Genomic DNA, 51,314 nt, shown 5'->3' on the forward strand with positions numbered 1-51,314 from the left:
GCCTTCTTTGACCAACTCGGGCTGATCTCTCTCCAGCAGGAACTCAGACGTCTAAACAACGCTTCATGAACCGCCGTGTACGGAACCGTTCGCACACGGGTGTGGGAGGAGGGGGCTCCCTCCTACCCGATTGTCTCAGCCTACTGCGGCAGTCGGTCTTGCAGCAAAGTCCGCGATCAACTCGTCCACGAGCGCAGGCGTGAGCTCCTTGAAATGTGCGATCACACGGGTCGGCCCGAGTGTCTCGACGGGAACGTCGGAATAGCCGAATGGCACAGCGATCGAGGGCACCCCGGCATTTCGGGCAACGAGAATGTCGTTGGCGCTGTCGCCGATCATGACGGTGTTGCCGGCGTCGCCGCCGGCGCGCTCGATGGTTCCGAGGAGGTGCTGGGCGTCCGGTTTTCTGACCGTGAATGTATCGCCGCCGGTAATGGCGTCGAAATAGTGGGCGAGTTCAAGCTTCTCGATCAGGCTGCACGCCAGACCTTCGAGCTTGTTGGTGCAAACGGCAAGCTTGCAGCCCGCGCTCTTCAGTTGGTCCATTGCGTCGACTAGGCCCGGGTAGGGTACCGTGCGTCCAGGCATGTTGTTGGCATAGTAAGTGATGAACCGGTCGAGTAGAGCTGGGAGTTGCTCAGGCTGCAGCCCGTGCCCCCGAAGGTTGCAAGCCCGCTCGATCATGACCTTGGCACCGTGTCCGACCAGATGCGTGAGGTCGTCATAGCTGACTGGCGCCATGCCGAGCTCGGCAATCGTATGGTTTATACTTTCGACCAGATCGGAGTGAGTATCGAGCAGTGTTCCGTCGAGATCGAATACAACGAGGGCAGGGGTCAAGGATTCCGCCTTTCAGAAATGATGTTATCAGGCCGTAGGTGATGAGGACGGCAAAAGCAACGTTTCGCGGCAAAGGCGACCAGTTGCAGATGCCCACGGCTTTTCGAAAATCATTACGCTATTTTGGCTTTCGTTTGGCAAGCGAGCCGTGTAAACAGCACATCCAACGCAATAATCGGAGTCAGCGGCGCATGGATGCCCGCGAAATGAAGATCAAGGCCGCCGAGGCCGCACTCGCTCATGTCGAATACGGCATGCGACTTGGAATCGGAACCGGGAGTACTGCCGAGGAGTTCGTTCGGCTGCTTGCGGAGAAGGTTTCAACCGGTTTCAAGGTCGAAGGAGTGCCAACGTCCGAACGCACGGCAAGGCTTTGCGTCGAGCTCGGCGTGCCGCTGAAGTCACTCGATGAACTGCCGGAACTCGATCTGACGATCGATGGCGCGGACGAGGTCGATTCCGACCTGACGCTCATCAAGGGGGGCGGTGGTGCGCTACTGCGCGAGAAGATCGTTGCTGCGGCATCTCAGCGCATGATCGTCATTGCCGACGAAAGCAAACTGGTCGCGACGCTCGGCGCATTTCCACTGCCGATCGAGATAAATCCGTTCGGGTTGGTCTCCACGCGCATGGCAATCGAAAAGAAGGCCTCCAAACTGGGGTTGAGCGGCAGCCTGACGCTGCGCCAATCCGGTGGCGAAGACTTCATGACGGACGGCGGCCACTACATCATCGATGCATCTTTTGGCCGCATTCCTGATGCAGAGGCGCTTTCAAACGAGCTGAATTCAATACCCGGAGTCGTTGAACACGGGCTTTTTCTCAATATGGCGGCACTTGCGATCATTGCGGGTCCAGCAGGTGCACGCACGCTGCGGGCGAATAGGTAACAGGAGCATTGAAACTCATGATTAAATTTGCAGGTCTTGGCCGTTTTGCTGCTGCGACCGTTATTCTTTCGGGCGTCGCATTCGGCTCTGCCGCACACGCGCAGGAGGCTTCTCCGGAGCAGCTGAAGGCGGCGCGCGCTGCCATCGATGCAATCGGCGCCACCGCACAGTTCGACAACATCCTGCCGGGTCTCGCTGAGCGTCTGAAGGCCGATCTCATCCAGGATTCGCCGAACTACCAAGATGCGATCACCGCTGAGGTCGACAAGCAAGCCCTTGCCCTTGCTCCGCGTCGCGCCGACCTCGAGAAGGAAGCCGCGTTGACCTATGCCAAGGCATTCTCTGTCGAGGAACTCAACGCGATCGCCGAGTTCTACAACTCGCCGGTTGGCAAGAAGCTGCTGAAGGATGGCCCGATCGCATCGCGCGAGACGGTGAAGGCTGCCGACATCTGGGCGCAGGGAATTTCTCGCGACCTGCAGAAGCAGACGAGCACTGAGCTCAGCAAGGTCATTAAGGCGCCGCCACCGGCAGTTGATCCGGCCAACCCAGCCGCAACGACCGCGCCGAAGGCTGCGACGCCGGCGGCAAAGCCGAAGCCGTAAGCGGACGTCGATAAGAGATAGAAAAAGCCCGGCATCGTCCGGGCTTTTGTTTTTGCGACGGTCGATACTATATCACCTTCACCTCACAGCCGATTCCAGCCGGAGTTTTTCATGACATCCTACGATTACGATCTCTTTGTCATTGGCGGGGGCTCAGGCGGCGTGCGAAGCGCCCGCGTTGCAGCCTCGCTTGGTAAGAAGGTCGCGATTGCAGAGGAGTACCGCTACGGCGGAACATGCGTGATCCGTGGCTGCGTGCCCAAGAAGCTTTTCGTGTACGCGGCTCAGTTCCACGAGCACTTCGAGGATGCCGCCGGTTTCGGCTGGACAGTCGGCGAGAGTTCGTTCGATTGGAAGAAGCTGATTGCCGCCAAGGACAACGAGATCGCGCGCCTGGAAGGGCTCTACAAGAAGGGGCTTGCGGGCGCCAACGCCGAGATCCTGGAAACGCGCGCCGAGCTGGTCGATGCCCACACGGTTCGACTGATCAACACCGGCAAGACGGTGACCGCCAAGACGATCGTGATCGCGACCGGTGGGCGGCCGAACCCGCATGCGGCCTTGCCGGGGAATGACCTCTGCATTTCGTCGAACGAGGCCTTCGATCTGGAAGAACTGCCGAAGTCGATCGTGATCGCCGGTGGCGGTTACATCGCGGTGGAATTTGCCAATATCTTCCACGGCCTCGGCGTCGAGACGACGCTAATCTACCGTGGCGCCGAGATCCTGTCGCGCTTCGATCAGGACCTTCGCCAGGGGCTGCACGAGGCGATGGCCGCCAAGGGCATTCGCATTCTCTGCCACGACACGCTGCAGAAGGTTTCGAAAGAGAACGGCCGTCTTTCGGTCGGGACGCTGAAGAACGGCACGCTGGCGGCCGATGTCGTCATGCTGGCGCTTGGACGCATCCCCAATACGGAAGGCCTTGGCCTGGAAGCCGCCGGCGTGAAGACCGACGAGCGTGGAGCGGTGGTCGTCGACGAGTATTCGCGCACCAGCGTCCCGAATATCTATGCGCTCGGCGATGTCACCGACAGGGTACAGTTGACGCCGGTGGCGATCCACGAGGCGATGTGCTTCATCGAGACCGAGTACAAGGATAACCCGACCAAGCCGGATCACGACACGATCGCAACGGCGGTATTCTCGCAGCCGGAGATCGGCACCGTCGGGCTGACCGAGGAAGAGGCGAGCAAGCGCTACAAGGAGCTCGAGGTCTATCGCGCCCAGTTTCGGCCGTTGAAGGCAACGCTGTCGGGGCGGGGCGAGAAGATGATCATGAAGCTGATTGTCGACGCTTCCAGTCGCAAGGTCGTCGGTGCGCACATCCTCGGCCACGATGCCGGAGAAATGGCTCAGATCCTCGGCATCACTTTGAAGGCCGGCTGCACCAAGGACGATTTCGACCGGACCATGGCGGTGCATCCGACGGCAGCCGAAGAACTCGTCACAATGTATGCGCCGAACTATCGCATTCGGGACGGCGTTCGCGTTTAACGCCGATCAGCTGGTGATGCGGGGCATGCGGATGACCTTCAGGAACAGTGCCTGCATGGCGTCCGTGATCCCCTGTGTAGGCGTGACTTCGAAATAGAGACCGGGCGAAGCGCAGCTCTGCATCTTCGTGGGGATTTCGCTCTGGAAAGGCTTGATCCAGGTGTTGTACCAGCTGTTCTTCGGCAGCGGCAGGTAGGTCGTGTAGAGTACTGCGATCTTGACGCCCCGATCTTTCAGCGGCTTGCAGAAGGAAATGTCGATTGGCTCCTGGCAACGCTCGCCGGTCTTCGGTTTCGTGCAGTTCGACTTCTTGCTGTCACCGACGCCGTCGGACACGAAGAACAGAATCTTCTGCGGCTGGGCCTCGGTGCTGCCATCTCCCGGTGTTGAAATGATCTTGTTCATCTGTGTCAGTGAGTTGTCGAAGCTCGTCTGCTGATCGTTGTTGTAGCCCTGTCTCGGAATCGACATCAGAGTGACAGCGTTCGTGTATGTCGCGACCTTGTCGAGGTCCGTAATCGGCGCTGAAATTGTGGTCAGGTTCGCGTCTTCCGCCTTCTTGCCGAACGTGTAGACACCCATTCTGAACTGGTTGTCGGACTGGCGTTCGTTTTTTGCCGTTTCGGTCAGTTTTTGCGTAGCTTGGCGAACCACGTCGACGCGTAAGGTGACGCCATTGTTGCGGGCGATATTGTAATAGCTGTTCTTGTCCTCGACACCAGCTTCCGACACGATGTGGCAGGCAAAGGCACAGGTATCCGGAGTCTTCTGTTCCATGATAGCGACATCGGCCGGTGTCGCGCCGACGCCCATCGACGGCGTGTTGTCGAGCAGGATATAGAAATCCATGAAGGAGGCCGTCTGAAACATGGCAGTGGCGGTGCCAGATATTTCTACACTTTTCCGGCCAAAGATCTGCATGAACGACGTCGGGACTTGTGCGGTGAAGGTCACAGAGGAGTTGAGCTTGTTGGACGCGCGGCTCACCTGAACGTCAACGGCTACATCGCTTGCCGTCAGCTCACCCTGCATCTGCGCGACGAAAATGTTTCGCGCATCGTCTTTTCCGACCGAGATCGGGCCATCGCTTGTCATCTTCATTGCGGCGGTGGTTGCGGCCGACTTTGCCGCGATTGCGCCGACGGCTGCGGCGTCGGCGGCCGCGTAGAGCTGCGTGCGCAAGCTCAGCGCGTGGGCGAAGTCTACGGCCACGCCCGCCGAGCCGATGAGCGGCACCATCAAAATAGCCGTCAATAGACCGAAATTGCCGGAACGGTCAGTGCAGAAACGATACAAGCTGCGCACGAAATCAATCCCACGGTTCCACCATGCCATCGGTGCTCAAGCGGGAGTCATCATGACGCGCCATTAGAATTGAGGGTGTTTCTAAGGTATAAGCCTAAATTAGATACAAACTGTCTTGGTTTCTCGACCGTTAAATTGCGCGCCTATTGTTTGAAAACGCGCCGCGGAATTCCTTTATATCGCCTGTTGTTGGTCGATTGAATCAGTAACGCCAAAGAGCGGAACGCCGCTATGCAAGATGGCGCTAAAGGTTTATAAGCCGCGCAACATTTTTAGGACGGAACATCCGGACGGACCGGATGCGGAAACAGGTGAGTGAGATGGCACAGAATTGGACTCCGAGCAGTTGGCGGCAAAAACCGATCCAGCAGGTTCCGGACTATCCGGACCAGACGGCGTTGGCAGCAACGGAAGCCCAGCTCGCATCCTATCCCCCGCTCGTCTTTGCAGGTGAAGCGCGCCGGTTGAAGAAGCATCTCGCCAACGTTGCTGAAGGCAACGGTTTCCTCTTGCAAGGCGGGGACTGTGCCGAGAGTTTCGCCGAGCATGGTGCAGACAATATCCGCGACTTCTTCCGTGCCTTCCTGCAGATGGCCGTCGTGCTGACGTTCGGTGCGCAACTGCCGGTCGTCAAGGTTGGCCGCATCGCCGGCCAGTTTGCCAAGCCGCGCTCTTCCGGCATTGAGACGCAGGACGGCGTATCGCTGCCGAGCTACCGCGGCGACATCATCAACGGCATCGAGTTCACTGAGGAAGCACGCATCCCGAACCCGGAGCGTCAGGCCATGGCATATCGCCAGTCGGCTGCCACGCTGAACCTGCTGCGCGCCTTCGCGATGGGTGGCTATGCCAACCTGGAGAATGTGCATCAGTGGATGCTTGGCTTCGTCAAGGATAGCCCACAGGGCGAGCGCTACCGCAAGCTTGCCGGTCGCATCAGCGAAACGATGGACTTCATGAAGGCCATCGGCATCACCTCGGAAAACAATCCGAGTCTGCGCGAGACGGATTTCTTCACCAGCCACGAAGCGCTGCTGCTTGGCTACGAGGAAGCATTGACCCGCGTCGACTCTACATCCGGCGACTGGTACGCGACGTCAGGCCACATGATCTGGATCGGCGACCGTACGCGTCAGGCCGACCACGCGCATGTCGAATACTGCCGCGGCATCAAAAACCCGATCGGCCTCAAGTGCGGTCCGTCGCTGCAGGCCGACGATCTGTTGAACCTGATCGACATCCTCAATCCGCAAAATGAAGCGGGCCGGTTGACGCTGATTTGCCGCTTCGGCCACGATAAGGTTGCCGAGCATCTACCGCGTCTTATCCGCGCAGTCGAGCGGGAAGGTCGCAAGGTCGTGTGGTCCTGCGATCCGATGCACGGCAATACGATCACGTTGAACAACTACAAGACCCGCCCGTTCGAGAGGATCCTGTCGGAAGTCGAGAGCTTCTTCCAGATTCATCGCGCCGAGGGCTCGCATCCGGGCGGTATCCACATCGAGATGACCGGCAAGGATGTGACCGAATGCACAGGCGGCGCCCGCGCGGTGACGGCTGAAGATCTGCACGATCGCTACCACACGCATTGCGACCCGCGTCTCAATGCCGATCAGGCGCTGGAGCTTGCCTTCCTGCTGGCCGAGCGCATGAAGGGTGGCCGCGACGAAAAGCGGATGGCCGTCAACGGCTAATAAAACAAGATGGACAAAAAAAGCCCGGTTGATGCCGTCCGGCTGATGCCGGGCTTTTTTATTGGGCAAGGACGGATTGTTGGCAGCAGGCGTCAGGTGGCACGCACGTCGGCCTCGCCGATCTTGATGCCGAGCGTCTCCGCTGCCATCTGGCATGGGCAGCTATGCGACGATTGGTGGTGTGTGCTAGCGGATTTGGCCGGCCGCCCAGTGGATGGCGCTGTCCAATTCGGCGAATTTCGCGGACTGCCAGTAGAAATAGTCTTCGATGAATATGCGCGAGAGCCACAATGCGCCGCGGTTGCGGGGACTTTCCCAGCCAAGCAGGTTATCGGTTTCGGCTTTCTTGAACATCCGCTTCAGATTGGTGAGGGAGATGCCGAATTCATTGGCGATTTCGCTGATGCTCACGCCTTTGAGCAGAATGCGGTCGTGTTCCCGCGCGTCGTTGGGGAGGCGACTGATTAGATCGTGCAGCACGAGGCCGCCGACATCGGACCAGAGAAAGTGGCCGATACTGCTCCGTGGCTCCTTCCAGATCGGTTCCTGGATGAGAGCACGCGCAGCACGCGGCTGCGCGAGATGAAAGAGCCGGGGGCTGTCTGCAGTCAGCTTTGCACGATTGCCGCCATCGAGTTGATCGAGGCAGGCCATATGCCCCTGGAACCAGGACGCCATGGCCTCCTCGCTGAGTTCGGTCGTTTCGAGGCGACGGAGGCGCCGATCGGGCGTTTCATCAGGAGCATCCCGTAGAAATTTGTAGGCGATGAGTTCGGCAAGAAACGAGGCCGCGGTATTTTTGCTGGCGAGGTCAAACTCCTTGGCGACCTGCATCATGCGACCGGCCGTGAGCCCTGAAACGGGATTGCCTCGATCGCGTCCGGTATGCATGGCGAACAGCGTTTGTGTCAGCAGCCACTTTTGATGCGAAGCGGCGAGGCGGGCAAGACGAGGAGCGCGCTTGTAAATGCCGATAAGATGGAGCGCTATCTGGCGTTCGATCGACAGAAACAGGGGGTGATCAAGAATTTCCTCGCGTGTATGCGGTCGGCCAGTGAGCATCGTCTCGTACGGTCGGTCGGATTGGTTCCAATTGCTCCTCTTACATTTGTGACGGTGTTTCAATGCGAGACTTGGTTAGCGGATCGTTAATCGGTCGGTATAGTTAAATTCAAGCGATCCCCGATCGTTCCATCAACTGGGCAGGCGCTGATTCAGTCGCTCGATGTCTTCGCGCAGTGCTGCAATTTCGGTGAGCACACGCATATCTATCTTCTGATGTAGAGAAAGAACTTCCAGTTCAGCTTTGAGATTGACTTCGTAGTCTTTCGCCGCCTCGAAGCGATCGCGCTCTGCTTGCCGGTTCTGCGACATCATGATGATGGGAGCCTGGATTGCGGCAAGCATCGAGAGCACGAGATTGAGGAAGATAAAGGGATAGGGATCGAAGGCGCGTGTGAGTAGTACGACCGTATTTACGACGCACCAGAAGACCAGGAACAAGAAGAAGGCGACAATGAACGACCATGAGCCGCCGACGCGGGCAATCGAATCCGCAAGGCGCTGTCCGGTGGATGATTCCGCCTGCAAGGCCGCATTGATGTCGGTCGAGATTATCTTACGCTCATGGGCTTTTGCGAGAACGCGCTTCTCGATCTCACCGAGTTCGTCAACAGGTTTGTCGAAGTGATGGTGGATGAAGTCCGATAGATTATGCATGGCTAACTCCGAATGCTAGATCGCTCGGGCGCCAGTATTCCGTAATGTTTTCAAATTGCAATGCGGGCTTGTGCCGCTCTCTTACGTGCCTTGCGCATACAGCCGGGCATGCTGTGGGAAGAAGCGGCCGAGCGTCTGAGCCTTGCCAAACATGATGTCGTGCTGGAGATATCGATAGTCCCGTACGAGAGGATCGAGGTTCTTCGGCTTCAGGACCCAATCGGGCGACGGCGTGTTGTCACGCGCAATCAGTTGGTAACGATCGATGACACTGTACTTCTTCCGCACGCGGCCGAGAAAGCCGGTGTAGTAGGGATGCTCGAAGCCTGCGAACTTCAAGAGATGGTAGGGCAGCAGCGATGGGCTGATCGTGCCGACGTCCTTCTTGCTGCCTTTCTTGTTGGACCAGATGACGAGCGGCGTCTCGTGTTCCTGCTTCATGACGCTGACCGATGCCTTACGCGTGGCAACCTGGTCCGGCATGTAGCCGGTCGCCATATAGACGTTGCCGAGCGGCGGAAGGTGATCGCCCCAGAGGACGATGATCGTCTCGCGATCGCGCTTCTCGGCCCAATTCATCAGCATCTTGAGGCTGTCGTCGGCTTCCTTGATCCCCTGCGTGTAGGTGGCCAGCGTGGCCCGGTCCGCATCGTTCAGGTTGCCCTTGATGTCGACGGTGTTGTGTACGTAACGGTTCGGCTCGTAGGGACCATGTCCCTGCAGGGTGACACCAAAGAAGAAGAACGGACGATCAATACCGTCGGCCTCGCGCATGATCTCCTTCATAAGGGACTCGTCCGAAGCGAAGATGCCCCTCTTTTCCATCGGAGGCATGGTTTCTTCAGAGCGGAACTGCTCGAAACCGAAGTCCTTGTAGACTTCGTTGCGGTTCCAGAACCAGCCGCTGAATGGATGAAGTGAGCGGGCGGCATAGCCTTCGCCGCGGAAGAACGTGGCGAGCGAGGGAACATCGCGACGGATGTATTGCTGATAGGGGATGCTGCCATATGGGAGGAAGGCATTGGAAAAGCCTGTCAACGCCTCGAATTCGACGTTGGCGGTCATGCCGCCGAACTCCGGTGAGAATACATGGCCAGACTGCTCGGCGCGAATAGTCGGCATGGGATCGGGCGACAGGCTCAGCGTCTTCAGTCGGGTCGGATCCCAGAACGATTCACTCATCAGCATGATCACGTCGGGCTTTTCTCGTGGGCCGCTGAGATAGCCGTAGTTGCGGCCGGGGATAGCATCAAGCGCCTGCGTACCGAAGCCGGCCGGTGCTGCAACGTCGGCCATCGGAATATTGAAGATGAAGGCGAGGATGAAGCCGTTGCTCCGGTAGTTTTCCTTCTGGTCCCACATCATCGGGACCACCTGAAGGCGGTCACGGATGAAGGAATACTGTGAATAGTCCATCAATGACCCGAAAGTCGCGATAACGGGCAGGCCGACGCACAGGTGGCGGAGGCGAGAGGTCCTTGAGAGTTTCGGGAAGTTGCGCCAGGCGAAGCGCCAGAGGATGACAATCGCGCCAGCGGAAAGGGCAATGCCGACAACCATCGCAACGGCAGTCCAGGGGCGGTCGCGCACCATGACAGGAAGCAGTTCCATGATCTGGCGCCCGAAAAGAACGTCGGATGGATAAAGGGGGTCCGTGAGGTAATGCTGCTTCTGGTTGGAGACAATGGCGGGAACGAAGACCAGCGGGAGAACGATCAATGCCGAAATGAATTGTCTTCCCAAGGCGGCATCGAGCGACAGCATCAGGACAGTCAACATTACAACGGTCGTCATTCCGGGACGCGCCGGCGATATCAGGAATTCGCGCACGTCGGCCAGCCCATCGCGGGCAATTATCTCGACGGCGGCCGTAGCAAAGAGAGCAAGCAGGGCGCAAAGAGCGACGCCGAGCGCTGTGCGTATAGCAGGCGACCGGACGCTTCCTCCGAAATCGGTGGAAAGCGACGCAAAGCGCGCTGCCACTGCAGACCTCATTACCAACGCGATCAACCGGAAAACTCCAACGTCATAAAAGCTTCACCGAACTGTCACATCCTCGTCATGAACGCTAGATGAACCGTTAGGTTTCCCGCATTTGTGATTAGTGGATAAGGCGCCGGTCGCCCAAGAGACACGTCCTGTGGTGCAAGCTGGCCTGGTGCATTTGCTTGTGCTGAGTGGCGGGCCGTCGTAGGTCTGACGGAGTCGATGTCAGGAGGATTCAGATTGCGCAGTTCCGTCGAGATCTACAACATCAGGACAGGCGAGGCGCGCGTCGTCTGGCAAACCACGCAACTCGTGGAGGCGCCGAACTTTTCACCCGACGGTAGCTATCTTCTGCTGAACGGTGACGGTCTTCTGTACCGTCTGGCGCTTGACGGTTCGGGCAAGGTCGAAAAGGTCGATACCGGCTTTGCCACGGCCTGTAACAATGATCATGGCATTTCGCCTGATGGCCGTCAGATCGTCATTTCCGATAAGACTGAGTTCGGTAAGTCGACGATTTATGTGCTACCCGCCGAAGGCGGCACGCCGCGTCTGGTGACGCAAAATCAGCCGTCCTACTGGCATGGCTGGTCGCCCGACGGGAAACAACTGGCCTATTGCGGCATCCGCAACGACGTATTCGATATCTACACGATCTCCGTGGACGGCGGCGAAGAAAAGCGGTTGACGCACGGCGAGGGGCGCAATGACGGGCCGGATTATTCAGCCGACGGCCAGTGGATCTACTTCAATTCCAGCCGCACCGGCCTCATGCAGATCTGGCGCATTCACCCGGATGGGACCGGCCTCGAGCAGATCACCAGCGACAATTGTGGGAATTGGTTTGCTCATCCGTCGCCAAACAACGATAAGGTCCTGATCCTTTCCTACGATCCCGACGTCTTCGACCACCCGCGCGATCTCAATGTACGGCTGCGGCTGATGGACATGGATGGGGGCAAGCTGACAACACTCTTCGATCTCTTCGGCGGGCAGGGAACGATCAACGTGCCGAACTGGTCGCCGTCGGGCGATGAGTTCGCCTATGTGCGTTACTACCCAGTCTCTGTGTGAGGGATTGCATCGCGTGATTTTTGCCGGCATAGACCCTTCCGTCGGGTGCCCGTCTTAGGCGGGAGAATCGGGAATTCGGTGTGAGACCGAAACGTGCCCAACGCTGTAAGGCTGACGACTGCCGCAACACGCCACTGGTCCAGTACCGGGAAGGCGCGGCAGTCGGATGACGCCAAGTCAGAAGACCGGCCCGACATCATAGACTGACCCGCGTGGACGGCGGGCGGTTGTGTTGTTGGGGATTGACGATGCGACCAGACCATTCAGGCTCCCTGTCGGGAGCTGCAGCCTTTTCGACCGAGGACCGCGACGCCGTCTACAGGGCGATTTCGACGCGCCGTGACGTGCGTTCGGAGTTTCGCCCGGATCCCATACCCGACGACGTCGTCAGCAGGCTTTTGACGGCTGCGCACCACGCCCCGTCTGTTGGATTCATGCAGCCCTGGAACTTCGTCCTGGTGCGCGATCAGCAGATGAAGGAGGCTGTTTGGCAGGCGTTCGATCGCGCTAATCGCGAGGCCGGCGAGATGTTTCAGGGGGAGCGACAGCAGCTCTACCGGTCGCTGAAGCTGGAGGGCATCCGAGCCGCACCGCTCAGCATTTGCGTCACCTGTGATCCCGATCGCTGCGGTGATGTCGTTCTCGGACGGACCCACAACCGGCGAATGGACTCCTACTCCACAGTCTGCGCCGTGCAGAATTTGTGGCTGGCAGCGCGTGCCGAAGGCGTCGGGGTCGGCTGGGTGAGCATCTTTCACGAGTCCGATATCAAGGGGATTCTCGGCGTTCCGGAGCGGGTGGAGATCGTTGCCTGGCTGTGCCTAGGTTACGTCGATCAGCTCTATGACCAACCGGAACTGGCGGTCAAAGGATGGCGCCAGCGCCTGCCGCTGGAGGAGCTTGTGTTTATGGATCGTTGGGGCAAGTCTGCAGACTAGGCAGCGACTATTGCTGCGGCTGGGGACCTGGCTTTGCCGGGTTCTTGAGGTCGATCGTGCCTTGGTCGCCCGCCAGGAACTGCGGACCGATCTGACGGACCTTGTTTGCCGGGTCGTAAGGCCTGTCCGGCACCTGTGGCAGCGGAACCGCGGGTGCTGCGGTCGGGCTCTTGGTCTCGGGCTTCTTGGTTTCGATCGTGGTGATCGACCCCTGCGGCGGTTCGCTGATCGTTTGGCTTTTTCGCATCCGCTCGTAGTAGGCGTTTAGATCGCAGCTGCAGGACGATCTTTCGCCGGGCTTGCGGTTCTTGTAGGCGAAGGCATTCGGCATGGCGCTGTAGGGCGCGCCTGTCGCCGCGGAGATCATCTGCGATGTCTCCGTGCTGGAGACGTCATGATAGAAGAGCTCGGTGTCGATGCCGGGACACATCTTCGAGCAGGTGTCGGCATCGCGGGCAAAGTCCTGGGATGTTGCGTTCGAGCTCAACGGAAAAAAGCCGCCGTCACAGCTTCGCACGCAGACGGTGTTCAGATGAGAGAGCGGCGACATGCCCGGGAGACCATAGCGGCGCCGGCTGGGATCACGACCCAACGGAATGAACGTGTCGCTTCGCAGCGCCTGATCTTCGATACTCGGTGGCTGCGCATACCCTTCGGCGCTGTCGGCGGGCCATTGTTCCTCGTTGCAGCCATTGTCATCGAGTGCGGCAAGAAGTTCGTTCCTCGTGCGGACATCCTCGCTCTGACCGCGCAGTTCGTCGCGACGCTGCTGGAGATAGCGGATATTGTCGACCATCTTGGATTCTGCGCGCTCGAGTTCCCCGCAGTATCCGTCATCGTCGCCGATCACCACCATGCTGCCGCTCGTGCAGCCGCTCTGGCGCAGATCGCTGCGGACCTTGCGAAGCTCAAGGTTCTGCTCTGCGATAGCGCTGGCGTACTTGCGCACCTCGGACGTGCTGCCGATGATCTGCGGCAGGTCGGCAAGGCGGGCGCGCAGATCGCCACAGATTGCCGGCATCTGGGCGTAGCTCGGGCCGGTCAAAGTAAATGCGGCTATGAGTGACAGAATCCAGCGGTTCAAGGCATCGTCCCATCGATGAGCAAATAGCAGGGTCGTCTGGCGCGGCTTTTTCGCCGCGCCTTCATTGCTAGCTCGTTTGTCTTAACGAGCTGCGGTCAGAATCCTACCGCATTTTCTCGATCTGCGGCAAATCACGCCGGTTGTGAAGCCTCCACGACGGCGAGGGCGGCCATGTTGACTACGCCGCGGGAAGTGACGGACGGCGCCAGGATGTGCGCGGGCAGCGCTGCACCAAGCAAGATCGGCCCGACGTGCAACCCGTCGATCATCGACTTTACGACGCCGAGCGTGATGTTGGCTGCATCGAGGTTCGGGAAAACCAGCAGGTTTGCTTCGTCGTGCAGGGTCGTGTCGGGCATGACGCGCTTGCGCAGGGCGTCGGAGATCGCGCTTTCGCCGTGCATTTCGCCGTCGACTTCGAGATCCGGCGCCGCCTCACGCACGAGCTTGAGAGCGGCACGCATCTTCGTCGCGCTCTCGGACTCACGCGAACCGAAATTCGAATGGGATACGAGGGCAGCTCGCGGCGTGATGCCGAAGCGCTTGATTTCCTCGGCGGCAAGAACCGCGGACTCCGCAATCTCCTCCGCAGTCGGATTAAAGGTGACGTAGGTGTCGGTGAAGAAGGCGGCACCGCGCTGCGAGATCAGCAGGCTGAGCGCCGAGAAGTCGCACACGTCGTGTCGCTTGCCGATGATCTGGCGAACGTCGCGCAGATGTTTCTCGTAGCGGCCCTCCAGCCCACAGATGAGCGCATCTGCCTCACCCCGCTTCAGGGCCAGGGCGCCGATGACAGTCGTGTTGGTACGAACGATGGTACGGGCTGCCTCCGGAATGACGCCGCGACGTCCAACGAGCGAGAAGTAGAGATCGACATATTCGCGGAAGCGTGGATCGTCTTCCGGGTTGATGACATCGAAATCGGCCAGTGGACGAATGCGTAGGCCGTAGCGCTTTAGGCGAGTCTCGATGACTTGCGGGCGACCGATCAGGATCGGTTTGGCAATTCCTTCTTCCAGCAGGACCTGTGCGGCGCGCAACACCCGCTCGTCCTCGCCTTCGGAGAAGATCACGCGCTTGCGCTCGGCATTCTTCGCCGCGGCAAAGATCGGCTTCATGATGAAACCGGAGCGGAAGACGAAACGGTTGAGCTGGTCGAGGTAGGCGTCGAAGTCGCTGATCGGGCGCAGGGCGACACCGCTCTCGGCGGCTGCCTTCGCGACGGCCGGGGCGATGCGCAGGATCAGGCGCGGGTCGAAAGGCGAGGGAATCAGGTAGTTCGGGCCGAAGACCGGCGTTTCACCCGAGTAGGCGCGTGCGGCGACGTCGGAAGGTTCCTCGCGCGCAAGTGCTGCGATGGCGCGCACGGCCGCCATTTTCATTTCTTCGTTGATCGTCACTGCGCCGCAATCGAGCGCGCCGCGGAAAATATAGGGGAAGCAGAGAACGTTGTTCACCTGGTTCGGGAAGTCGGAACGGCCGGTGCAGATCATGGCATCGGGGCGCGCGGCGCGAGCGAGATCGGGCATGATCTCGGGCGTCGGGTTGGCGAGCGCCATGATCAGCGGGTTTTCGGCCATCTGCGCCAGCAGTTCCGACTTCAGCACGCCGGCGGCGGAAAGTCCAAGGAAGACGTCGGCACCGCCGATGTTTTCGGCGAGTGTGCGTGTGTCGCTCTTCTGCGTGTAGACGCTCTTCCATTCGTCCATCAATTCGGTGCGGCCTTCGTAGACGAGGCCCTCGATGTCATGGACCCAGATGTTTTCCCGCTTGGCGCCGAGCGTGACGAGGAGATTGAGGCAGGCAAGGGCGGCAGCACCGGCACCCGAGGCGACGATCTTGACCTCGTCGATCTTCTTGTTCGCCAGTTCCAGACCATTGAGGATGGCGGCGGCAACGATGATGGCGGTGCCATGCTGGTCATCGTGGAAGACCGGGATCTTCATGGTTTCGCGCAGCTGACGCTCGATCTCGAAACATTCCGGTGCCTTGATGTCCTCGAGATTGATGCCGCCGAAGGTCGGCTCGAGCGAGGCGACGGTCGACACCATCTGCTCGACGCTCGATGCATCGACCTCGATGTCGAAGACGTCGATGTTGGCGAACTTCTTGAAGAGGACGGCCTTGCCCTCCATGACCGGCTTCGATGCCAACGGGCCGATATTGCCGAGGCCGAGAACGGCCGTACCGTTGGAAATGACCGCTACGAGATTTGCGCGAGACGTATAGTCGGCGGCCGTCTCGGGATTGTCGCGGATCGCCAGGCAGGGCGCTGCAACGCCCGGAGAATAGGCGAGTGCCAGGTCGCGCTGGTTGCCGAGCGGCTTGATCGCCTGGATTTCGAGCTTGCCCGGACGCGGATAGCGATGGAAGTAGAGCGCCTGCTCGTCGAGACTTCCACCTGCCAGATTTTTTTCCGTCTTGGACTTTTCCTGATGATCCATCATCGCCTCCGGGCTGCCGCATGCTGTCTTTGAACTGCCTTCAATACATCAAACGGGGTGGCGGAACAGTCGGAATTTCCGTTCGAAATGCGAAAACAGCGCAAATCTGCCGCGGCCGCGGCGAGGCTCGATGGAAACCGGGAAAATCAGCCGTAGCGCCGGCATGTCATCTTCCTGAAACACGACTCTGGTTTTGGAAGGGCAGGTGAACAATGGGACATGAGCAGGATGCTTGTGAGGGACAATATGGATACGCGGCACTTCCGTACGCTTTTCATTTCCGATGTGCATCTCGGCTCCAAGGCCGCGAAGGTGGACTTCCTGCTGGATTTTCTCAAGCATCACGAGGCGGATACCATCTTTCTTGTCGGCGATATCGTCGACGGCTGGCGGTTGAAGCGTAGCTGGTACTGGCCGCAGGATTGCAACGATGTGGTCCAGAAGCTACTGCGCAAGGCGCGCAAGGGCACGCGGGTCATCTATATCCCGGGCAATCACGACGAATTCCTTCGCGACTTTCCGGGCACCCATTTCGGCGGCATCGAGGTTGCTGAGCGGATGATGCATGAGGCGGCCGACGGCAAGAAATACCTCGTGTTGCATGGCGACGAGTTCGACGTCGTCGTGCGCAACGCGCGCCTGCTCGCTTATCTCGGCGACTGGGCCTACGACATGGCGATCATGATCAATGTCGGCCTGGCAGCCATCCGCCGCCGGATGGGCATGCCCTATTGGTCGTTTTCCGCATGGGCCAAGCTGCAGGTCAAACACGCAGTCAACTTCATCGGCGAGTTCCAGCGGGTCGTCGCCGAAGAAGCTCGCAAGCACGGTGCCGACGGCGTGATCTGTGGCCATATCCACCACGCGGTGATGGAGGACATGGACGGCATCCGTTACATTAATACCGGCGACTGGGTCGAAAGCTGCACGGCGATTGCCGAGCATCAGGACGGCACGTTTGAATTGATCGAGTGGCGTGCAACGAGCGGCATGCAGCCGATCCCGATGGCGATCGGCCATCACGAAAAGGAAGTCGCGCAGCAGGCCGCCTGAACGCGGCCTTTCGATCCCCAATTCCATGCATCAATTTAGCCCGTTGTGTCTTTGCGACAGGCCTATTTATTTTCTAAAACGTTTCAGATGGGCAATTTCTTGCCATAGTCGCCCTTAGGTTGACGTGATAGGCAACGTTCAGTTTCCTGCAGGTCACCCCATGATTCCCGCTCAAAATCCTCCAGCAAGTGAGGGGGCGCCACCGCGCTTCCGGCTTCTCAGTGCTTTGTCCTACTGTGCGCCTTTGCTCGTCAATGGCGTGGCCTTGCCGTTCTTCCCGATGTGGCTTGCGCTGCACGCGTTCAACGACCATGAGATCGGCGTCATCCTAGCCGTGCCGATGGTCGTGCGTGTCCTCGTCGCTCCGATCGTCGCGATGTATGCCGACCGGATGAATGAGCGGGCGGATGTGCTGTTGTTTTCAGGTTGCCTATCGCTGCTGACGGCGATCGCGCTCTACTGGACGAACACATTCTGGCCGGTGCTGATCGTCTATACGATCCAGGGAGCGACCTTTGCCTGCTACGTCCCGGTCGTCGAATCGATCGTGATTTCGGGCGTCCGGCGCTGGGGTCTGGATTATGGCTCGATGAGGGTCTGGGGCTCGATCGCGTTTATCGTTTCCACCCTGATCGGCGGGGAGCTGATCGGCTATTGGGGTGGCGAGATGGTGCTCCCTGTGATGACGTTCGGCTTCGTCATGACCGTGGTGATGGCGATCTATTGCCCGCGGATAGGCCCGACGCGCCGGCGTGGCACACCCGTCGATATCTCGGCTGCGACAGGAAGTTCGCTGCGACAGCCGCATTTGCTGGCCTTGTTGATCGGCGTCGCGATCCAGCAGTCGAGCCACGCGGTCCTGCAGGCCTTCGCGTCGCTCTACTGGCGCGATCTCGGCTTCTCCGGGACACAGATCGCGGTCCTGTGGAGCGCCGGCGTCGCTGCGGAGGTGACCGTGTTCTTTCTGTCCCGGCGGCTCAGCCGCCGATTCAGCGCCTGGACGCTCATTCGATTTGGGGCGGCGGTCAGCGTCTGTCGCTGGATCCTGTTTCCGATGCATTGGGGATTTTGGGGTTTCTTTCTGCTCCAGTGCATGCATTCCTGCACCTATGCGTTCGTGCACACGGGCGTCCAACGGCGGATCGTGGCCTCCGTGCAAGAGACCCAGGAGTCGTCGGCGCAGGGCGCCTATTTCTTCTACAACGGCATGTTCATGGGGCTGATGACGATTGCTTCCGGCTACGTCTACGCCTTGCTTGGGCTCGCAAGCTATTATGTGATGGCGCTGGTGGCGCTGACCGGGCTAGGCCTTGTCATCGTCGCCTACTATCTTCAGCCCCAAAGCGCGGCATCCGGCGGCCAGACAAGAGAGGCGGCGTAGCGCAGACCGGGTTCACGGTCGCGCGCAAGCAGCAGCGGTCCGTCGAGATCGACGAAATCGACGCCCTGCGCCAGCAGTACAGCCGGCGCCATCGCCAGCGATGTGCCGACCATGCAGCCGACCATGATTTCGAAATCAAGGCGCTGCGCCTCTTTCTTCATTGCCAACGCCTCGGTGAGTCCGCCTGTCTTGTCGAGCTTGATGTTGATCGCGTCATAGCGATCGCGAAGGCTTGCGAGGTCGCCTGTGTGGTGGACACTTTCGTCGGCGCAAACGAGCAGCGGGCGGCGGATTTCGGCGAGGAGCTCATCCTTGCCAGCCGGCAACGGCTGTTCGACGAGGGCGATGCCAGCTTCGGCTGCGACGCGCAGATGATGCTCCAGCGTGTCTTCCGGCCAGCCCTCGTTGGCATCGAGGATGATGGCCACATCGGGTGCGGCAAGACGAACGGCGCGGATACGACTCTCATCGTCGCCGGTGCCCACCTTGACCTTCAGCAAGGCGCGATCGGCGTTTGCACGCGCCTGGTCGGCCATGACATCGGGTTCGCCGAGCGATATCGTGAAGGCTGTCGTCAACGGCTGTGGCGCTGCGAGACGCAGTTCAGCGATGACCGAGTTGCCGGAGCGCTTGGCTTCCAGATCCCAAAGGGCGCAATCGACTGCGTTGCGTGCGGCTCCCGGGGGCATTGCGCGCTGCAGTTCCGGGCGAGTCAAGCCACCTTCGATTAGTGGCCTTACAGCTTCGATCTGAGCGGCGACACTTTCCAGCGTCTCTCCATAGCGGCGATAGGGAACGCACTCGCCCCGACCGACCGCGCCGCCGTCGCGTATGGTGCAGAGGATCACCTCCGCCGATGTCTTGGCGCCGCGCGAGATCGTAAATGTGCCTGATATGGGAAAGGATTCCGTCTGAATTTCAAGTGACCGTGGCATATTTGCAATCCTGCGCGCATGGAAATTTGGTGTGGCTTGGGTATATTGATCCGAAGCGGCGAACCGTTAGTTCGCGAGTCGGCAATGTCGCCGTAAGCCTTGAAAGACACAAGCGTTTTGAAGTCGGAAACCCGTAGCGCTGCCTCTCTGCATGTGGACGATCACGCCCATGGTTCGGGCCAGCACGTTCAGCTCGAGGGAAATTGGCGAAGCGCTAATCTGCACCTCGTTCTGCGCGACTTCGAGAAGCTCACTGCCGGTCGAAGAGGCGAGGTGACCCTCGACCTGTCAGGCGTGACGGATATCGACACGGCAGGTGTCTGGTTGCTCTGCCGCCTGAAGAAGCAGGTAGAGGGTGCCGGCGGCACCGTGCACTTCGAAGGCAGCAACGCGCATATCGACGAAATGATTGCCGAGTTTTCCGAGGAGCCCCCGGAGGCGGAGCAGGAACCTCAGCAAAAGGCAAGCTGGCAGGAAAAGATCTTCGCCCCGATCGGCAAGATCACCTTCGATATCTGGAACAATCTCGCCGCCGCCATGTATATCCTAGGGTCCGCTGTGCGCGGCGCGCAGATGAAATTCGGGCGCGGCAGCGGCGTCTCGCCGGCGTCGATCGTCAACCAGATCGACCATATGGGCGTACGCGCGGTACCGATCATATTGCTGATGTCGTTCCTGATCGGCGCGATCATTGCGCAACAGGGCGCCTTTCAGCTCCGCTATTTCGGCGCCGAAGTCTTCGTCGTCGACCTCGTCGGCATCCTGCAGCTTCGCGAAATCGGCGTGCTTCTGACGGCAATTATGATCGCCGGCCGGTCCGGCAGCGCCATCACCGCCGAGATCGGCTCGATGAAGATGCGCGAGGAGGTCGATGCGCTAAAGGTGATGGGGCTCAATCCTGTTGGGGTGCTCATCTTCCCGCGCCTGGTTGCCCTGACCGTCGCATTGCCGCTGCTGACCGTGCTTGCGAACTTTGCTTCGCTCGCCGGCGCAGCCGTGGTCGCTTGGGCCTACTCCGGCATCACCTTCGCGAATTTCATCGCACGCCTGCATGAAGCGATCACGCTATCGACGGTCTTGTCCGGGATGATCAAGGCGCCATTCATGGCGCTGGTTATTGGTATCGTTGCGGCGGTTGAAGGCTTAAAGGTAGGCGGCAGTGCTGAGTCGCTTGGCCAGCACGTGACCGCGTCGGTGGTGAAGGCGATTTTCGTCGTTATCCTCATGGACGGGCTTTTTGCCATGTTCTATGCGGCCATCAATTTCTAAGGATCGTACGTGGACGGACAGCAGACAGAGACCAGAAACGATCAAGGACGGGATGTCGTGCTGTCTGCGCGCGGCGTGACCGTAGGTTTCGGCTCGAAGGTCGTTCTCGATAATCTGAACCTCGATATCTATCGCGGCGAAATCCTCGGTTTTGTCGGCGCGTCGGGAACCGGCAAGTCGGTCCTGATGCGGACAGTGCTTCGGTTGCTGCCGCGCCGCTCGGGTAACATCAAGATCCTCGGTCAGGACTTCGATGAACTGGACGAGCCGCAGCGCAATGCGCTCGACATGCGGCTCGGTGTGCTCTTCCAGCAAGGCGCGCTATTCTCCTCGCTCACCGTGAAGGAGAATATCCAGGTGCCGATGCGTGAGTATCTGGACCTGCCCCAATCACTGATGGACGAACTGGCTCAACTCAAGATCCGGCTGGTCGGGCTCGCGGCGGATGCCGCCGACAAATACCCGTCGGAGCTTTCGGGCGGCATGATCAAGCGCGCGGCGCTGGCGCGCGCCCTGGCGCTCGACCCGGAACTGGTGTTCCTCGACGAGCCGACCTCGGGCCTCGATCCGATCGGGGCAGCGGAGTTCGATGAGCTCATCGCGAGGCTTAGGGACACGCTCGGTCTGACCGTCTACATGGTTACCCACGACCTCGACAGCCTCTTCTCCGTCTGCGACCGCATTGCCGTGCTTGGCAAGAAGCGGGTATTGGTCGAGGGAACGATCGACGACATGCTGACCTTCGATGATCCGTGGGTTCAGGCTTATTTCAAGGGCAAGCGGGCGCGTTCGATCGTGCCCCAGAACGGCCATGCCGGCGACGACAGCCTGGCGCAAGATAGCCGCGGGAAGTGAGCGGATACGATGGAAACAAAAGCGAACTACACGATTGTCGGCTTTTTCACGGTGCTCGTTATCGCGGCAGCGTTCGGCTTCGTCTACTGGATGGCCGAATATGGGCGTGGCGGGCCCATGGCTGAGCTGATCGTCCGCATTCCGGGCTCCGCGAACGGCTTGAGCGTCGGCTCGCCTGTGCGGTTTAACGGTATTCAGGTGGGTTCGGTCAAATCGCTGTCGATTGATGCTGACGATCCGAGCTTCTCGCTGGCGTTCACGGAGGTGCGGGTCGATGCACCGATCTATCCGTCGACGAAAGCGATCCTTGAAATCCAGGGCTTGACGGGTGCGGCCTATATCGAACTGTCGGGCGGCAAGATCGGCGAAAAGAATATTCTTCAGCAGTCGCTCGACACCGGCAAGCGAGCGGTGATCGTCGCGGATCAATCGAGTGTCACGAACCTTCTGGCGACGGCGGACAAGATTCTCGACCGCGCCAACGATGCCATCGGGCAGGTTCAGGGGTTTGTGAAGGACGCGCGTGGGCCGCTGACGAAGACATTGCAGAACGCCGAGACGTTCTCCGACGCGTTAGCAAAGAACTCCGGCAACATTGATTCATTCCTACAAAGTGTCGGGCAACTGTCCGATACGGTTCGCAAGGTCTCGGGTCGTGTCGACTCGACGCTGGAGGCGGTCGAAGCCCTCGTGAAGGCCGTCGATGCGAAGAAGATCGATACCATTCTCAGCAATGCCGAGAAGGTCAGCCGCGACGTCGCCGATGCGTCGGGCGACTTCAAGGGGGCGATCCAGAGGTTCGAGGAAACAGCGACGACCTACAATGACCTCGGCAAGAAGGCGCAGGCGACGCTCGATCGGGTGGACACACTGGTAGCACAAATCGACCCGGCGAAGGTCAAGGGATCCGTCGACGACATCTCGCAGGCGACGAAAGATGCACGCGCTGCCGTCGCATCGATCAAGGATGTCGCGAACACCGTTTCGGCTCGGCAAAAGGACATTGATCAGACGATCCAGGACGTTTCGCAGATGGCGAACAAGCTGAACTCGGCGTCCACCCGCGTCGACGGTATTCTGATCAAGCTGGATGCACTGCTCGGGACAGATAATACGCAGTCGCTTTTTGCGCAGGCGCGTGACACGCTTACCTCGTTCAAGAAGGTTGCCGACAACCTCAACTCGCGGATTGGCCCGATTGCCGACAATCTGCAGAAATTTTCCAGCGGTGGGCTGCGCGACATGCAGTCGCTCATCAACGACACGCGCTCCACCGTGCAGAACCTTAGTAATGCGATCAGCGATTTCGACCGCAATCCGCAGCGGCTGATCTTCGGCGGGGATACTGTAAAGCAATATGACGGCCGGACGCGGCGTTAACAGGGATATTAGGGGAGCGCATATGGCCGTATCGGATGTGTTGCAGCGCCGTTCGTGGATATCGATAGCCGCGATCGCGTTGCCGCTATTGGCAGGCCTTGCGGGCTGCGGGACGGCTGCGAAGAACGACACTTACGATCTCTCAGCGTCGGCGACCGGCAGTGGACCGGCGGCAAAGGGCCGGCAGATCCTGGTGCAGCAACCGACCGCGCTGAAGGCGATCGACAGCGAGCAGATTGTCATTCGGGTGGCTCCGTCGCAAATACAGTACCTTTCTAAGGCGCAATGGGGCGACAAGCTGCCGCGCATGGTTCAGGCGAAGCTGGTCGAGGCCTATGAGAACTCCGGCAAGCTCGGCGGCGTCGGCGTCCCCGGCCAGGGGCTTGCGATCGATTATCAGCTCGTGACAGATATCCGCTCCTTCGAGATCGACACGACCGGCGGCAGCCGCGCGGTGGTGGAGATTTCAGCCAAGATCCTGAACGACCGCAACGGTTCTGTGAGAGCTCAGAAGGTGTTCAGACAAGAGGTGTCTGCCGGTGGATCGAACGATGGTCTTGTGAAGGGCCTCGATCGCGCGTTCGCAGGCGTATCGGCTGAGATCGTCAACTGGACGCTGCAGTCGATCTGATTGTCCATGTCGGGGTTGGCGTGGCGCTTCAATGGGATGCCACCACCATAAACAATGCCCTGAAACGAAAATGGCCGCCTTTTGGCGGCCATCAGACCGCTGACAAACCCGTCGATTTTTCGGCGGGTTTTGTTTTTCGGATAGGATTTTTCTGGCTGCAGGATTTCTGGCGGAGGAAAGTCGGGTCGTTCCGGCTTACGCGGTGGCCGGTTTTGGCGCTTTTGTCAGGGCCATTGCGATCTTCTTGATGTTTTGGGCGGCCGCGGCCAACAGGCACTGGCATGCGACGCGGGTGAGACTTCGGAAGCGGGCATAGCGGTGGCCATGAAGCTGCTTGGCATCGGCAAACGAGCGTTCGACCGTCTCCTTGCGACGCTTATAGATGGCCTTGCCCCAAGACGTCCGGCGGTGGGCGTCGGTGCGCTCGCGGGCGTCTTGCCAGACATGGCGAGTGATGGTGCGTGTCGCCGTGGCGTTATTGGTGCAGGAGGCCAGCAACGGACAATCGCCGCAGATGGCAGGATTCGAACGATAGTGCCGATAGCCGTTGCGGTCGGTGGTGGCATAGGTCAGCAGTTGGCCTTCGGGGCAGCGATAGCCGTCTGTCTCGGGCTCATAGTCGAACTTCGACTTGCGCATCATGCCGGGCTTGGGCGGGGTCGGATTGCGGTAGCCGGTGACGCCGAGGATGGTGCGGTCCTCGAGACCCTTGGCGATGCCGGATGTGGCATAGCCGGCATCCAGCCCGACAGCACCGACCCTCGAAGCCGAAGCGCTGACGCTGGCGGTCCAGCCGGTCGAGATAGACGATACTGTCATGCACATTGGCGGGCGTGACATGGGTATCGGTGATGATCGCAAGCTTGCCATCCACCGTGCGGTGATCGAGGTAGAAGAAGCCCTTCGGCTTGCCGTCGCGCACCATGTAGCCGCTATCGGGATCGGTGCGCGACACCTTGGTTTCCTTCACCTGCGGCTCGCGCTGCTTGTCCTTCAAGGGCTTCTGGCCGTGCAGTGCTCGCTCCGCCTCGATCGCCCGGTCGAGGTCGGCCCAGTAATCGGAGCGCGACTTTTCGATCATCGCAAGATCATATTTGCCCTTGTTGGCATTCGCCTTCAGATGCGTTGAATCCGTGTAAAGCACCGTGCCATCCACCAAGCCATGACGGATCGCCTGCTCAACGATATGATCAAAGATGTCCTGGGCGACCGAGGTGTCGTTGAAGCGCCGGCGGCGGTTCTGCGACAGCGTCGAGGCGTCAAACACACCATCCGTCAGCTTCATCTGCAGAAACCAGCGATAGGCGACGTTGACCTCGATCTCGCGCACCAGCTGACGCTCCGAGCGGATGCCGAACAGGTAGCCAATGAACAAAGCCTTGAACATCAAGGTCGGATCGAGCGGCGGCCGGCCGTTGTCGGCGCAATAAAGCCCGGCAACGCGGTCATGGATGAAGGAAAAGTCGATCACCGCATCGATCTTGCGAAGCAGATGATCCTTCGGCACCAGGCTGTCGAGCGTCACCATCTCAAGAGCCGTCTGGGTGGGGGCAGGTTTCTTCAACATGTCCCACAGAATCATAAAACCCCCAGCTACGCCAGGGGTTTGTCAGCAGTCTGAGGCCGCCTTTTGGCGGCCATTTCTTTTTTGCCTAGGCGTCTTAGCTCAATCGTCCCGCGGCATGAGCAAGCATCGTGTAGACCTTGCCCGTGTCGGAGGTCAGATAGGACTGCGTGATCGTCTTGTCGCGGTCGCCGCGAGAGACATCGGCAAGCAGCTTTTCGAAATCGGCGATGTAGCGATCGACAGCGGTGCGGAACTCCGGCTCGCGATCGTACTTGCGCTTGATCTCGTCGAAGGTCTGCTGGCCCTTGAGCGTGTAGAGGCGGCGCGTAAATACGTCCCGCTCGCCGCGCTGATAGCGACGCCACAGGTCGACCGACGCATCGTGATCGATCGCGCGAGCGATATCCACCGAAAGCGAGTTTAAGGACTCGACTACATGGCGCGGGTTGCGGCTATCGGCGGTGCGGGCCGGTGCTGCCGCGGCAGCCTCAGCGCGGGGTGCCGGTTGCCGGGCCGGAGCTTCTTCGGCAGCCTCTTCGCGCGATGCGCCGCGCAGGAGGTCGCTGATCCAGCCGCCGGTTGCCGGCGAGGCTGGAGCCGGGGCCGCAACGGGCGCCCGCTGCTGCGGCGTCGCGGCCGCGGGTGTCGGAGGCGTTAGCGAGCCGCGCAGGCCGAAGTTTTCGATCGGCGTGGGCGTTACGGCCGGTGCCGAGGCGGGTGCTGCCGGAGGGGTGGGCTGGGGTACCTGCTGGGTAGTGGCCGGCTGGGCCGGACGTGGCGCGGGTTGAGGCTGAGGAATGGCCCGCGGCGCAGGCTCGGAGATTTCGAGCTGCTGTGTCGAACGGCCAACGATGTGCGAGATATCCTGCAGGGCCTTGATCTGCTCGGCGACGGCGCGACGCATGGCAGCGGCGCTCTCCTTGGCTTCCTCGGGAAGGTCGAATGCACCGCGCTTCAGCTCGCTGCGGGTCATATCGAGTTCCTTGCGGATGTCGCCGGCCGAGCGGCGGATCTCCTCGGTCGCACCGGAGAAGCGCGATACCGCCTCCTCGACTGCCTCGCGAAGCGACTCGCGCATGGTCTGGGCGGCGCCGTCGGATGCGCGACCTGCCTCGCCCAGCATACGCTCCACGTCCGACAGAGACGCTGTCAGGCCACCGCGCAAGCGGTTGGAGAGCTCGCCGGATCGACGCTCCGCATTGCCGAATGCACCGTCGATTGTCGCGTTGGCCTCTTCTCCGGCCTTGACGAGCGCGGCGCGCATGGTCGCGGCCGCTTCCTCTGCACGCTTTTCGGTTTCGGAAAGAACCCGGCCGATGTCGGAGAACGAGGACTGCACGCTTTCGCGCAGCGTACCGCTGACCTGGTTGGAGCGCTGCTCGGCGCGGTCGAAGGCGGATTCGACCATGCCTCCCAGCGAACGCATGGTCTTTTCAATCTCCTCCGAGCGCTGGACGAGGCCAACGGAAAGGTTCTGCAGTGCGGTTTCGCGATCCTCAAGCGTCGAGACAAGGTTCGATTGAGCCGCTGCGAGCAGACCGGATGCCTGGCTGAGCACCTTTGAATGCTCGTCGAACCGCCCGATGATGCCGCCGACCTGGGCGAGCGTCTGGCCGGAAATATCGGACAGGCGATCGACCTTGCCTTCGAGCAGGCGGGTCGAGGCGGAAACCATTTCGGCGGCCTTGGATGCGGACTCGGTGAAGCGCGACGTCGTATCGCCGAGGCGACCATCGACCGCCGCCAGATCTTCGGCCGCACGGCTCATCATCTGGCCCATAGCGGAGCTGTTGTCCGACAGGCGTTCGATCAGCTTGTTGACGTTGGCAAGCAGGCTGTTCTCCATCGCGTCGACGGCCGACGATGCGCTCTCTGTGCGTGCGGCGATCGCGCTGATCAGAGCCTCGTTCTCACTGCGCAGGCGTTCGGTGCTACGCTCGGTCGCCGCCGTGATGCGCGCGGCGGCGTCCTTGCCAGCCTCGGCATAACGGTCGATCAGCGGCCGTGCCGTTTCGTCGAGAATGCGCGACAGCTCTGTCGAGCGGCCGGCAAGCATCGAATTGAGTTCGCGGGTCCGGTCGTCGAGCGTCGTGCGGATTGCACTGCCGCGCGCTTCGAGCGCTTTTTCGACATCGGTCAGCGTCGAGTCGATTTCGCGTGTGCGGTCCTCGATGCTTGAACGGATGGCATTGCCGCGAGCTTCCAGAGCACGTTCGACCTCTGCCATGGTCGAGGTGATTTCCTGGCTTGCATCGGAAATCGTCGTGCGGATGCCTGCGCCATGACTTTCGAAGGTCGCCTGGGCGTCGCCGAGGGCGCGGGAAATGGCGCCAACCTGACCGCTGACCAGGGTTTCCGCCTCCGCGACCTTGTTGATAATTGCGTTGCCTGCCTCCGAGAAGGTTTGAGCGACGGCCGCTGCCTGGCCGGCGAGGCGGTTCTGTGCCTCGGAAACGCGACCGACGATCTGTTCGGACCGCTCTTCGATTGCACGGCTGAACTCGTTGCTCTTGGCCTCAAGGCCTTCGGCAAACTGCTGTCCGGTACGCCCGAGGTTTTCGGCGGCGCGGGTCGCTTCGTCGTCCATGCCCTGCGTTGTCTCGGCGACGGCGCTGCGCAGCGAAGCGGCGAGGCCGGCAGCCTTGCCTTCAATCGTGCGATTGACGGCATCGAGACCAACGGTCAGAGCGCGGTCCATCGTCGACAGGCGCTCCTCGATGCGGGCGCTGCCACGCTCCATTGCCTCGCCGATACTCGCTGTGCGGGTGTCAATGCCCGAAGTCAGATTGGCCGTGCGGCCATCGATCGTCTCCGCAAACTTTGCGGCGCTGTCGTCGAGCGCTGCCGCGATGCGGCCCGTAGCCTCTTCGCCGAGCGTCCCAAGGCGCGAAATACCGTCGGACAAAGTGTTGGAGAGGCGGCCGCCAGCGGCGTCGACCTGCTCGGCTACGCCGCCGACGCCGTCACGAATGCGGTTTTCGAGGGCGGCAAGGCCGGCCTCGACACGCGACCCGGTTTCCGCAAAGCGACCGGTCATGCCTTCGATTGACTGGTCGAGCTGTGAGGAGAAGGTTTCTGCCGAGCGTGAGATCTCGCCTGCAGCCTCCTTGAAGCGGCCGGCAATATGGCCGGTGCTGTCACGTAGGCGGTCTTCGAGAGCGCGGCCGCTGTTGTCGATCGTCTGGCGAAGCGAGACCTCGTGGTCTTCCAGCGACATTTCCAACATGCCGACGCTGGTGGCGATCGACGCTCCGATTGTTGTCGCCTGGTCGGAAAGCGTGTCACTGATACGGGCGTGAGCGTCGCTGAGCGCGAGATTGATCGCCTGTTCGCGATCGGTCAGCGTCGAACGGATGCGTTCGTGAGCCGCGTCCAGACCACTTTCGATGCGTGTGGCCGCATTGCCGGTCAGCGCTTCGAAGCGATCGTGTGCCGCGGCAAGGCCGCCTTCGATGCGGGATGCTGCATCGCCGTGCAATGTCTCCAGTCGCTGATGCGCGTTGCTCAGGTTGGATTCGATGCGGGCAGCGGCGTTGCCGGTCAGCTGCTCGATGCGGTCTCCACCGCTCGAGAGCGTGCCAGCAAGCGTCGATGCGTGGTCACTCAGCGAACGCTCGAGGCGTTCCTGGCTCTCTGTGTAGGCGCTGCGAATTGCGTCCGACTTGTCGACGAGGGCCCCGGCAACGCGCGATTCGGCTCCGGCCACCGTGTCGAGCAACGCGTTGGTGCGCGCTTCCAGCGCGTCGTCAAAGCGGCTCTGGCTTTCGCTGAAGGAGATAGCAAGCGCCATCGCCTTCTCGTCGAGAGTGTCCGAAAGACGGTCCTGAACCGTGGCAATCGAATTCGCGATGGTATCGACGCGGCGGGCAAGCGCATCTTCGATGCGGCTATGGCCTTCGTTCAGGGATACGGCGAGCGCCATGACGCGGTCGTCGAGCGCCTCGGTGATCCGGTCATGTCCGCCGGCAAGCGAGTTGCTGATCGTTTCTGCGTGGTGGCCGAGCGTGTCTTCGAGACGGGCCTGGCTGTCGTTGAGGGAAATGGCAAGTGCCATGGCCCGATCGTCGAGAGCCTCTGTCAGCTTCTCGTGGCCGCCGGCGATCTGGTTCGCGATCGTCTCGGCATGATGGCCAAGGGTATCGGCAAGCCGCGTTTGGCCTTCATTGAGCGAAATGGCGAGCGCTACCGTCTTGTCGTCAAGCACTTCGCTGAGCTTTTCGTGGCTGCCGGCGAGCTGGTTTGCGACTGCGTCGACATGAAGGCCAAGGGTATCGGCAAGGCGGATCTGCCCCTCATTGAGGGAAATGGCGAGTGCCATTGCCTTGTCATCAAGAGTGTCGGCAAGCTTCTCGTGGCCGCTGGCGATCGAGGCGGCAATCGCTTCGGCACGCTTGGCAATCGTATCCTCGAAGCGGTTCTGGCTCTCATCGAGCGAAATGGCCAGCGTCATCGCCTTGTCGTCGAGCGTGTCGGCAAGCCGCTCATGGCTGCCGGAGACGGCGCTGATGATTGCTTCCGAGCGGCTTGCAAGCGTGCTCTCGAAACGGTCCTGGTTGTCGGCGAGGGCAGCAGTCAGCGCACCGCCGCGATCGGCCATCACGCCGTCGATCCGCTCATGCGCGGAGTCGAGCGCCTGCGTGATGTCGGCTGCTCGCCTGGAGATCATCGTATTCAGTTCGTCGGCACGGCCAAAGGCCGAGGTGATCTGCTCGGTTCCCGCGGAGACCGCAGAGCTTAGATCGGAGGTCGTAGACAGCAACGTGTCGCGGAACTCCGTCGCGCGCGCGGCGAGATTGTTGTGGAGTTCCGACGTGCCCGAGGCGAGCGCCAGCGAGATCTCGGAAGTGGCATGGCTGAGCGCCGACGTCATACCCGTCGTTTGCGTATGGATGGCCTCGGTGACTTCGGAAACCTTGCCCGCCAGCGAGCTTTCCATAACTTCCTGGCTGGTGGCGAGGGCGGTGGCCAGTGCGAAGGACTGGTCGGTGAGCGACGCGCCAAGGCGCTCGATGCTCGAACTCAGGATGCCGTTCAGCGAGTCTGAACCGCCCGTCATCGTGTCGTTGATACGGTTGAGGCTCTCCATGAGCTTGGTGTCGAGCGAGCCGGCGCGCTTGTCGAAGGCATTGGCGAATTCCGCGACGCGCTCATCGAACGAGGTCGAGAGCTGCGCGACGGTTGCCTGCAGCCTCTCGTCAAAAAAGCCGGAGCGCAGATCGAGGTCCATGATGGTGTCGTCGACGCTCGACTGCAGGCTCTGGCGGAAGCTAGAGCCCTTCTCGTCGAGCGCGCTGTTGAGCTTGGAGAGAACGTCGTCCAGCGTGGTACTGATCGTGCGTTCGCCGCCGGTCAGGCTCTCGTTGATCTCGCGGGTGCGGGCGATCAGGATCTCGTTCAGCTGGCGGGCGCGGTCGTTCAGCGCGGCGTTGAGCTTCTCGGCGTTGCTGTCCATCGTCGACGCACGCGTCTCGAACTGCCGAAGGATCTGATCTCCGTGTTCGCTGAGGCTCGACGTGAGTGAATCCAGCCGCGTATCGAATTCGTTGGTGAGCGCGAATCCTGAGGACGTCAGCGTTTGCAGCAGCGAATCCGTCTTTGCAGCAAGAAGCGTGCTGAGCGACTGGATCGCCGACTCCGACTTTTCGGTGATGGTGGCCGCGCGCGTGTCGATCATCGAGGCGAAAGCTTCGCCCGAGGTTGCCAGGCGTACAGCGATTTCTTCCGTCGCTAGCGACAAGTCTTCCTTGAGCTGGTCGTGCACGCCGGCGATCGACGTGCGGATACGCTCGGCGTGATTGACGATCGCTTCTCGCTCCGAGCCAAGCTCGTGCACGAGGCCGCGCACGCGCAATTCATTGTCTGCGTAGCTGCGCTCGAGCGCGTTGACCTCGGAGTGGACCAGGGTCTCAAGCTCCGAAGCGCGCGCGATCGTACGCTCGATGCCTTCGTTCATCGCAGAGACTTCGCGGCGAACGGCCTGGCCGACGGTCATGATGCGTTCGGAAGCGACAGTCTCCGGTTCAGAGAGGCGAAGTGCCACCTCGGCCATGGAGCGTGCTGCGTTGCGCATGTCCTGGGCACGGGCCATCATGACGGCGAAGGCATAAAACAGCAGCACCGGCACGATGATGCCGATGAAGCCGGCGATGACGCCCGGAAGCGCCAGAAGATCGGCCAGGGAGCGGATCTGCCAGATCTGGGGCGAATAGAGCAGGGCCATCAGGCCAAGCCCTGCGACGATCCAGAGAAGCGACACGATGGTTGCGTTGCGGATAGCTGATCGGCTGGATCCGTTCTCCAACGACTTCAGCAGCGAAGCTGGAGATATGCGGTTGGCGTCATTGGCGGCGAAGGACGGCGCACGGGACGGCTGCTCGGGCTGGCGAGGCGTGTTGGCAGGGCGCGCGCGCTTGGTTTCCTTGGAGGTTTGTTCACTGCGGGCACTTGGTGTTTCGGACAATTTGGCCTCCGGGGCGTCGGTCTTGCCGTTGCGAGACAGCGTATCGTCTTCTCCGAAGTCGATCTGGAGCGCTTCGTCCAATGCCTTGAACGCCTTGTCCTCGATCGACTCGTTGTACTTGTTGTTCGCCATTTACGTTACGCCTCGTTACATCCCAGCCGGTTCAACAACGCATCCGGGCTTCCCGCCGAGCCCGAACAAAACCTTAGCCTCTGAGCTCGCCCGCCCACATTGCCGAGGACGGATAAGCATATCATTTCAGAGTGGATAGCTGCTTTTTCATACAGACGGTATCAAAACATTACCATTATCCACTTGACGAGCAAAGGCAGGTGCCACAGAGCTCGCCCAGTAGTATCGTAGTGACACATCCGGGACTGCTAGACAATTAACGCAACCGGTCAAATCCCCTAGCATTAAGGGCTTGTTAACATCATTTAATAAATGTGTGGCTTTAAAAACCAAAGAGTTAGGGGTGTTTAACAGACGTTAACCATAACCCGAGAAATCCGCCCTGAATGTGCCGGAATTTAACGCGATGCCCACCCGGCGCCCGCACGATCATAGAACGGCGGGATAGATGACGGGAGAATTGGCACATGGCAGCAGTCAGTATTGCGTTTGCGGCACCCGACAATTGCAAGGGTCCACGCCCTTCGCAGGAGCGTCCGGTAGATCTGGTGCATCTGGCAAACCAGACAATGGGCGACAAGAGCCTGGAAATAGAAGTTCTGCAGATGTTTGCACGGCAGGCACGAGCTTGCCTGCAGGAGATATCATCCGGTAACGCGAAAATCGTTGAGGCCGCAGCGCACCGCCTTAAGGGTGCCGCCGGCGCCGTGGGCGCGTTCCGCGTTCATGCAGCTGCGGAGGCGCTCGAGGGCAATTGCGGCGATGCGGCCACGATGGCGGCGGTCGGTATCGCGGTGATCGAAGCCGAGAACTTCATCCTCAAGCTTTGCCGCTGAGCCGTAGGGTCAGATACGAGACCCGCTGATCCATTTCGGGGCAGCGGGTCTTTTTGTGACTGTCGGCATGGCGCATTTTGACAAGCGCGTTGCTTCCCAATCTGGAATGAAAGGTATCGGGCGGTCGATGTTGACTGCCTCGACGATTTGTTGGAAGAAAAATCCAGACCCTCCCATTGACGACTACCGGAAATCATTATGCCCAAACTGACCATTGTCGCCTTCGACGGCACGCGCTTCGATCTTGATGTCGATCAGGGATCGACCGTTATGGAAAATGCCGTGCGCAATTCGGTGCCGGGCATCGAGGCCGAATGCGGCGGCGCCTGTGCCTGCGCGACCTGTCATGTCTACGTCGACGACGAGTGGACGGATCGCGTCGGTCCGCCTGAGGCCATGGAAGAAGATATGCTCGATTTCGCGTTTGACGTGCGTCCGACGTCGCGGCTCTCCTGTCAGATCAGAATGAAGGCAGCCCTGGATGGGCTCATCGTCCACGTGCCCGAGCGGCAGGCCTGATCCACTGCACTTCCCAAAAAAAGCCTCGCTGGCCGTTAGACGAGCGAGGCGAGGTAGGCGCATTACCTACGGACGAGGGAGGATCATCCGCGGCTTCGCAACGCGCCAGGAGAACCCAGGAGCGAAAGTTCGGGCTTACGGACCTGAACTTTCGAATGTTTGAATATTACCGCGTTGTAGTTGATTTAGCTAGACCGAGAAATAACCACTAAAACACTGGGGCGACTGCAGTTTCACACAAGTTTTGTTACGCGGATAAACTTCTGTGATCGTTTTTGACCTAAGAATCAGCTATCTTACGCCGCCGGATTTCTTTAGCCGGTGGTCGAGCAACCTCATCATGCGATTCTGGAAATTGGCGGCTTCGACTCGGTCGAATCGGGCCTGCAGCCGATCGTGTTCCTCGATGCCACGCGTCGATACCTCGGTAACGAGCTCCTGCATGCGTTCGCAATTGGGTTGTGGAGGCAGGGCGAGAATCTGCTTTTCCATGACGCGCGCCTGGTTTCGCGCGATCTCGGCATGGCGTTCTTCGTGGCGCTTGATGTCGCTCGAGAGTGCATCCCAGATCATCGAGAGCTGTTTGCTAGCACCTTTACGGTTGGTCCAGCGCGGCAGGATGATCTGCGTATGGACCGTCACCTTGGCATTGCCAACCTTGCACTTGCCCCCTGCCTGGACATAGGTGGCATCGCCGCCGAAGCGGATTTTGGTCGCGCCGGGATGGCGGGCCGACGACCCGCTAGCCGTCGGTCCATTGGAGCTCAGCTGTTGATCCAGCTGATCTGCGGTTTTGCCCCCGATCGCGAAGTAGGAGTAGCTCTTGGTCGCGATGACGGCGGCAGAGGCCGGCGCGCACACCAAGACGGTCATGGAAAAGCCGAGCAGGAGGGGCATATAACGCGGTACGGAAAGCATTCTACAGATACTCAGGTTGAAGTTTGCCGGAGCTTGGGGCATAGGCACCGCTAGCGCAATATCGTTGACGCTTTTTCAATCGATAGGATGAATGCCATTGGCACAGCTTCGGAGCAGTTTCTGGCGCGTCGGGCATGGTCGTGAGATCGAGCTGGGCGCACGTTCCGTGATCATGGCAATCGTCAACGTGACGCCGGACTCCTTCTCGGACGGCGGGCGATACGAGACGGTTGATGCCGCCGTTGCGCATGCGCTCCAGGCCGCTGAGGAGGGAGCCGAGATTATCGATATCGGCGGCGAATCGACACGTCCCGGCGCCGATGTCGTCACTCCCCTGGAAGAGCAGGCACGGGTGTTGCCGGTGATCGAGGCGCTGCGCGGCAAGACAGATGCATTGATCTCGATCGACACCTATCGGGCCGAGACGGCCCGGCTTGCTGTCAGCGCGGGAGCGCATGTTATAAACGACGTGTTCGGGCTGCAGAAGGAACCGGAGATCGGAAAGATCGCTGCCGATACCGGTGCAGGCCTGTGCCTGATGCACACCGGTCGAGAAAGGGAGAAGCTTCCCGATGTGATCGCCGACCAGTTTCTCTTCCTTGAGCGCTCGCTCGAAATCGCAGCGGCCGCAGGTGTTGCGAAGGATCGCATCGTGTTGGATCCGGGCTTCGGCTTTGCGAAGGATACTGACGAGAACATCGAGCTGATGGCGCGTTTCGGCGAACTTCACCGCCTTGGACTACCGCTGCTTGCCGGGACATCACGCAAGCGTTTTGTCGGCGCCATCACGGGCAGAGAGGCCGCCGATCGGGACGGGGGAACGGCAGCGACGACCGTGCTGCTGCGTCTCTCCGGAGCGGTCATTTTTCGTGTACACGATGTCGCAATCAACAGGGACGCTCTGGCCATCGCTGATGCTATGCTCGCGGCGCGCTATAGCTTGGAGCAAGGACACTCGGCATGAGCACCACTTACACAATCACGCTTCAGAACTGCGCCTTCTTTGCCCGCCACGGCGTTCATGACGAAGAGGAGTTCCTCGGCCAGCGTTTCTTTGTGGATGCCGAACTCGACGTCGTCGCCGGCGATGCCCTGGAAAGCGATTCCATCAATGACACGGTCAACTACGGCATTGCCTTCACCGTGATCGAGGAGATCGTCACGGGCAAGCGTCGCTACCTGATCGAGGCGCTTGCACTTGATATCGCAAAAGGACTTTGTTCGAAGTTTCCGCAGATCAAGCGTGCAAAAATCACGGTCCGCAAGCCGAACGCGCCGGTGCCGGGCGTTCTGGATTTCGTCCAGGTGAGCGTCGAACACTTTGCCTGAGTCCCTTTTCAAGACCGCAACGCTTGGCCTTGGCGGCAATCTCGGCGAGCCTGTCCATGCCATGGCCGTCGCACTGAGAGCGCTTGACCAGCGATCCGATTGCCGGGTGGTAGCCGTGTCGCGGCTCTACCGTACGCCGCCTTGGGGCAAGACCGATCAGTCCTATTTTTTCAACGCTTGCGCCGCCGTCGAGACGACGCTTGGCCCGGAGGCGCTTCTCGATGTCTGTCTGGACATCGAACGGGGGATGAAACGAGAGCGCATCGAGCGGTGGGGGCCGCGCACGCTGGACATCGATATTCTGACCTATGCCGACGCGGTGCAGTCCGCGCCGCGGCTGGAACTTCCTCACCCGCGGATGACGGATCGCGGTTTCGTGCTGATGCCGCTGGCCGACTTCGCGCCGGATCTGCTGGTCGAGGGCGCAACCATTCGCGACTGGCTTGCCAAGGCTGATGTACAGGGGATCGACCTGGCCGAGGCAAGCACTGACTGGTGGCGTACGGCTTAAAAAAGCAAAAGCGGCGGGAAATCCGCCGCTTGCGGAAATCAGTATTGAGAACTATTCGACAGAGCCGACGGTGATTTCGTCGACTTGGCGCGCGAGCGTCAGGCCAATAACAGGGATCATCTGGCTTTCGACCTTGACCGAAACGGTAACGTTCATGGTCTTGTCGTCTCGTACACGAGCGATCATGGCGCCGTTCAGCTTGGAGCGATTGAGCCCGACGACCACGGTATCCTGCGTCACGGCACCCGATACGACGTCGAGTCCCTTACCATCGGCGCCATCAAGGAACTTGCCCTTGTAGGAGTTGCCCGACTGGGTGATGAGGGCGGTCATCGGCTGCTTGAAGACGCCGACCCTGCAGCTTCCGTCGAGCTTGATGCCCGCACCGCCCGCGCTCACCGGTTCGCCTACGAGATTGCAGGTGAATTTCGTGCCTTTATACTTGCCAGCAACGATCTCGCCGGGGCCTCGCCAGGTGCCGGCGACAGACTCGAAGAAGGCTTTGTCACGTGTTGCCGCTGTTGCGGACGGAGCCATGTCAGCAACCGGTGACAGCGCCACCGCAGCGAGCCCGAAAAGAAGAAGAAACTTGCGCGAATACATGGATTTTCCCTAGCGACACCATCGCTTAACTGCTGCTAAGTTTTGCCGAATAATGGTTAATGGTTGGTTTCCTCCTAGCCAAAAAGCGCTGAATGGCAGGGTGTTTCTCAGTTGGCGGTGGGCGAGACCGGCGCGCTAGCGCGTTGAATTCATGGGAAGTATTTCCACATGTCGGTTGGCGCATCGTAAGCGCGACAAAACTGTCAATTCTCAGGAATTCCTATCACGCGATGTCATGGACGGCGCAAGATCCCCAATGAAGTCGCCGATTCCCGGACGTTTGAGGGCATGGAAGGAAAGGGGGCGGCAGAGATCCATGGCAGCGATTCCTATGCGGGCGGTCATCAGGCCGTTGATGACGCCTTCGCCGAGGCGCGCCGACAGCTTCGACGCCAGTCCATGGCCAAGCACTTGCTGCACGAGGCTATCGCCAACCGCGATCGAGCCGGTCACGGCAAGATGCGCCAGAACGTCTCGCATGAGCCTGACCATGCCGAGCGTACCCGGCCGACCGCCGTAGAGTTCCGCCATCGCGCGAACGAGTCGGGCAGCTTCATAAAGTACGTAGAGCAGGTCGACGATGGCGCGCGGACTGACAGCGGTGACGATGGATACCCGTTTCGATGCATTGACGATAAGGGCCCGCGCCTGCCGATCGAGCGGTGCCAGAAGCTCCCGTTCCGCGAGCGCGATGAGATGCGGCGCGTCGACGATATCGCCCTCTGTCGCTTTCAGCGTGGCGCGGCCCTTGGCCGTCTCGGGCTTGCCGGAGAGCAGGGTTTCCAGCCGCTTGACCAGCGCGCGCGCCTTCGCCGGCTTAGTCTCCACCATGGCGGCCTCGGCTTCCGTCTTAATCGCCTGCACGGCAGTCAGGCGCATTATCCCGGCTGTCTCACGGATAACGATGGCGATCACCGCCAGAATGCCGATTGCGAGGGCTGCAAGGGCGGCATAGCCCAGCCAATCCGCGCGGCCGAAGAGATTGCGGATAAGGCTGTCGGTCCAAAGGCCGAAGGCAAGCGAAAAGAGAACGCCGAACGCGGCTGCCGCGATTTTCGCAAACGAGGTGCCGCGCTTGCGCGGGACCGCGACCGGAATTGGAGGGACATCCTTGTCGGGATTGAGGAAAGGATCGTCCTCGTCAGCGGTCAACACGATATCGTCCGTGAAGCTACCCGGTCTTCGTTGGCCACGGTTGGTTTCGGTCGTCGGCCGCGCCAGTGCGTCCTCCTCATAGGAAAAGGCGGCCGGCGCGCGGTGTACTGGATGTTCGGATGGTGGCTTGATCATGCGAGGCGATCTCCGAACAGAAACTGCATGGCACGGTCGAGGCGAATATGCGGGACCGAAAGCTTGATGCCGCCGCCTGTCTCTTCAAGATGTGGCGGGCGAAAGCGTACGACACTGACATCGGGCAGGGCGAGGTTACGGTCTCCGGATTCTATGCGCTCGAACAGGCTCTCCGGATCTTCCGGCAGGTCGCCGGGAAATATCGCCGTCTTCTTGAGGCCGTCAAAGCATTCTCCGCCGATGGCCTCACCCTTCATCGGTATACCGACAATAACCGGGAGCTCATGGCCGTCGTGTTTCACGGTCGCTTCGCGCGTGGCGCGGACCGAGGCAAGTGCCATGACGTCAATGCCTGCGCCTGCCATACCAATGCGATGCACGGCACGATCGACCAGGCGGCGGGTAAGTGCGTCGAGCCGGTCATGGCTTTCATGGTGCAGGTGGTCGGCCTTCGTTGCGGCGACGAGTACGCGATCGATACGGCGGCCAAGCAATGACGACAGCCAGGAATTCGTGCCCGGACGAAAGCACGCCAAAACGTCCGTCAGGGCTCGCTCGAGGTCCTGTACTGCCTCTGGGCCACGGTTGATGGCCTGCAGCGCATCGACGAGCACAATCTGTCGGTCGAGGCGGGCGAAATGCTCGCGAAAGAAAGGCTTCACCACGACCGATTTATAGGCCTCGTAGCGCCGCTCCATCATCGCCCAAAGCGATCCTTTTTGCGGTTTGGCCTCCGGCGGAGGCGTGAGCGGCGCAAAGGTAAGGGCGGGCGAGCCATCAAGATCGCCGGGCAGCAGAAAGCGGCCAGGCGGAAGTGTGGAGAGCGAGCGTTCGTCGGCTTTGCAGGCCTTGAGGTAATCGGCAAAAGAAGTCGCGAGGTCGCGGGCGCGCATTTCGTCTGCCGGAGCGTTAACGTCCGTGGCGTGGGTGAGGGCTAGCCAATTGCGCGAGAGTTCTGCACGAATGCCCGTCCCCGCCAAGGCGATCGTCTCCTCGCAGAACGTGCGGTAGTTCTTTCCGAGCAAAGGCAGGTCAAGCAGCCATTCGCCGGGATAATCGACGATATCGATCGACAGCCGACCCGGCGAGAAGAGACGGTTCCAGCCGCTGGCACTTTGATATTCGAGCGTGATGCGCAGTTCGGATATCGCCCGGGTTGAATCGGGCCATACCCGATCCTTCACGAGAGAGCCGATATGATCTTCGTATTGGAAGCGCGGCACGGCATCATCCGGTTGCGGCTCAAGCCGCACCGCCGAGACACGACCGGACTGCACAGGCTCGAAGAGCGGCAAGCGGCCGCCGTGCAGAAGATTGTGGACCAGAGAGGAAATGAAGACGGTCTTGCCGGAACGCGAGAGGCCGGTGACGCCAAGGCGCACGGTGGGATTGATAAGGCCCGATGCCCGGTCAGCAAGATTGTCCAGGGCAATGCGTGCGTCGTCGGAAAAAGAGGTCAGGCTGGGTGGCAAGGCGGAATTCCGGTTCTAATCGTGACAAGCCATATAGGAACGGCAAGCCGACGCGAAAAGACGTTCCGCGAAAAGACCTTAGTCGATCACCAAATCAACGAGGCGCCAGCCTGCCAACCTGCCGTCATAGTCCAAAACCGCAAGACCGGCTGTCGGAAAGCCGGTCGGCAGTGCCTGACAAAGCGCCTCGTGGCCGATCAGCGCTTCCAGCGTTTGCTCCATGGTCGGGTTGTGGCCGACGAGCATCACCGAGCCGACCGCTTCTTGCGCATCGATGATCTCGAGATAGATGTCCGGTGAGGCATTATAGAGTTCGTCGACGAATCGGAGGTCGAGCGTCGAGCCCATCGCCCGGTGCACTGCATCGGCCGTGTCCCGGCAACGCACCGCTGTCGAACTCAGAAGCAGATCCGGCCTATAACCCTTGTCGGCCGCCTTGTCGGAGACGATCTCGGCGTCCGCATAGCCTTTCTCGCTCAGCGGGCGGTCGAAATCACGTTGTCCGGGCGCGGCCCAGGCAGCTTCGGCGTGTCGCAGCAGATAAATCCGGGAAGGCAGAGGTGTGATTGCGGCCATAGAAAACCCATGTCGAAGGGACTTTTTCAGTAGCGGGTGAGCGGCCCGCGCGTCAACCGTGGCGGCAGGTGTTGCCGCCAAATCCGAGGTAGGAAAGTGCGCGGTTACCAGGAGGGGAATATGCGCCCGGCGGAATAATGGTGAGAAAATAGTCTGTTAGCTAAAAAATATGACAGATTTAAAAAACTGTTTACCTAGCGTATTTGGCTTGAATCATCGGTAGTGCTCGCGATATACACCCGCCAGATGAGATGTTCTTCAGGAGAATCGCGTTGAGTGAGAAGATCGATCTTAGCAACTATGTACCCTCGGAAGAGGAAGAGTTCATGAACGGCAATCAGCGGGCTTACTTTAGAGCCAAGCTGGTCGCCTGGAAGAATGATATTCTCAGAGAGGCGCGCGAAACCCTCGACCACCTGGCGGAGGAAAGCGCAAACCATCCGGATCTTGCCGACAGGGCATCGTCCGAAACCGACCGGGCTATCGAACTGCGTGCCCGCGACCGCCAAAGAAAGCTGATTTCCAAGATCGACGCAGCACTGCAACGTATCGAAGACGGCACCTACGGCTATTGCGAGGAGACCGGCGAGCCAATCGGCCTCAAGCGGCTTGATGCTCGACCGATCGCAACGCTCTCGATCGAGGCCCAAGAACGGCACGAGCGCCGAGAAAAGGTCTACCGGGACGAATGAGTCCCGACATGCTGACAACGAAAAGGGCACCGTGGAAGCCGCGGTGCCCTTTTGCTTTGTTCAGTCGGTCCACTATTTATCGCGATTAACACTCATCTCCCCGAAGATGCGCGCGACCTCGTTTTGAAGGGCGGCGTCGGCGCCGGTAAGCGGCGCCATCTCAGGGTCCCGGCGCGGCAGGTTCCCGGGCGGCGGAGCGGGTCTTGCAGCAGGCGCCTGTGGCGCCGGCACGATGCGCTCGGCGGCAAGTGTACTCGTCATTTCTTCCTCGAGAATGCGCTGGAAGTCGCTCGGCTGCGCAGCAGGCGTCAGCGTGCCAACTTCGACGAATGCCGACGAGGGTTGTACGGGCGCGGGCGTGCTCCGGACGGAGGGCGGGGTGGCCTGCGGTTCGATGCGCTGTTGCGGCAACACGCGCTGGCGGGCGGAATCGAGGATATCTGCGGCAACCGAGGCCTCGATCGGCGCACGCGTCTGACGCGGTTCCGGTCGGGGCTCGAAGGACGGCGCCGGGCGCGGCGCACGTTCACGTTCGGCGATAACAGGCGGAGTCGAGGGCGGCGTGGCGACAATAGCCGGCTCGGGGCGGGCTTCGATCGGCGCGCGTTCGGGCACGTAGGGTTCGACCGGCGTGTGGATGTGGGCCGGCGGCGCGTGCTGGGGTTCAGCCGGTGCGATGCGAACAGGCGCTGGCGCTTCGGGCGTCGCTTCGAGCTGCGGCGGTATCACGGGGACAGGAACTGGAGCCGGAGCCGAAGCTGATTGATCCGCCGTCTCAGGCGATACAAGCTTGTCGACAGGTTCGCCAATCCGGCTCTCGATGACGATATCGGTCGGTCCGCCGATCATGATAAGGTGTTCGACGTCGTCTCTGCGAACGAGGACGAGGCGTCTGCGTGCATCGACAGCGGCCGCATCAAGAACCTGCAGCCGCGGCTGGCGATTGCGGCCGCCGCGCACAAAGGGCGAAGGCGCGCGGCTGCGCATGATCCAGAGCACGACAATCAGCAGCAATAGAGCTATGCCGACGCCACCGGCGGCAAGAAGGAAGCGGCTCCCATAGGCTCCCATGAGATCATCGAACATCTTGGCTTACTCCCTTCGCGGTTTTGAACCACATGGCGACTTTACCACTTCGTAGACAAGTCCCGATGGCCTTGTCCAGTCATGCCAACCCGAAGTGGAATTCGAACATGCTTTCTTAACAACGCATTTTAATGGCGAAATTGGCGCTCTTCGTTGTGAATTCAATCAGTCTTCACAGAGACCGGTGTTTTTGCAGAGACTGCAAATTGGTAAGAAGGAAAAGGCGCCTGATTCCTGCTTTGTCTCCCTGTTGCGAGTGAAGCCCGGCAGGCCATGCGAGGGAATAGATGACGAGACCGCGTCAGGCCGACGATTACAGCGAACCGCTCTTGGACCGCGGGGGCCGCACAGGCACGGCTTTGCGGATCATTCTGCTTGCGCTTGTGCTGATCGGCGCAGCCGCTGCGTTCGTTGTTTTCAAAAGTTCCCTCGACAACGAAATGGTGCTCGGCGTTCTCGGCGTGCTTGCCATGGTCGGGATCTTCTTCCTCGTGTCCTCGGTGATCGGTTTTATCGAAGTCATGCCGCAGCGGCAGTCCGACAGCCTGGCGCGCGCATTCTTGAACAGCCACCCCGACGGGTCGCTCATCACTGATGAGAAGGGTCGCATCGTTTATGCGAATGCGGCCTACGGCGAACTGACCAGTGCCCGCAAGTCGACTGAGGTTCAGACACTTGAAGCGCTCCTGTCGCGTCATCGAGAGTCGAACGAGGCGCTCTATCGTCTCTCCAACGGCCTGCGTGAGGGTCGGGAGGGCAGCGAGGAATTCCGCCTGTTGCGATCGCTTGGCCCCTCGACGAACGGCGCCGGGGCGCATTGGTATCGCCTGAAAGCGCGGGCTCTCCACAGCGAGGAGATTGGACGCAAGCCGCTCCACATCTGGCAGATCAGCGACATCACCTCGGAGCGCGATGATCAGGAGCGGTTCTTCAAGGAATTGCAGAATGCGATCGACTATCTCGACCACGCGCCGGCCGGGTTCTTTTCCGCCGGGCGCAAAGGTGAGATTTTCTATCTCAACGCAACGCTGGCGGAATGGCTCGGCATCGATCTCACCAAATTCGTCCCCGGTTCGGTAACGATCGGCGACTTCGTTGCGGGTGAGGGACTTGCGCTCATACAATCAGTGCAGGCCGATCCAGGCCTAAAGAAGACCGTGACACTGGATCTCGACCTGAAGAAGATGAACGGTCAGAGCCTGCCGGCACAGATCGTCCACAGCGTGACGTCGATGCGCGATGGCGCGCCCGGAGAAAGCCGGTCGATCGTGCTTACGCGTCAGAAGAGCGGCGAGAGCGATCAATCCGCCTCGGCGGCCGCGATGCGGTTCACCCGTTTCTTCAACAACACGCCGATGGCGATCGCCTCGGTGGACGGCGAAGGCCGCATCCTGCGGACGAATGCACCGTTCCTGAAGCTGTTTTCCGGGATGGTTTCCCGTGATGACGTAGAGAACGGCGCTTTGCTCGAAGTCATTGTTCAGGACAGCGACAAGTCGAAGCTGCAGCAGGCGCTTGTGGCGGCAAAGGACCGGCAGGGCGACATCCCTCCGATCGACTCTCGCACGCCAACGGACGAAGCCCGCCATTTCCGCTTCTACGTCAATGCGGTGATCGACCAGAGCGACGAGGCACCGGAAGAGGCTGCGATCGTCTATGCCGTGGAGGTGACGGAGCAGAAGGCGCTCGAAGCGCAGATGGCACAGACTCAGAAAATGAACGCGGTTGGCACGCTGGCCGGCGGCATTGCGCACGACTTCAACAACGTTCTGACGGCCATTCTGCTCTCTTCCGATCATCTGCTGCTGCAGGCGAGACCCGCCGACCCTGGCTTTGCAGACCTGATGGAAATCAAGCGCAATGCCAATCGTGCCGCAGTGCTCGTTCGGCAACTGCTGGCGTTCTCGCGCAAGCAGACGATGCGGCCGACGGTGCTTAATCTGACCGATGTGGTGGGCGACCTCAGGATGCTGGTCGACCGGCTGCTATCCGGTACGAATGTGAAGCTTGACGTCGAGTATGGCCGCGATCTCTGGCCTGTTAAGACTGACCTGTCGCAGTTCGAGCAGGTGCTCATCAACCTCTGCGTCAACGCGCGCGATGCCATGCCGCAGGGCGGCAAGCTGACGCTTCGCACGAAGAACGTGACGGCGGAAGAGATCGCAGCATTCAATTACTCCTATATGCCGCACGAGGACATGGTCCTCATCGAGGTCTCGGACAACGGGACCGGCATTGCGCCTGAGATCATGGACAAGATCTTCGAGCCCTTCTTCACGACGAAGGAGGTCGGCAAGGGAACGGGTCTTGGTCTCGCGATGGTTTACGGCATCGTCAAGCAGTCGGGTGGCTATATTCAGCCGGAGTCGGAAGTCGGCAAAGGTACGACTTTCCGCGTCTTCCTGCCGCGCCACATTGTCGAGCCAGCCGTTGCGGCGGAAGGTGATGCCGTCACGCCTGCGATCGGCGCGCCCGGCGAACAGGCACCGGCACCGGCGCAGCAAGCCGAGGATCTGACCGGATCTGCCGTCATTTTGCTGGTCGAGGATGAGGAAGCAGTGCGTCGCGGCGGCAAGCGCATGCTCGAGACCCGCGGCTACACGGTTTACGAGGCCGGATCTGGCGTCGAGGCGCTCGATATCATGGACGAGCTCGAAGGCAAGGTCGACATCGTCGTCTCGGATGTGGTGATGCCGGAGATGGATGGTCCATCGCTGCTGCGCGAACTGCGCAAGAATTATCCTGACCTGAAGTTCATCTTCGTTTCGGGCTATGCCGAGGATGCATTCGCACGCAACCTGCCGCCGGATTCCAAGTTCGGCTTCCTGCCGAAGCCGTTCTCCCTGAAGCAGCTTGCCGTCGTCGTGAAGGAGACGCTCGACAGCTAGTCGGTACCTAGAGTTTTAGCCTTTTTTGAACCCATCCTCAGCGATCGTTTGTTATGAAATCGCAACCTGGAGGAGAAAATGCGCTGGAAGCTCTTTGCCATCCTGGTGGCCGTGTCGTATGTCTGGGCGATCCTGACAGGCTTTAATGGTGTGCCGCGATCGCAATTCAGGATGGTCGGCGATGCATGCATCGGTCTTTTCGCCACAATAGGCGTTCTGCTTTACGCTTTTGAACGCAGTTGCTCAGCGAGCAATTTTGGTCGTGATTTTCACGATTGTACTTGGTTTGGATTTGCTTGTGGCTGGCAGTTTTCCTTGTCCGCTTCGCAATCTTTTACGGCGCGAATACCGACTTGCTGTCCGCGAAAAAATGGTTGTTCTATTGTTCGGTTATTCGGCGCTTTTGTGGAGCTTCGATTCGACTCCTTTCAGTGGCTGGCTCTTGCCCGTCATGCGAAGGGCGAAATGCTCAAATGACGATTGCGGAGTCGGCCGTTAGGGAGGCGCTGGAACGCCCCCTCAAACGATCATCCCGCCAGCGCGACGGCAATTTCTGCCGCCAATCTCGCATTATTTTCGACCAAGGCAATATTGGTCTTCAGGCTCTGGCCGTCGGTCAGGTCAAAGATCGTGCTGAGCAGGTAAGGGGTCACTTCCTTGCCGCTGATCTCGTCGCGCTCGGCGCTGTCGAGGGCGCGCTCGATGTAGATTTCCATTTCCTCCCGCGGGATCTCGTCTGCCTCCGGCACAGGGTTCGCGATCAGCATGCCGCCATCGATGCCGAGCTGCTCGCGCACCGTCTGGAAGTTGGCGATTGCGGCTGGGCTGTTGAGCGTCAGCGGACTGCGCAATCCCGACGCCCGCGACCAGAAGGCGGGGAATTCCTCGCTCTCGTAGGTCACAACGGGCACGCCCGCGGTTTCCAGCACCTCCAGAGTCTTCGGAATATCCAGGATTGCCTTGGCGCCGGCGCAAACGACGATGACACCGGTGCGGCTGAGTTCCTCGAGGTCAGCGGAGATATCGAAGCTTTCTTCGGCGCCTCGGTGGACTCCGCCGATGCCACCGGTGGCGAAGACCTTGATGCCGGCACGCTCGGCGGCGATCATCGTAGCTGCCACGGTCGTCGCACCATGACGACGCTCGGCGACCGCGAAGGCGAGATCGGCGCGCGAGACCTTCAGAACATCCTTGGCCTGCGCCAGCTGCTCCAGTTGCTCGGCTTCGAGGCCGATATGCAGCGTCCCGTGAATGACCGCGATCGTTGCCGGGACCGCGCCCTGCTCACGAATGATCGCCTCGACGCTGCGGGCCATCTCGATGTTGCCGGGGTAGGGCATGCCATGCGTGATGATGGTCGATTCGAGCGCCACAATCGGCGCGCCGCGCTGCTTGGCGCTTGCGACTTCCTTGGAATAGGCGATCGGCAGGAGGGGGGAGATCGGTTTCGTCATTGTCTCTTCCATTTCGTCGGTATTGCCTTCAATGCAAAATTCTCGCCGGCGGAACAAGGGAAAGTGTCTTCCTCACCAAATCCGGGGAGAGGTTTTCATTGACGGCGTGCGGGGACTGTACCGTAAGAGCTGCGGCAGCGGCGCCTTCCCGCACCGCATCGGCCAGGGGAATTCCGCGCATAAGCCCGGAAATAACGCCGGCCGCGAGCGAGTCGCCGGCGCCCGTGACATCTGCGACGCCTTCGAGGTTTACCGGCTGCAGGGCAACGACGCGGTGATCAGCAAAGGCAATCAGCTCGCGTTGGCCGCGCGTGACGACGCCGCCACGCAAGCCGATGTCACCCAGCAGCGACGGCCAATGCGACGGGTCATTGGGCCGTTCGCCAGTCAATGCGGTGGCTTCAGCCTCATTGAGGAAAAGATAGTCTATCCCATCGATGCACGGTTTCAGCTTGATCGCCTTGGCCGGCGAGATTGCGATCGCGCCCACCGGCTTGCCGAGAGCCTTAGCGCGCTCGACGATCGATGCCATCGTCTCCGCCGGCAGGTTGGCGTCAAAGAGGATGAAATCGGTCGCGGCAAAGGCATCGCGGACGGCACGGATCGAGAGCCGGCGCGGCATGAACATGCGGTAGAGATCCATGTCGGCAAGCGCAATCACCAGGTTTCCATCGTTCTCGATGATTGCGGTGTAACTGGGCGTCTTCCGATCCAGGAAAACGAAGGGGCGGTCATGAACGCCTGCGAAATCGGCCGCCTCGCTGACCGCCTCGCCGATCGGATCGCCGCCACGGGGCGAAATCATCGTCACGTCGAAGCCCAACCGGGCCAGGTTGCGCGCTGCATTGAAGCCACCGCCGCCTGGCTCCTCGAACCATGACCCCGGATTGCTGGCACCGGCCACCGTGTCGCCGGAAATGCGTCCGCGCCTGTCGATATGGGCTCCGCCGAGGACAAGAATCTTCTGCTTCATTTCATCGCCCTGCATCCGCCAAAAGACACGAATCGTCCCGCCGTCGCTAGCAGGTTGGCGGCGACTGCCCTATCTTTAAGCCGTTGCTTTCCATCACTAAAACAAATGTAGAACACGGGCTATTTTACCTTTTTCTTTCAACTGTTTGAACGGCGCTTGCGCAATGAGAACAAATGCGGTACAAAATCGACATCGGCGGCGACATTGCTTGAGCGGCTTCAATAACCTAAAGGTGGATCGAATGTCACAGAATACATTGCGGCTTGTAGAGGACAAATCGGTGGACAAAAGCAAGGCACTTGAAGCGGCACTCTCACAGATCGAGCGGTCGTTCGGCAAGGGCTCAATCATGAAGCTCGGCTCGAACGAGAATGTCGTCGAGATCGAAACGGTTTCGACAGGTTCTCTCGGGTTGGATATCGCGCTCGGCATCGGCGGCCTTCCCAAGGGCCGCATCATCGAGATTTACGGACCGGAAAGCTCGGGCAAGACGACGCTCGCGCTGCAGACCATTGCGGAATCGCAGAAGAAGGGCGGCATCTGCGCCTTCGTGGACGCAGAACATGCGCTCGATCCGGTCTATGCCCGCAAACTTGGCGTCGATCTGCAGAATCTCCTGATCTCGCAGCCGGATACAGGCGAGCAGGCGCTTGAGATCACCGACACGCTGGTGCGTTCCGGCGCTGTTGACGTTCTCGTCGTCGACTCCGTTGCAGCGCTGACGCCGCGTGCGGAAATCGAGGGCGAGATGGGGGACAACCTGCCGGGTCTCCAGGCGCGACTGATGAGTCAGGCGCTGCGCAAGCTGACGGCTTCGATCTCGAAGTCGAATACCATGGTGATCTTCATCAACCAAATCCGCATGAAGATCGGCGTCATGTTCGGGTCGCCGGAAACGACGACCGGCGGTAACGCGCTGAAGTTCTATGCCTCCGTTCGCCTCGATATTCGCCGCATCGGCGCGGTGAAGGAGCGCGAAGAGATCATCGGCAACCAGACGCGCGTCAAGGTCGTCAAGAACAAGATGGCGCCTCCCTTCAAGCAGGTCGAATTCGATATCATGTATGGCGAAGGCGTTTCCAAGACTGGCGAACTGGTCGACCTCGGCGTCAAAGCCGGTATCGTCGAGAAGTCGGGCGCCTGGTTCTCCTACAACAGTCAGCGCCTCGGCCAGGGCCGTGAGAACGCGAAGCTTTTCCTGCGGGACAATCCGGATCTCCTACGCGAGATCGAGACGGCACTTCGTCAGAATGCCGGTCTGATTGCGGACCGCTTCCTGCAGAATGGCGGCCCTGATGCGAACGACGGAGACGAGGCCGCAGACGGCTAATCGTCTGAAGGTTTCAAACAGTTCAAGACCGGCCGCATTCCTTGATCAGAATGTGGCCGGTTTTGTTTGTCTGCTGGACAGTGGTTAAGGCGAGCGATAAAAGCCACTGGATTTAAGTTTTGACCTGCCTTCCGGCAGCATTGAAGGGCATAGCATGAGCGGTGTGAATGATATCCGGTCGACCTTCCTCGACTACTTCAAGAAGAACGGCCACGAAATCGTTCCGTCGAGCCCGTTGGTGCCACGCAACGATCCGACACTGATGTTCACCAATGCCGGCATGGTGCAGTTCAAGAACGTTTTCACCGGCCTTGAGCAGCGGCCGTACAAGACGGCCTCGACCGCCCAGAAGTGCGTCCGTGCCGGTGGCAAGCATAACGACCTTGATAATGTCGGCTATACCGCGCGCCATCACACCTTCTTCGAGATGCTCGGTAACTTCTCCTTTGGAGACTACTTCAAGGAGCGGGCGATCGAGCTCGCCTGGAACCTGATCACCAAGGAATTTGCTATCGACGCCAAGCGGTTGTTGGTCACAGTCTACCATACGGACGACGAGGCCTTTAACCTTTGGAAGAAGATTGCAGGGCTGTCGGACGAAAAGATCATCCGCATCCCGACCAGCGACAATTTCTGGGCGATGGGCGATACCGGCCCGTGCGGCCCATGCTCGGAAATCTTCTATGACCACGGCGATCATATATGGGGCGGACCTCCCGGCTCGCCTGAGGAAGACGGCGACCGCTTCATCGAGATCTGGAATCTCGTCTTCATGCAGTACGAGCAGGTCACGAAGGAAGAGCGCATCGACCTTCCGCGGCCGTCGATCGACACGGGCATGGGTCTGGAGCGCGTCGCTGCCGTCCTGCAGGGCAAGCATGACAACTACGACATCGACCTGTTCCGCGCGCTGATCGAGGCTTCGGAAGAAGTGACAGGCGTAAAGGCAGAGGGCGAGCGTCGTGCAAGCCACCGCGTCATTGCCGACCACCTGCGTTCGTCGGCCTTCCTGATTGCCGATGGCGTGTTGCCCTCGAACGAAGGCCGCGGCTATGTGCTTCGCCGCATCATGCGCCGCGCGATGCGGCATGCCGAGCTGCTCGGTGCCAAGGAGCCGCTGATCTGGAAGCTGCTGCCGACGCTAGTCCAGGAAATGGGGCGAGCATATCCGGAACTGGTCCGCGCGGAATCGCTGATCTCCGAGACACTGAAGCTTGAGGAAACCCGTTTCCGCAAGACGCTAGAGCGTGGCCTTTCGCTGCTCTCCGACGCGACTACGACCCTCGGCAAGGGCGATATGCTCGACGGCGAGACGGCCTTCAAGCTCTATGATACCTACGGCTTCCCGCTCGACCTGACGCAGGATGCGCTTCGGGCCCGCGAAATCGGCGTCGACATATCAGGCTTCACCGACGCGATGGAGCGTCAGAAAGCCGAAGCGCGTTCGCATTGGGCCGGCTCCGGCGACAAGGCCACAGAGACGATCTGGTTCGAACTCAAAGAAAAGCACGGCGCGTCGGAATTCCTTGGCTACGACACCGAGACCGCAGAAGGTGTCGTTCAGGCCATCGTGAAGGACGGTGCTTCGGTCGCTTCTGCGTCCGCTGGCGATAAGGTTCAAATTGTCGTCAACCAGACGCCGTTCTACGGCGAGTCCGGCGGCCAGATGGGTGACACGGGCGTGATTACTTCCGATACGGCCAAGATCGAGATCACGGACACCCAGAAGAAGGGCGAGGGCCTGTTCGTCCATATCGGCACCGTTGTCGAGGGCACGGTGAGGGCGAGCGAGCCGGTTGCGTTGACGGTCGACCATGCGCGTCGCTCGCGCCTGCGGGCAAACCACTCGGCCACGCACCTTCTGCACGAGGCGCTGCGCGAAGTGTTGGGCACGCATGTCGCACAGAAGGGCTCGCTGGTCGCGCCCGAGCGTCTGCGCTTTGACGTTTCGCATCCGAAGCCGATGACGGCTGACGAATTGAAGGTCGTCGAGGACATGGCAAATGAGATCGTGTTGCAGAATTCGTCGGTCACGACCCGCCTGATGAGCGTCGACGACGCGATTGCCGAAGGCGCCATGGCATTGTTCGGCGAGAAGTACGGCGACGAAGTGCGCGTCGTCGCCATGGGCCAGGGCGTGCGTGGCGCCAAGGCGGGCAAGCCCTATTCGATCGAGCTTTGCGGCGGCACGCACGTCGGCGCGACCGGTCAAATCGGTCTGATCCGCGTTTTGGGCGAAAGCGCGGTTGGCGCCGGCGTGCGCCGTATCGAGGCGGTCACCGGCGAGTCCGCGCGCGAATACCTGGCGGAACAGGACGAGCGCGTCAAGTCGCTCGCGACGTCGCTCAAGGTGCAGCCGGCCGATGTTCTTGCTCGCGTCGAGGCGCTCATGGATGAACGCCGCAAGCTCGAGCGCGAATTGGCCGACGCCAAGCGCAAGCTTGCAATGGGCGGCGGACAGGGCGGTCCTGCCGATGCGGTCCGTGATGTCGCTGGTGTGAAGTTCCTCGGCAAGGCGATCTCGGGCGTCGATCCCAAGGATCTCAAGGGGCTTGCCGACGATGGCAAGGCGAGCCTCGGTTCCGGCGTCGTCGCACTGATCGGCGTGGGCGAGGACGGCAAAGCGAGCGCAGTCGTTGCGGTGACCCCGGACTTGACGGACCGGTTCAGTGCCGTCGATCTCGTTCGCGTCGCGTCGGCTGCTCTTGGCGGCAAGGGCGGCGGCGGTCGTCCCGATATGGCCCAGGCGGGCGGGCCAGATGGGGCAAAGGCCGACGAGGCGATCGAGGCTGTGGCGGTCGCGCTGGCAAGCTGAGCGAACTAGAGTTCGCACGAAACTCTTTGGAAGGCGGGGCTGGTCCCCGCCTTTTCGTTGTGCGCCCAGCATGAGCGCATTCTTGTGGGTGGAAGTCCCACCGTAAGCTGGTCATGGCGAGCGAAGAGAAGCGCAACTGCGGAAGGGCGACCGAACGTGGAGAGGAAGCGTGGATCGCAACTGCGGGCCGATGAACAAGAACCGGATATGAGGCGATGCCGACCAGGGCGAGCGGGCAACATACCGCGAAGCTCTTGTGACCAAGGGTCGGTGGCGTAAATCC

The 51,314-nt window shown here is 60.4% G+C and carries 40 protein-coding genes and 1 riboswitch; of the genes, 22 read left to right on the forward strand and 18 right to left on the reverse strand.

The genetic code is table 11. The features are described from left to right. Positions 1-135: 135 nt before the first annotated feature. Complete coding sequence (locus tag FHT71_RS28625) at positions 136-840, reverse strand: HAD family hydrolase (RefSeq protein WP_183722987.1); 705 nt, start codon at positions 838-840, stop codon at positions 136-138. Between the two features lie 191 nt (positions 841-1,031). Here FHT71_RS28625 and rpiA point away from each other — a divergent pair, with 191 nt between their 5' ends. From rpiA to gor, 3 genes are all read left to right on the forward strand, one after another. Continuing rightward, the gene (rpiA, locus tag FHT71_RS28630; protein WP_007792884.1) at positions 1,032-1,730 is read left to right on the forward strand and encodes a ribose-5-phosphate isomerase RpiA; all 699 of its coding nucleotides are present in this window, start codon (positions 1,032-1,034) and stop codon (positions 1,728-1,730) included. A gap of 17 nt (positions 1,731-1,747) precedes the next feature. After that, positions 1,748-2,335, forward strand: coding sequence for a DUF2059 domain-containing protein (locus FHT71_RS28635; RefSeq protein ID WP_007792886.1), 588 nt, complete (start codon positions 1,748-1,750; stop codon positions 2,333-2,335). A 111-nt stretch (positions 2,336-2,446) separates the two neighbouring features. Next, a complete protein-coding gene (gene gor / locus FHT71_RS28640; protein WP_183722989.1) occupies positions 2,447-3,832 on the forward strand; it encodes a glutathione-disulfide reductase in 1,386 nt (461 codons plus the stop codon). Positions 3,833-3,838: 6 nt separating this feature from the next. Here gor and FHT71_RS28645 read toward each other — a convergent pair whose 3' ends face one another. Then, a complete protein-coding gene (locus tag FHT71_RS28645) occupies positions 3,839-5,167 on the reverse strand; it encodes a pilus assembly protein TadG-related protein (protein WP_132594995.1) in 1,329 nt (442 codons plus the stop codon). Between the two features lie 290 nt (positions 5,168-5,457). Here FHT71_RS28645 and FHT71_RS28650 point away from each other — a divergent pair, with 290 nt between their 5' ends. Beyond that, positions 5,458-6,831: a 3-deoxy-7-phosphoheptulonate synthase class II gene (locus FHT71_RS28650; RefSeq protein WP_037082744.1), complete on the forward strand. Its 1,374-nt coding sequence runs from the start codon at positions 5,458-5,460 to the stop codon at positions 6,829-6,831. Positions 6,832-7,017: 186 nt separating this feature from the next. Here the strand turns inward: FHT71_RS28650 and FHT71_RS28655 are convergent, their stop codons facing one another. The 3 genes from FHT71_RS28655 to FHT71_RS28665 all read right to left on the reverse strand — a co-directional run bounded on the left by FHT71_RS28655 (position 7,018) and on the right by FHT71_RS28665 (position 10,560). Beyond that, positions 7,018-7,893: a hypothetical protein gene (locus FHT71_RS28655; RefSeq protein ID WP_183722991.1), complete on the reverse strand. Its 876-nt coding sequence runs from the start codon at positions 7,891-7,893 to the stop codon at positions 7,018-7,020. 132 nt (positions 7,894-8,025) lie between these two features. Beyond that, positions 8,026-8,550, reverse strand: a complete 525-nt coding sequence (locus tag FHT71_RS28660) for a DUF1003 domain-containing protein (protein WP_007792901.1) — start codon at positions 8,548-8,550, stop codon at positions 8,026-8,028. Positions 8,551-8,631: 81 nt separating this feature from the next. Beyond that, complete coding sequence (locus FHT71_RS28665; RefSeq protein ID WP_183722993.1) at positions 8,632-10,560, reverse strand: LTA synthase family protein; 1,929 nt, start codon at positions 10,558-10,560, stop codon at positions 8,632-8,634. Between the two features lie 216 nt (positions 10,561-10,776). Between FHT71_RS28665 and FHT71_RS28670 the strand changes: the two genes are divergently transcribed. Then, the gene (locus FHT71_RS28670; protein ID WP_183722995.1) at positions 10,777-11,610 is read left to right on the forward strand and encodes a PD40 domain-containing protein; all 834 of its coding nucleotides are present in this window, start codon (positions 10,777-10,779) and stop codon (positions 11,608-11,610) included. 26 nt (positions 11,611-11,636) lie between these two features. Next, positions 11,637-11,819: riboswitch (cobalamin riboswitch) on the forward strand. A 39-nt stretch (positions 11,820-11,858) separates the two neighbouring features. Beyond that, complete coding sequence (gene bluB, locus FHT71_RS28675) at positions 11,859-12,548, forward strand: 5,6-dimethylbenzimidazole synthase (RefSeq protein WP_132594987.1); 690 nt, start codon at positions 11,859-11,861, stop codon at positions 12,546-12,548. 7 nt (positions 12,549-12,555) lie between these two features. Here bluB and FHT71_RS28680 read toward each other — a convergent pair whose 3' ends face one another. Both FHT71_RS28680 and FHT71_RS28685 read right to left on the reverse strand, forming a co-directional pair. Then, complete coding sequence (locus FHT71_RS28680) at positions 12,556-13,632, reverse strand: DUF2865 domain-containing protein (protein WP_132594986.1); 1,077 nt, start codon at positions 13,630-13,632, stop codon at positions 12,556-12,558. Positions 13,633-13,763: 131 nt separating this feature from the next. Continuing rightward, the gene (locus FHT71_RS28685; protein ID WP_183722997.1) at positions 13,764-16,076 is read right to left on the reverse strand and encodes an NADP-dependent malic enzyme; all 2,313 of its coding nucleotides are present in this window, start codon (positions 16,074-16,076) and stop codon (positions 13,764-13,766) included. A gap of 246 nt (positions 16,077-16,322) precedes the next feature. On the opposite strand from FHT71_RS28685, the gene FHT71_RS28690 reads away from it, so the two are divergent. After that, positions 16,323-17,129, forward strand: coding sequence for a UDP-2,3-diacylglucosamine diphosphatase (locus tag FHT71_RS28690; RefSeq protein ID WP_037082749.1), 807 nt, complete (start codon positions 16,323-16,325; stop codon positions 17,127-17,129). A gap of 160 nt (positions 17,130-17,289) precedes the next feature. Next, positions 17,290-18,510, forward strand: a complete 1,221-nt coding sequence (locus FHT71_RS28695) for an MFS transporter (RefSeq protein ID WP_007792919.1) — start codon at positions 17,290-17,292, stop codon at positions 18,508-18,510. Here the strand turns inward: FHT71_RS28695 and dgcA are convergent. Continuing rightward, positions 18,462-19,445 (reverse strand): N-acetyl-D-Glu racemase DgcA, encoded by a 984-nt coding sequence (gene dgcA, locus FHT71_RS28700; RefSeq protein WP_132594982.1) that lies wholly within the window; start codon positions 19,443-19,445, stop codon positions 18,462-18,464. The genes FHT71_RS28695 and dgcA overlap by 49 nt on opposite strands. A 99-nt stretch (positions 19,446-19,544) precedes the next feature. Here dgcA and FHT71_RS28705 point away from each other — a divergent pair, with 99 nt between their 5' ends. The 4 genes from FHT71_RS28705 to FHT71_RS28720 are packed head-to-tail and all read left to right on the forward strand — an operon-like array spanning position 19,545 to position 23,580. After that, on the forward strand, positions 19,545-20,714 hold the full coding sequence (locus FHT71_RS28705) for an MlaE family lipid ABC transporter permease subunit (RefSeq protein ID WP_183722999.1): 1,170 nt from the start codon (positions 19,545-19,547) through the stop codon (positions 20,712-20,714). A gap of 9 nt (positions 20,715-20,723) precedes the next feature. Continuing rightward, positions 20,724-21,569: an ABC transporter ATP-binding protein gene (locus FHT71_RS28710; protein ID WP_007792927.1), complete on the forward strand. Its 846-nt coding sequence runs from the start codon at positions 20,724-20,726 to the stop codon at positions 21,567-21,569. 9 nt (positions 21,570-21,578) lie between these two features. Continuing rightward, positions 21,579-22,949 (forward strand): MlaD family protein, encoded by a 1,371-nt coding sequence (locus tag FHT71_RS28715; protein ID WP_132594976.1) that lies wholly within the window; start codon positions 21,579-21,581, stop codon positions 22,947-22,949. Positions 22,950-22,971: 22 nt separating this feature from the next. Next, positions 22,972-23,580: an ABC-type transport auxiliary lipoprotein family protein gene (locus FHT71_RS28720; RefSeq protein WP_132594974.1), complete on the forward strand. Its 609-nt coding sequence runs from the start codon at positions 22,972-22,974 to the stop codon at positions 23,578-23,580. Between the two features lie 195 nt (positions 23,581-23,775). On the opposite strand, the gene FHT71_RS28725 is transcribed toward FHT71_RS28720, so the two are convergent. Both FHT71_RS28725 and FHT71_RS28730 read right to left on the reverse strand, forming a co-directional pair. Next, positions 23,776-25,147 (reverse strand): IS1182 family transposase gene (locus tag FHT71_RS28725; RefSeq protein WP_183723001.1). Its coding sequence is split into 2 segments (ribosomal slippage): positions 23,776-24,339 and positions 24,341-25,147, totalling 1,371 coding nucleotides; the frame shifts between segments, so codons are not numbered across the junction. 94 nt (positions 25,148-25,241) lie between these two features. Next, a complete protein-coding gene (locus FHT71_RS28730; RefSeq protein ID WP_183723003.1) occupies positions 25,242-31,739 on the reverse strand; it encodes a hypothetical protein in 6,498 nt (2,165 codons plus the stop codon). 467 nt (positions 31,740-32,206) lie between these two features. Between FHT71_RS28730 and FHT71_RS28735 the strand changes: the two genes are divergently transcribed. Together FHT71_RS28735 and FHT71_RS28740 are read left to right on the forward strand one after the other, a co-directional pair. After that, positions 32,207-32,575, forward strand: coding sequence for an Hpt domain-containing protein (locus FHT71_RS28735; RefSeq protein WP_007792209.1), 369 nt, complete (start codon positions 32,207-32,209; stop codon positions 32,573-32,575). A gap of 198 nt (positions 32,576-32,773) precedes the next feature. After that, entirely contained in the window at positions 32,774-33,094 is a 321-nt protein-coding gene (locus FHT71_RS28740) for a 2Fe-2S iron-sulfur cluster-binding protein (protein ID WP_132593172.1), read from the forward strand. A gap of 291 nt (positions 33,095-33,385) precedes the next feature. Here the strand turns inward: FHT71_RS28740 and FHT71_RS28745 are convergent, their stop codons facing one another. Next, positions 33,386-34,012 carry a DUF922 domain-containing protein gene (locus FHT71_RS28745; protein WP_007792217.1) on the reverse strand — a complete coding sequence of 209 codons (627 nt, stop codon included), beginning with the start codon at positions 34,010-34,012 and terminating at the stop codon, positions 33,386-33,388. Between the two features lie 91 nt (positions 34,013-34,103). Here FHT71_RS28745 and folP point away from each other — a divergent pair, with 91 nt between their 5' ends. From folP to folK, 3 genes are read left to right on the forward strand one after another with little or no spacing between them, the layout of a single operon-like run. After that, positions 34,104-34,976: a dihydropteroate synthase gene (gene folP, locus FHT71_RS28750; RefSeq protein WP_132593170.1), complete on the forward strand. Its 873-nt coding sequence runs from the start codon at positions 34,104-34,106 to the stop codon at positions 34,974-34,976. Further along, on the forward strand, positions 34,973-35,341 hold the full coding sequence (folB, locus tag FHT71_RS28755) for a dihydroneopterin aldolase (RefSeq protein WP_007792223.1): 369 nt from the start codon (positions 34,973-34,975) through the stop codon (positions 35,339-35,341). The genes folP and folB overlap by 4 nt, the downstream gene beginning before the upstream one ends. Then, positions 35,334-35,852 (forward strand): 2-amino-4-hydroxy-6-hydroxymethyldihydropteridine diphosphokinase, encoded by a 519-nt coding sequence (gene folK, locus FHT71_RS28760; RefSeq protein ID WP_132593168.1) that lies wholly within the window; start codon positions 35,334-35,336, stop codon positions 35,850-35,852. The genes folB and folK overlap by 8 nt, the downstream gene beginning before the upstream one ends. Before the next feature lie 51 nt (positions 35,853-35,903). On the opposite strand, the gene FHT71_RS28765 is transcribed toward folK, so the two are convergent. The 4 genes from FHT71_RS28765 to FHT71_RS28780 form a co-directional block, all read right to left on the reverse strand. After that, complete coding sequence (locus FHT71_RS28765; RefSeq protein ID WP_183723005.1) at positions 35,904-36,455, reverse strand: hypothetical protein; 552 nt, start codon at positions 36,453-36,455, stop codon at positions 35,904-35,906. Between the two features lie 210 nt (positions 36,456-36,665). Further along, a complete protein-coding gene (locus FHT71_RS28770) occupies positions 36,666-37,745 on the reverse strand; it encodes a TIGR01620 family protein (RefSeq protein ID WP_132593166.1) in 1,080 nt (359 codons plus the stop codon). After that, positions 37,742-39,217: a YcjX family protein gene (locus FHT71_RS28775; RefSeq protein ID WP_132593164.1), complete on the reverse strand. Its 1,476-nt coding sequence runs from the start codon at positions 39,215-39,217 to the stop codon at positions 37,742-37,744. Before FHT71_RS28775 ends, FHT71_RS28770 begins: the two co-directional genes overlap by 4 nt. A 78-nt stretch (positions 39,218-39,295) precedes the next feature. Then, on the reverse strand, positions 39,296-39,793 hold the full coding sequence (locus tag FHT71_RS28780; protein ID WP_183723007.1) for a histidine phosphatase family protein: 498 nt from the start codon (positions 39,791-39,793) through the stop codon (positions 39,296-39,298). A 272-nt stretch (positions 39,794-40,065) separates the two neighbouring features. Here FHT71_RS28780 and dksA point away from each other — a divergent pair, with 272 nt between their 5' ends. Then, positions 40,066-40,485 (forward strand): RNA polymerase-binding protein DksA, encoded by a 420-nt coding sequence (gene dksA / locus FHT71_RS28785; RefSeq protein WP_007532954.1) that lies wholly within the window; start codon positions 40,066-40,068, stop codon positions 40,483-40,485. Between the two features lie 72 nt (positions 40,486-40,557). Here the strand turns inward: dksA and FHT71_RS28790 are convergent, their stop codons facing one another. After that, a complete protein-coding gene (locus FHT71_RS28790) occupies positions 40,558-41,571 on the reverse strand; it encodes a flagellar biosynthetic protein FliO (protein ID WP_132593162.1) in 1,014 nt (337 codons plus the stop codon). A gap of 287 nt (positions 41,572-41,858) precedes the next feature. On the opposite strand from FHT71_RS28790, the gene FHT71_RS28795 reads away from it, so the two are divergent. Next, entirely contained in the window at positions 41,859-44,459 is a 2,601-nt protein-coding gene (locus FHT71_RS28795) for a PAS domain-containing sensor histidine kinase (RefSeq protein WP_132593160.1), read from the forward strand. A 78-nt stretch (positions 44,460-44,537) separates the two neighbouring features. Continuing rightward, positions 44,538-44,936 (forward strand): hypothetical protein, encoded by a 399-nt coding sequence (locus FHT71_RS28800; RefSeq protein WP_183723009.1) that lies wholly within the window; start codon positions 44,538-44,540, stop codon positions 44,934-44,936. 50 nt (positions 44,937-44,986) lie between these two features. On the opposite strand, the gene FHT71_RS28805 is transcribed toward FHT71_RS28800, so the two are convergent. Then, entirely contained in the window at positions 44,987-45,913 is a 927-nt protein-coding gene (locus tag FHT71_RS28805; RefSeq protein WP_132593156.1) for a pseudouridine-5'-phosphate glycosidase, read from the reverse strand. A gap of 28 nt (positions 45,914-45,941) precedes the next feature. Beyond that, the gene (locus FHT71_RS28810; RefSeq protein ID WP_007800240.1) at positions 45,942-46,886 is read right to left on the reverse strand and encodes a carbohydrate kinase family protein; all 945 of its coding nucleotides are present in this window, start codon (positions 46,884-46,886) and stop codon (positions 45,942-45,944) included. 241 nt (positions 46,887-47,127) lie between these two features. Between FHT71_RS28810 and recA the strand changes: the two genes are divergently transcribed. Both recA and alaS read left to right on the forward strand, forming a co-directional pair. Further along, the gene (recA, locus tag FHT71_RS28815; protein ID WP_007800243.1) at positions 47,128-48,216 is read left to right on the forward strand and encodes a recombinase RecA; all 1,089 of its coding nucleotides are present in this window, start codon (positions 47,128-47,130) and stop codon (positions 48,214-48,216) included. 154 nt (positions 48,217-48,370) lie between these two features. Then, a complete protein-coding gene (gene alaS, locus FHT71_RS28820; RefSeq protein WP_183723011.1) occupies positions 48,371-51,031 on the forward strand; it encodes an alanine--tRNA ligase in 2,661 nt (886 codons plus the stop codon). The last annotated feature ends 283 nt before the right edge of the window (positions 51,032-51,314 follow it).

The organism is Rhizobium sp. BK060 (assembly GCF_014193145.1).
In the GTDB taxonomy this organism is placed as follows: domain Bacteria; phylum Pseudomonadota; class Alphaproteobacteria; order Rhizobiales; family Rhizobiaceae; genus Rhizobium.

Bases quoted from the DNA above. Each gene is read 5' to 3' on its own strand.
- rpiA (WP_007792884.1), top strand. From the start codon at position 1,032: ATGGATGCCCGCGAAATGAAGATCAAGGCCGCCGAGGCCGCACTCGCT.
- FHT71_RS28635 (WP_007792886.1), top strand. From the start codon at position 1,748: ATGATTAAATTTGCAGGTCTTGGCCGTTTTGCTGCTGCGACCGTTATT.
- gor (WP_183722989.1), top strand. From the start codon at position 2,447: ATGACATCCTACGATTACGATCTCTTTGTCATTGGCGGGGGCTCAGGC.
- FHT71_RS28645 (WP_132594995.1), bottom strand. From the start codon at position 5,167: ATGGCATGGTGGAACCGTGGGATTGATTTCGTGCGCAGCTTGTATCGT.
- FHT71_RS28650 (WP_037082744.1), top strand. From the start codon at position 5,458: ATGGCACAGAATTGGACTCCGAGCAGTTGGCGGCAAAAACCGATCCAG.
- FHT71_RS28655 (WP_183722991.1), bottom strand. From the start codon at position 7,893: ATGCTCACTGGCCGACCGCATACACGCGAGGAAATTCTTGATCACCCC.
- FHT71_RS28660 (WP_007792901.1), bottom strand. From the start codon at position 8,550: ATGCATAATCTATCGGACTTCATCCACCATCACTTCGACAAACCTGTT.
- bluB (WP_132594987.1), top strand. From the start codon at position 11,859: ATGCGACCAGACCATTCAGGCTCCCTGTCGGGAGCTGCAGCCTTTTCG.
- FHT71_RS28685 (WP_183722997.1), bottom strand. From the start codon at position 16,076: ATGGATCATCAGGAAAAGTCCAAGACGGAAAAAAATCTGGCAGGTGGA.
- FHT71_RS28690 (WP_037082749.1), top strand. From the start codon at position 16,323: ATGGATACGCGGCACTTCCGTACGCTTTTCATTTCCGATGTGCATCTC.
- FHT71_RS28695 (WP_007792919.1), top strand. From the start codon at position 17,290: ATGATTCCCGCTCAAAATCCTCCAGCAAGTGAGGGGGCGCCACCGCGC.
- dgcA (WP_132594982.1), bottom strand. From the start codon at position 19,445: ATGCCACGGTCACTTGAAATTCAGACGGAATCCTTTCCCATATCAGGC.
- FHT71_RS28715 (WP_132594976.1), top strand. From the start codon at position 21,579: ATGGAAACAAAAGCGAACTACACGATTGTCGGCTTTTTCACGGTGCTC.
- FHT71_RS28720 (WP_132594974.1), top strand. From the start codon at position 22,972: ATGGCCGTATCGGATGTGTTGCAGCGCCGTTCGTGGATATCGATAGCC.
- FHT71_RS28730 (WP_183723003.1), bottom strand. From the start codon at position 31,739: ATGGCGAACAACAAGTACAACGAGTCGATCGAGGACAAGGCGTTCAAG.
- FHT71_RS28735 (WP_007792209.1), top strand. From the start codon at position 32,207: ATGGCAGCAGTCAGTATTGCGTTTGCGGCACCCGACAATTGCAAGGGT.
- FHT71_RS28740 (WP_132593172.1), top strand. From the start codon at position 32,774: ATGCCCAAACTGACCATTGTCGCCTTCGACGGCACGCGCTTCGATCTT.
- FHT71_RS28745 (WP_007792217.1), bottom strand. From the start codon at position 34,012: ATGCTTTCCGTACCGCGTTATATGCCCCTCCTGCTCGGCTTTTCCATG.
- folP (WP_132593170.1), top strand. From the start codon at position 34,104: ATGCCATTGGCACAGCTTCGGAGCAGTTTCTGGCGCGTCGGGCATGGT.
- folB (WP_007792223.1), top strand. From the start codon at position 34,973: ATGAGCACCACTTACACAATCACGCTTCAGAACTGCGCCTTCTTTGCC.
- FHT71_RS28765 (WP_183723005.1), bottom strand. From the start codon at position 36,455: ATGTATTCGCGCAAGTTTCTTCTTCTTTTCGGGCTCGCTGCGGTGGCG.
- FHT71_RS28770 (WP_132593166.1), bottom strand. From the start codon at position 37,745: ATGATCAAGCCACCATCCGAACATCCAGTACACCGCGCGCCGGCCGCC.
- FHT71_RS28780 (WP_183723007.1), bottom strand. From the start codon at position 39,793: ATGGCCGCAATCACACCTCTGCCTTCCCGGATTTATCTGCTGCGACAC.
- FHT71_RS28790 (WP_132593162.1), bottom strand. From the start codon at position 41,571: ATGTTCGATGATCTCATGGGAGCCTATGGGAGCCGCTTCCTTCTTGCC.
- FHT71_RS28795 (WP_132593160.1), top strand. From the start codon at position 41,859: ATGACGAGACCGCGTCAGGCCGACGATTACAGCGAACCGCTCTTGGAC.
- FHT71_RS28800 (WP_183723009.1), top strand. From the start codon at position 44,538: ATGCGCTGGAAGCTCTTTGCCATCCTGGTGGCCGTGTCGTATGTCTGG.
- FHT71_RS28805 (WP_132593156.1), bottom strand. From the start codon at position 45,913: ATGACGAAACCGATCTCCCCCCTCCTGCCGATCGCCTATTCCAAGGAA.
- FHT71_RS28810 (WP_007800240.1), bottom strand. From the start codon at position 46,886: ATGAAGCAGAAGATTCTTGTCCTCGGCGGAGCCCATATCGACAGGCGC.
- recA (WP_007800243.1), top strand. From the start codon at position 47,128: ATGTCACAGAATACATTGCGGCTTGTAGAGGACAAATCGGTGGACAAA.
- alaS (WP_183723011.1), top strand. From the start codon at position 48,371: ATGAGCGGTGTGAATGATATCCGGTCGACCTTCCTCGACTACTTCAAG.